Below are 41,385 nucleotides of genomic sequence, written 5' to 3' on the forward strand. Positions count from 1 at the left end.
ACATAATCCGCCTCCCCGAGCGCCGACACCTGATTCGTCGTCGACACCGCGATCACCCGTGCTCCCGCCGACTTCGCCGCCCGGATCCCCGCCGGCACTCGATGACGTCGTAGATCTACTGCCCCCTTTGCCAGTCCTCAGCCCCTTGCTTGATAAAGTGCCCCGGTCTCGACGCCACGCTCGCCGCTACCGGCCGGTCTTGTACCGGGGATGCCCGGCGTCGCTTCGCGCATTCCCCCATGCTTCCGGCAACACCCGTTCTTCATTGCCGGCTGGCGACACGTTCCGCCGGCACACGTCTTTGCTCTACAGTATGGCGTGGGCTATGTCCGTTGGTATGACCTCACATGTCGACAGTGCAGGGCACCCGCCGGCAGGCCCGGGAGTTTTTTCAGTTTTTACAGGCTCCTACGCGCGCGCGCGGGCAGTTATTCCGCCCGTAGACGGATTTTTCAGGCGGCCGGCTTTTGGTTTGTTATCATGCCGGACAGTATGCCCGTCTTCATGGCGAGGGCCTCCTTGGGCAAGATTCCTTCGCCTTCGATGCCGGCCTTGGCCTTCAGCATGAGGATGAATTTCTGCCCGTAGAGGTACCAGGGCGCACCCACCTTCGCCCATTCCTCCCGCTCCACGAAGACGCCCGAGACAACCCGCTGGCGCATGCCGGCGAAGTGCTCCGCCACGGAAAGCCCGGGCTTTCACGCGAAGCGGTCGAAGCCACGCGCCTCATCCTTGAGCAGCCGGTAAAAGAAGACGCTATAGACCCGGGAAAGGAGAGACGGTCAAAGAGCTGTGTTAGCCAGATTGTGAGCGGGCGCTACGGGGAATCGTCTTGCGAAATTCTAGCGCTCGGCGCGATCGAGGCCGGCAAGGCCTTGTTTTCCCAGGGCTTCGGCGAGGCACGCGAAGAGCCCCGAAGAGGGGCGCGAAGGTGGCGAAGCCCTTGCGGAGGCACTGCAGTTCACACCCGAAGGGTCTCCAAGACCCTTCGGGTTTTTTCACGTCTGTGGGTTTAAGGTGCACAGGTAAATTATCTGTTTGGGCATAACTTTTCGGGGCATCTGGAATATATTAACGCTTAATTACACTCTTAACAGCGCGAAAATATCGATCCCACCCTGAAATGTTTGACTGGGACCCAACCAAGAACCAGGCTAACATTGAAAAGCACGGGATAAGCTTTTCGCAGGCAGAGTCGATATTCAGCAATGAGCCGTTATTGATTGAGCCGGACACCCGTAAAGACTACGGTGAGGACAGGCACAATGCTTTTGGTCTACTCGGGGAGATAGGGCTGATCGCGGTCGGGTTTACCTTCCGAGAGGACCAGATCAGAATTTTTACGGCTCGACCAGCCAGTAGGCAAGAAAGGAGGAAATTTAATGAAGCGATTCGATCGTGAACTCAGAATCGACGAAATAGAGGCGATGTCTGACGATGACATTGATTTTAGTGATTTGCCAGATACAGGCGACACCCTTGCTGAAGGCTGGTTCGTTGCGCGGGGGGGGCTAAAGGATGTGTTATCTCGTCTTTCTTCTTCGCAGTCGGAGACCGTTCAACCGTATACTCTTTCGCCGGCAAAAGCCAATCGGCGGTTCGTGCATATTGCCTCGAAGCAGTTCGATGAAGAACGTGGCGTGCGATTCGTGGCAGGTCGCCATGGAAAGTCTTCCTTCGTCTCTTGGAATACGCGTTCGAGTCGGCAAGGAATAGCTACCGGGTAAGATGACAAAAGCAATTTGGGCGGTTTTGTGCAAGAAAGCCATTATCGACAGGGATACAAATGACTTGTCACTAGTCGATGTTATTTCGGGCATCAACCTGAACGTTCCGATAGATGTGCCTGGCCCTTTCGGCGTCAAGTTGGACAGTATGATCGTAAGCCTTTGGATCAATGACACCGACCAGGAAGTGGTTGAGGAGGTAAAGCTTTATTATAAGCCTGTTGGAGGAAAGGAGCGTGAGGTGTCTTATAAAGAGATCGTTCTTAAACCCAACTCATTTCATCGGTGGATCGTGCGACTGAGCGAGGGTGAATTCGAAGCAGAAGGGATGCACGCATTCATAATCAAACAAAAGGCGGCTCGTTCGGGAAAGTGGACTCAAGTATTATCAACGCCCTTTGTAGTCACATTCAACCGAAGTGAGGAAGCAGAGGTGTTTGTCAAGCAGAATCCGCAAGAGTAAGGTCATGTAGGTTTTGCGTTACACGATAGGAATTACCCTCCATCGGAACCCTGAACCCGGCTGGATCAACCGCCATGGCAATGTCCTGTAAACGGCCAACTACGTAAGGCGCCACAATTACCATGAATACGAGCGACTTCGAAGGCCTTAAGGAAAGCGTTCGCCAGATGTTGGCGATCGAACGAGAGGAAGCAGTCCCCGCGCGGAAACACATCTACCAGGGCAACATGCTGATTCGCATCGAGGAGAACGACAACGAAGTGTGGAGCCTCGAATCCGCCGGCCAGGCGATGCCTACTCTTCAAGATCGGGTGATTTGACGCGGGGCCGGTGGACGTCATGCCACATCTCCTATCCCTGGACCCATCTGGCCAGGTCTCGGGGTACGCAGTGACCGTAGGTACCGGCTTGGGTTCGATGGCTGGCGAAAGCCCGCGCGTGTTGTGTGAGTGAACGATTTGCCATGGTGCATTTAGCCTGAAAGGGCGTCTGAGACAGATCGGAATTTTCCAAGCAGGCGCATGTCCCGAAGTGTTATATTCTTTCGCTCTCTCTTACGTACGTCTTCCCCAGCCCATGAAGACCTATCCCGTCCTCTTCCTCAGCGGCGTCTCGGCCGAGTTCGCCTCGTTCCGGGAGGCGGCGGCGAACGTGATCGAGATGAAAGAGTGCCACGCCATCAACCAGCCCGGCTTCGCGACAGACCACCGCGAGGTGGAGCAGATGCTGCGGAGTAAGCTCAAGGACGCCGAGGCGGTCGTGCACCTCGTGGGGTTTCGTTACGGCGTGGAGCCCAACGTGCCGGATGCCTTCGCTCCGCGCTGCTCATCACCCAGATGGAGTTTTACATCGCGCGGGAGATGGGCATTCCGGTGTACGTCTTCCTCGCGAAGGACGAACATGTCCGCGACGCGCCGGCTGAACACGAACTCCCGGAGACCCCGGAACTGACCGCTCTCCAACGAGCCCACCGCGAGGTTGTCCAGAGCACCAACCACATCTACTACGAGTTCGCCGGCAAGGAGGAACTCTGCCGGCTCGTCGCGCAGATCCCGCCGGTTGTTGCCGCTGGCTTTCGGGTGGACATTGATCAGATCATCCGGTTCGCGCCGGCCGAACTTGTCGGACGCGAATGCGAACTCGCCCTGCTGGACGAGGCCTGGGAGCAGACCCGGAAACATGAAACGTCCCGCCCCCGCGTGCTGACGTTTGTCGCGCTCGGCGGAGAAGGGAAAACCTCGCTGATCGCGAAGTGGTTGGCCGACATGGCTTCGCGTGACTGGCCCGGCTGCGAGGCGGTGTTCGCGTGGTCGTTTTACAGCCAGGGCAGCCGCGACCAACATGCGGCGTCGTCGAACACCTTGCTCACCACCCGCTCCTTCGTCTGCCCATCGATCGGGATCAATCGGGTTTCCCCATCGCGGAAGCCGCCGTGGATCCGGGTGATGTCGCCGATCTGGTCGGTCTCCCTTTCGTCCCTGTCGCCGATCTTGTTGCGCTTGTTGCCCAGGCTCTTGCGCATCTTGACGTACATGTAGCGCGCGTCGATCAGCTGCACCTTGCCCTTGCGCCTCGGCTCCTTCCGGTTCGTGAGGACCCAGATGTAGGTCGAGATCCCCGTGTTATCGTCTTCACGACATGGCTCCGGCGCAGGTCTTCTTCCGGGGAGAGGAGCAGGTTGACCATAAGTTTGATCACCTCGCGCGGCGTGAAGTGCTCCCCGGCTTCCTCGTTGGCCTGCTCCGAGCCGATCCGGATCAGTTCTTCGAAGATGTAGCCCATCTGCACATTGTCGATCCGCTCCGGGGAGAGGTCGATCCCTTTAAAGGCTTTGATGACCTCAAAGAGCAGATTCTTCCCCGCCATGATCGCAATCTGCTGATCGAACTTGAAGCTCTCCATGATCTCCCGCACGTTGGGGGAGAAGGCGTTCATGTAGGCGTTAAGGTTGGGCGCGAGCTGGTTGGGGTCGTCGAGCAGGCGCGGGAAGTCGAGCCGCGAGAGGTTGTAGAACGGCCGGCCGGTCACCTTACAGAGCAGGCTGTGGACGACGGAATCCGGCTTGTCCTTCACCCGATCGTATTCCACCAGCACGGCGGCGTGTGTCGGCGCCAGGATGGAATCGAAGCGGCGAAGGACCGTGAGGGGGAGGATGACCTTGCGGTATTCGTTCCGTTTATAGGGTCCGCGCAGGAGGTTGCAGATGGCCCAGATGAAGCCGGCGATCTGGGAGTGGGTTTCGGTGGACATGCAGGTGGGAAGTGGGATAGAATGAGGTCTCTACGATAACCTGTCGTCCGGTTATGTGCAACTGCCGGAGAGCAATGGAGCGCCGCGTAGCGACGCTGTATGATAGTCCCCGTCTTTTAGCTAGGCGGCACTTTCAGGAAGGGGGCACGCGGCGAAGCGGACCGTCCCCCTTAAAAACCTGGGCCTTGATGACCTCCGGGTTTTGCCGTTGCGAGGAGAAGAGGCCACACATGCGTTTTTGTCTCTTCTGTTGTCTGAAGTGGTTATTTGGGCTATCTTGTATCCAGAACTTTTATTAACGTGTTGCGTAAATCAAAATACCTCCACCCTTGGATATCACCTTCCCAGACAACAAGCTGAAACGAATCTGCTCCGAGGAGAAGTGGGGCATTCGGCAACTGGGTCCAAGATGCGCCAAGATCTTACGAACACGAATGGCGGATCTGCAGGCAGCTGTTTTTCTTGAAGACCTGCGCTTCTTGCCGGGACGTTACCACGAGCTAAGGGAGAACAGGGCAGGTCGAATTTCGGTTGACCTCGAACACCCATACCGACTCTTATTCGTTCCTGCGAATGAGCCGATTCCATTAAAGGCTGATGGGGCCCTGGACTGGAGCCGCGTCACTGCTGTTCACATTATTGAAATCGAAGACACTCACAATAGGAAAAACCGCAGGTAGCCATGGGTAACGATTTTAATCCTGACTATGTCGTTCCGCCGGGCTCAACCTTATCGGATTTGCTCGAGGAACGCGGGATGTACCAGGCCGAATTAGCGGGTCGTATCGGTCTATCCACAAAGACTTTAAATGAAATCATCAAAGGGAAAGCGCCAATCACACCTGAGACGGCTCTTCACCTTGAGAACGTATTCGGTGTTCCTGCCCGATTCTGGAATAACCGCGAGGTGCTGTACAGGGAAGCCATTGAGCGCGTAGAGGAACGAGAACAGATTCTGCAACATGCTGAATGGGTCCGATCCTTTCCGTATAAACAGATGGCCCGACTGTTCTCGGAATATCTTGAGGATGTTGATGGTCGCAGTCAAGATGCCGTATATCGACAAGGGCGCTCGTTGTTGACGTTCTTTGGGCTGGGTACACCTGAGCAATGGAACGAAATATGGCTGAATCCCAAGGTGGCTTTCAGAAAATCACTTGCCTTCTCAAGTGATCCCAAGCCCATATCGGCATGGTTGCAGTACGGTTTGCGCAAAGCAGACGAGATGAAGGAGGTGAATCCGTACGATCGGACAACCTTTGTGGCGGCATTGAGGCAAATTCGTACTATGACACGCGAATCTCCTGAATCGTTTGCGCCGCGGATGCAACAGCTCTGTGCCGAGTCAGGCGTCGCTATTGTCTTTACACCTCAGATTGATGGTGCGAAAATTTCTGGGGCTACTCAGTGGGTACGCCCTGAACTCGCACTGATTCAACTCAGCCTCCGGGGAAAAACGAACGACAAGTTCTGGTTCACGTTTTTCCATGAATCTGCCCATATCCTGCTGCATGGAAAGAGAGAGGTGTTTCTCGAAGGCAGTGAGGACGATCAAGAGGTTGAGAAAGAGGAGGAAGCAAACGAGTGGGCAAGTGCTTTTCTGATTCCTTCAAAGCGACTTTCGGATTTTATTGTAGGCGCAGACTATAGTTTAGATGCAGTCAAGAGATTTGCCGATGTACTCGAAATAGCACCTGGTATTGTCGTCGGTCAGTTGCAGCATAAGGGCATTTTAGGATATAACCAGCTGAACGATCTGAAGCAGAAATTTGCATGGGTCAATAAGTGAACCTATTTATGCGGCGACGACATCATCGGGATTTCAGGGATTGGGCTTCACCTCCTATCCCCCCAACCTCACCGACACCCTGAACCCCTCCGGACTCACGGCCACGGCGATGTCCACCAGCCGGCCCACCACATAATCCGCCTCCCCCAGCGCCGACACCTGATTGGTCGTGGTCACGGCGATCACCCGTGCCCCCGCCGTCTTGGCCGCCCGAATCCCTGCCGGCGCGTCTTCGATCACGATGCAGTGCTCCGGAGCCAGGCCGAGCTTCTCGGCCGCCAGCAGGTATGGGTCGGGCGCGGGTTTGCCGTTTTTTACGTCGTCCACCGTCACCAGCGCATCGGGAATGGGCAGGCCGAGGAAGTTGAGACGCGAAAGGGTTAGCGTCCTGAATGAACTGGTGGCGATGCCCCAGCGGCCCGCCGGCAAGCCGGCCAGCAGCGCATAGGCGCCTTCGTAGGTTTTGAGGTCGTCCATGTCATCGGCCGCCCACTCCTCGAACACCTTCGACTCGGCCGCCGCATCCAGGTGAGGCGCTACCGCCGCCACGGTGCGGACCGGCGGCAGGCCGTGATGGATGGCGGCAATGTGCTCGAACGACACCTGGTTCAAATCAGCCCAGCGTTTCCAGTGTCGGTTGGACACCACATCGGAATCGATCAGCACCCCGTCGAGGTCGAAGATGAGGCCCTGGCAATGGAGTTCGGTCATAGGGACGTTGTCGGTTTGGGGGTTTCTGTGATGTGCCGGGCGGAATAGCCGTCATACTCGAACAGGCAGAGGAAGGTGTCCAAGAGCAAAAAGAAACCCCGACCGGGGGAATACAAGGTCGGCTGAGACCTCCAGGAGGAAAGACACCGCTGAGGCCAAACCCGGTGGGTCTTCAAGGCCCTTCTGATTGCACGCACTCATCTTAATCTAACGGCTTCATCCACCACGGAACACCAGCTCGCAGGGTATCGTAGTCTCCTCCCTTCCCAGTGCAATGAGAACGGGATCTCACCCACACCACCGGAGCACTACCTATGACTGTCAACGCCTATGCGGCCCAGGAGGCCGGCGCACGTCTCGAGCCGTTTACCTTCGAACTCGGCCCCCTTCACCCGAACGAAGTCGAGATCGATGTCTCTTTCTGCGGCATCTGCCATTCGGACCTCTCGATGCTCCACAACCATTGGGGCATGACGCAGTACCCGTTCGTCCCGGGGCACGAAGCGATTGGCGCCGTTCGCGCGGTAGGAAACCGCGTTTCGCATGTCAAGGTAGGTCAGACGGTCGGCATCGGTTGGGCCTCGGCGTCGTGCATGCATTGCGAGCAGTGTATGTCCGGCAACCATAACCTGTGCCCGAAAGGCGAGTCGACCATCGTCGGGCGGTATGGCGGGTTCGCCGACAAGCTCCGCTGCAGCGCGGAGTGGGCTGTACCACTCCCCGACGGCATCGACGCGGCCAAGGCCGGTCCCCTGTTCTGCGGCGGCATCACGGTGTTCAGCCCGCTCGTCGAGTTTGATGTAAAACCGACGGATCGCGTCGGCGTCATCGGCATTGGCGGCCTGGGGCACCTGGCGCTGCAGTTCATGAACAAATGGGGATGCGAGGTAACGGCTTTCTCCAGCAACCCGGCCAAGGAAGAGGAGGCGCGAAGCATGGGAGCCCACCACGTCGTCAACTCCCGAAATCCTGAGGCCATTTCCGCTATTGCGGGCACGCTTGATCTGATTCTGGTCACCGTGAATGTGGCTATGGACTGGGGCGCGTACCTTGCCGCGCTGCGGCCCAAAGGCCGGCTCCATTTCGTGGGCGCGGTTCCTGAACCGATTTCAACCGGCGTCTTCCCGCTCCTGATGGGGCAGAAGCAGATCTCCGCCAGCCCGATCGGGAGCCCGGCAACCACCGCGAAAATGCTGGAGTTCTGCGCCCGCCACACCATTGCGCCGGTCACGGAGATGTTTGGCCTTTCGGAAGTCAACGAGGCGCTGGAGCATCTGCGTGACGGCAAGGCGCGCTACCGGATCGTGCTGGACGCGTCCCGCTAACGCAGGCTGCCGCGGCGCGGTGTATTGTACATCGGAAGTCGCCGGGAAACGTGATCATCTATCAACCTCGGGGGATGGACGCCCCCGGGGTTTTTTTGTAGGGTGGGGATGGGGCATCGCCCTGACAGATCAGTGAGCGCTAGGCCGCGTCGTGCAGCTCTTACGAAGCGCGCCGGCTCACGCGAAGTATTCGCGGAACGCGTGATGGCTCCTCACCGTCGTCAATCTCAACCCTATTGTACTCCTAAGCGCAATAGTCGACCTTATTCCAATCGATCCCCCTGAGCCCCTCGCACCCATGCAACACTCCCTGCTCCTCGCGACTCTTTTCCTGCTCTCGACCGAGGCCTTTGGCCAGGCCGAACCCTTCATCCCCAAACAGAGCGATCGACCCGAGGCGCTCGCCGGCGACGAACCCGGTTTCGTGTCGATCTTCAACGGCCGCGACCTTGACGGGTGGGAGGGCAACGATACCCACTGGCGCGTGGAAAATGGCGCGCTCGTCGGCGAAATCACGCCGGAGACGCTGGTCAAGAGTAATACCTTCATCATCTGGCAGGGTGGCCAGCCGGAAGACTTCGAACTGAAACTGGAGTACCGGATCACGGAACGAGGCAACAGCGGCATCAACTATCGGAGCATCGTCATCCCGGATCCGGTCACGCCCGACAATGCGTTCTCGATGCGAGGATATCAGTGCGATATCGACGGACCGCTCCGGTACACCGGGAATAACTACGAAGAAAAAGGCCGGCTTTTCCTGGCCCTCCGCGGACAACTCACGCATGTAGTGGGCGGTCGGACGCCGGTCCTCCTATCCCAGATCGGCGACAATGAGGAAATCGCCGGTGGGGTGACCGCCGGCTGGAACGCCGTCCACCTCATCGTCCGCGACAACACCCTAATCCACATGATCAACGGCCAGGTAATGAGCGTCGTGGTCGACGACGACCCGAGCCGGCCAACGGATGGCCAGATCGCTGTCCAGGTGCATGTAGGCCCTCCCATGAAGGTCGAGTACCGCAATATCAGGCTGAAAACCTACTAGGAGAGCGCGCCGCAACGCATCCTGCGTCAATTCACCCGATCCTGAATCGTCACCTCACCCAGCCGATTCGAGCTGCTCTGGTGGATCAGCAGCTTCCCATCCTGCGTCACCCACACGTGGCGGACGATCCCGACGCCGGACGGAATCTCCCAGCTCTGGAAGCTCTCGGTGTCGGGATCGAACCGGACGAGGGCGTCGGGGCGCATGCCGGACTCGTTGTACCAGATCTTGTCGTCGATCACGGCCATCGCGTACGGATGGGCCTCCGGCCCGCTCGGGGAATCCCACTCTTTAATCTCTCCCGTCGCAGGATTCAGCCGGCCGATCTTCCCCATCGTCGAATTTCCGTACCACACCATCCCATCGCTCGTTAGCCCCAGCCGGCGGATGCGCGAGCGCTCGTCGGGCACGGGGTAATACCGCACCTCCATCGTCTCCGGATTCAGGGCGCCGAGTTTGTTCGTGCCGTTGTAGGCCACCCAGAGCGTGCCGTCCTGGGCCACCTGAATGCCGTACGGCCGCGGCTCGGTATCGATCTCGGTCAATTCGCCGGTGGTGGGGTCCAGCCGGCCAATCATGCCGGCGCCCTGCGAGGTGAAATACAACTTCCCGTTCGGGTGGAAGATAGCCGAGTGCGGGTCCCGGCCTCGGGTTTTGTATTCAGTGATCGCGCCGGTCTTCGGGTCGAGCTTCCCGATCGTCGCGTTGCTATTGCCGGTGTACCAGATATTCCCGTCCTGATCGGGCACGATGCTGTGCGGCCGGGCCGTCGGCGGGAGGGGGTACTCGCGCATCTCCCCGGTCGCGGGATCCAGCCGGCCCACCAGGCTCGCCCACATCCCCGTCCACCAGTACGATCCGTCCGGCGCCTCGATCGGGTCGCGCGTGCGCTGGCCGAGCGTCGGGGTGACCCACTCTTTGATATCGATCTCCACAGGGCCGTCGATCAGCGTCGGCTGCCGGCCGGGTTTTTCGGGGAAATGGGTGGCCAGATAGGCCGCAATCGTATCCGCCTGCGCCTTCGGCAGGGTGATCATCGTCGAGATGACTTCGTTCCAGCGTTCGGGCGTATCGTAGCCGGCGGCGCCCACGATATTCGCCGGGGTATGGCAGGCCACGCAGGCCGCCTCGACAAGCGCCTTACCGGGGCCCGCGGGTAGTTCGACGGTGCGGCCCGGTTGCGCGAATACTACCTGCGTGGTCAGACCCAGGGACAGGAGAGTGGCAATAACGATTGTTGACTTCATACTGTTGGAAACGAGTTCTTTCTGGTTGATCATCCCATGGAGGACACCTTCGCGCCTCCAGCACCCATACGGTAACGCGATACGCTCCTATCGCGCAAGCGGTTCGCCACAATCCCCTCTGGGCGCGCGATAGGTCGTACGCAGGCCGAATAATTCTCGGCATCCGCCTGTTGTGACTTACCCGGAGTTTTACGTCTTTTCTTCGATCGGCCGGCAGCGATGTCGCCGGCCTGGCCGGGCAACTCCTTTTCATCCCAACCTTATCTTCTTGCGAGCGCATCATGAAAACGCTGATCGTTTGTATTACTGGCCTCCTTCTGCTGGGCTTGAGCGGGCAAAGGGCATCGACGGATCGGCCGGTGGCCGACAAAAAGGCGCTGGCTATTCTGGGCGATTTCTGGCATGCCGTCGCGCCATTACACGGCGCCATCGTGATGCAGATGGAAGAACGTGGCTATGCAACGGATATCGTGCTCGATTACAACGTTCCGTTCGATAAGCTGGCGGAGTACGACCTGATCGTGATGAGCCGTTATGCCGTCGACGACCACCGGAAACTCAAGGAAAAGGAAACGGATTCACGAAAATACGGCTGGATGACGCCGGCTCAGGAAGAGGCGATCGAGGCCTATGTATCGAATGGCGGCCATTTATTCTTGCACCACGACGGTATTGGCTTTTACCCCAAAGACGGCGCCATATCGCGTCTGGCCAAGGCCTACTTCATCATGCACCCGCCGGCGACGACGATCACCGTGGTGCCCACCGGGAACTACGCCGGCCTCAACAACGGCGTCGAACCATTCATCATAAAGGACGAGGAATATAAGCTGGAAATCGACTCGTCGGCGACCAATGTCTTCATGCAGAGCTTCTCGCCGGAGAATGGTCGATTCTTCCAGGGTTGGGCACACGACTATGGCCAGGGTAAGGTGGTTGTCTTCGTGCCAGGGCACGATCGCTACACCCTCGTACTGCCTATGGTCCGGCGGAGCATCGGCAACATTCTGGATTCGTTTGGGCGATAGGCGATAGCCGCTACAAGGTCACTCAACCTTCACCATCGTCCGCACCTGCGCCGGCCCGGACGCGGTGCTCAGGCGCAGCACGTACATCCCGTTGGGCAGCGAGGCGCCATCCCACCGGACTTCATGATAGCCGGCCGGCTGCGCGCCGCGCACGAGCACATCTACTTCACGTCCGAGCACGTCGAAAACCGCGAGCTCGACGTCTTCATACTCTGTCAGACTGTACGCGATGGTCGTCGACCGCGCGAAGGGATTCGGATAGGCCGGAGCGAGTTGGAAGGTCTCGGGCGCGACGGTGGCCTGGTGGTCCTCGACAAACGCGTCGGAGCCGATGAGCACCTGGTAGCCGGCGGCGGAGGCCGCGAGCGTCACCGTTGGCCGGGCGTGTAAGTCGGTCAACTCGCCCGTGGCGCGGTCCATGAGGAATACCCGCTGATCTTCGAACGCCGCCAGCCCTTCGGCCGAGAACGCGATACGCTCGCCGGGTGAGGCGTGCAGCATGAGGTCGAACGCGGCGCCGTCGACGATTTCGGGGCGGGCTTCGAGGGCGAAATCGCCATACGGGGTGTCAAATGCCGGCTTGAGCGCCAGCGCTAGGCCGGAGAACGCCTGGCGCGGCGCGTACTGGTCGAGTCGGTCCAGCACGCTCATCGCCTCCTCGCTCAGGTAGATCTCGGCCGACGCGGCGAGACTGTCGGTGGCGGCGACGAGACGGAGCGTCCGGGCAGCCGGTGCGGCGGCCAGGCGCTTCGGAGCGCCGTCGGTCTTGCCCAGATTGGCGTAGAGGCCGGGGAACGGCAGTTGCATCGTCTGGGCGACGGTTTGGTCGTTAAAATAGTAGTAACCCTTATACGGCTCGAGCACCGTGGCCTCGCGGAAGGCGCCGTCGAAGGTCCATAATTTGGCCGTCGCCGGCATCGATGGGTTCAGGGCGCGGACCGTTTCCCAGGGCAGGGGGAGCAGGTAGGGCGAGCCGATGAGGTTCCAGCCGGCCTGCAACCGCAGGTCGTACGTTCCATCGCGGTCCAGATCCACCGTACTTACCGTCTGTTCAGGGACCTCGCCGGCATTTCGGGCGAGCATCCAGAACGCCCGGCCCGGCCGGAAGCGGAAGAGGGTGGAACCATTAAATTCCTCGAAAAAGTTGGCAGCCTGCCCGTTGTCGCGGTAGATGTTCCAGTCCTCCCGTTGTTCGCCGTCGAGTACGCTTGATGTGTTGAGGTCGACATCTCCCGGCACGCTGTACAGGCGATAGCCGAGGCTGTCGAGCCGCGGGCCAAACGGCAGGTCGGCGCCGAGCTGGTACGACGACTGGTAGGTGGTGAACGACTGCACGGGGCCGGTAGTCTTGCCGGCGCTGTTCTCCGCCGTAACCCGGAAGAGGTACGTCACGCCCTCCGCGAGGTTGCTCACAGTCGTCGCGATCGGGATTTCCACACCCACGATGGGTTGAGGCGTGGCGAGGACAGCGGACTCATTGACGGCGTCCCGGCCGTATTCAAACGTTACCGAGGTCGGGCTCCCGTTGGAATTGACCACGGCCTCGAACGTGTACGAGGTCGGCGTGTTGATTTCGATCGATTGGGACTGGAGGACGGCCACCGAGCTGGTGTTGTCCACCATCAGGCTGAACAGCTGCGTCGCGCTCCCCTGCGAGTTGGCGGCCTGAACGGAGACGTTGAACGATCCGGTGGCCCTGGGCGTCCAGCTGATGACGCCGCTTGCGTTGTCGATCGTCATGCCGGAAGGGTTGGCAAGTAGTGTAAACGTAGGCGTGGGATTGCCGGCGGCCACCACGGTATAGCTGTACGGCGCATCGACGATCGTCTGCGTGATCGGGGTCGAGGTGATCGATGGCGCCGCCAGGCGCTCGCCCACCGCGATTGAAAAGGGCTGGCTGATGGTGCCCTGGGAGTTGGTGGCGTCGACGATGACGTCGTACGAGCCGGCGTTGCCTGGCGTCCAGGAGATGACGCCGGTGGCGGACTGGATGGTCATGCCCTCCGGCGCGGTCTGCAGGGCATACGTGGGCACCGGGTTGCCAACGGCGTCTACGTCATACCGATAGGCCTGGTTGACCGTGGCGGTCTCGACCGGGGTTGATGCAAATTCCGGACTCGCCAGGCTCTGGCTGACGTTGATAGAGAATAACTGCGAGGCGCTGCCCCGTGGGTTATTCGCGCGGACGGCCACGTTGAAGGTGCCCGTCGCGTTCGGCATCCACGCGATGAGACCGCTCTCGGCGTTGATCGTCATGCCCTCGGGTGCGTTCGTCAGCTGGAACGTCGGCGACGGATTGCCCGTGGCTTCGAGGTCGTAGGTGTACTCCTGGCCCACGAAGGTCTGGGTGGATGGGGTGGAGGTAATCGTTGGCGCGGATAACGGTTCACTGACTTCGATGTCGAACGACTGGGTGTCGTTGCCGACGGAGTTCGAAGCTTCCACGGTCACGGCGAACTCGCCCGCCTCTGCAGGCGTCCAGTCGATTACGCCATTGGCGGCGTTGATCGTCATGCCGGCAGGCGCGGTGGAGAGGCCATACACCGGGTTCGGGTTGCCGGAGGCGTTTACGTTGTAGCTGTAGTTCTGGCCGACAGTCGCATTGCGGATGGCGTTGGAGGTGATGCCCGGCGCCACGAGCGGCTCGCTGGCCTGGATCGTGAAGGACTGCACATCCTCACCCTGCGAATTGCTCGCCAGAATCGATACATTGAATGAGCCGGCCGCCGCCGGCGTCCAGGCGATCTGGCCGGACGTGGCGTTCAGTGTCATGCCGGGCGGGCCGTCGGTGAGGGCGAACGTGGGGGTTGGATTGCCCGTTGCATTGGCGTCGTAGCTGTAGTTCTGCCCCACCGTGGCCTCGAGCCCGGGGCTCGACGTGAAGTTCGGCTCTCCCAGCGGCAGGCTTACCGATATGGTGAACGACTGCTGGTCGCTACCCTGTGTGTTTGTTGCCCGAACGGAAACGTCATACGTTCCAACGGTGTCCGGCGTCCATGCGATCAGGCCGGACGTGGCGTCGATCGTCATGCCGGTCGGCGCATCGTCGAAGGCATACGTGGGGGCGGGGTTGCCGTTAGCCTCGACGTCGTAACTGTACGACTGCCCGAGGACGACCGATGTGACGGCGGTGGACACGATCTCCGGCGGCGCAAACGCATCCGCCACCGTGATGGTGAAGGACTGGGTCGTGGCGCCGGCTGTGTTCGATGCCTCGATGACAACATCGAAATCGCCGACGATTTCAGGCGTCCACTGGATGAGGCCCGTCGTCAGATCGATGGCCATCCCAGTCGGGGCGGTCGTGAGCGTATACTCAGGCTCGGGGACGCCGGTGGCGTTGACGTCGTACAGATACTCGACCTTCGCGCGGGCCGTGGTTACGGCCGTCGAGGTGATGACGGGGGGCTCGTTCGAGTCGCTGACGACAAGCACATATTCCTGCGTATCCGAACCCAGCAAGGCGCTTGCTGTAACGCTGATGTCGTAACTCCCTTTTTTTTTCGGAACCCACCGTATGATGCCGGTCAGCTCTTCGATGGTCATCCCCTCCGGCGCCTTGTCCAGCTCATACTTTGGCAGATTCGTGGCATCGACATCATACACGTACTCCACGCCGGCCGTCGCCGTCGTAATCGGCTCTGAAGTGATCTCCGGGCCGAATTGCGCCCGAGCATTCGTAACGCTCAGGGTGAATAGTACGAAAGCCACGAGGGCTCCTTTCCAGATCATCCGATGGGATGGGTTATGAGGCAACGAAGGGACAGACACGTCATCTCAAAAAAAGACAACATGCATCGTTTTGGGACATTGCCCAATGGCGCAGGGACACCTTCGGCGCATCGACAAAGAACCGGGCTGGGCCGGAAAAATACATGGAGGGCCGTAGAGGCCGATGGGGGCTGAAAGGCCGGATACCCCTCCATCGTTCGAGCGTCTTCGCCTTATATTGGCAAGAATAGTGCCACGGGGTAGGCCGGCGGGGCGCTCGAACCGGCACGCTGGGTGCGGCAGGCAGGCGTCGCCTGATCGATTTTCTCGTTCAGTCCAGCCAGCCGAGCGTCCTTATCGTCTTAAGCCTTTCCCAGTACCGCATGCATGATGATATCCTCGTTCTGGTTGATGTGAGGTACGGCTATCAAGATACTGCATACCGGGGAGGGGTCTTCACAGATCAACGCCGCAATGCCTGTCGGCGAGGTGTTCAATAGTGTGTCCTTGTATGTCCTACACTTCGGCCGGGTAACGCGTCATTTCGATGGGGTCCTTCTGTAGCTGAGCGGCGTGCGCTGGTACTCGCCCTCTTGCTGCTCACTGGCTGCGACGGCGCGCCCGATTCGACGCCCGATCCTGAGGTGGAGGTCGTCGCCGAAGTATCCGTAACGATCGATGTCGATGCCGGACGGTTGCCCATCAGCCCGCTGATTTACGGCACCAATCAGGACATGGACGGCGTCACGTGGTCGATTCGGCGTATGGGGGGCAATCGGATGATGGGATATAACTGGGAGAACACCTATTCCAACGCCGGCAGCGATTTTCAACATTCGAGCGATCGGTTCGTCGCTTCTTTTTTTAAACTACGGGCGGGGGAAGCCACGTCGAGCCGCTTGAAGCCGTCCATCTCGTGCTGGAATGATGAAATGATGCCGTAGAGCGTCGCGGCATGAAGGATGGGCCGGCTCCCCACCCCGAGAAGCCGGCCCGCGGTCGATCCTGCTCGACCGATAATCGAGTGTAGGTGTGGACGTGTGTTACTTCGCCAGTGCGAGCGTGCGACTCGTCTCGAAGGTTTCTCCCAACACCCGAAGCACATACCGACCGCTCGCGAGGCGCCCGGCGTCGAACGAAAAGACGTGCTCTTCGTTCGCGCCGAGCACACCGTCCTGTATCATGGCGACAGAACGACCGAGGAGGTCGAAAACCTCAATCCGAACGCGCTGAGATTCAGCCAGGGTAAGCTGAAAGGCTGTTGTTGGGTTGAATGGGTTCGGGTATATGCCAGAGAGTATATAGGCGTCGGGGAGCCGGGAGGCGACGCGCTGCGGCGCGCTGGATTCGGGGAAGTGGGGGCGGAGGTCGAAGATGCCCAGCAGGAAGTGATCGCCGGCCGTGACCGGTGTGCCGGGGATCGGCAGAATGGGCACACCCGGGTTGATGCCGTGTGTTTGTTTATCAACATGGACGACGACGGCCAGGAAGGCGACCGGGAGCGGGCTACGCACCAGCATCGGCCGGCCGTCGGCAACCAGTTGCTGAAATCCGGTTTCGAGGTCGAAGTGCCGGAGGAACGAAGCGCCTACGGACTGGACCGTCGGCGACGTGGCGCAGCAAAGCGGCTGCTCGACGCCGCTGCCGGCAGGGGCGTCCGTCTGGTTGGTGATCACGAGGTCGTTGCGCAGCGGCCCCGTGTGGGGCAGGAGCGGATTATAGTCCAGCTCCACGGTTAATTGCGCTTTGCCATTCGCGTTGATTTCGAACTCGTTGGGCTCCGGTCCGAGGCCCTCGGTGTAGCCGGCGGAAGTCGGCGCCAGCGGGGCCGACACGCCGGCGATCGCAGGCTTGCCCGGGGCGATCGGCGCAAAGATCGGGTGCGGCGCGGGCCCGCCGGGGAAATAGTAGGACGTCCAGACCGTGATCACGAGCTCCGGATCGACGCCCTCCAACTCGATGGCCACACGGGTCGTACCGTCGGGGCGGACGTTGAAGCGAGCCGTGCCGGAGGGCGCCGGCGAGACAAATTCCGGGGCGATCCCCACCGGGAGGATACAGGGCGGCGGCGGCCCGACACCGGGCTGCCCCCCCGGCGCGGGCGGCGGCGGGAAGCAGGTCATGTCGACCGAAAACCGGGTGGCGCTGCCCTCCTGGCCGGCGACGGGCGAGGCGCATGGGATAAACAAGATAAACACGAAGCAAATGACGGAGGTAAGGACGCGTCGGAAACGCGTCGCATCGAGGTGCGACATAGTAGGTCAGGGGTAGTGTGGAAGAGTATCCGGCACGGCGATCTGCATGTACCGGGGGGCTTTCGTAATTAAAGACTTGCTTACTTAGATGAAAGGGCACCCGCAAATTAGTGCGGTCAGTACGCGTGCGAAAGAGCGGAAAGCCGCATTGTGGCCACGGTCATATGCCCGGCAAAGCCCCCGGAATCCCCCGCATGAAGGCGCGCCCTACGGATGGGCCGGCCTCCCGTTTCCTCGCACGCTCGGGTGCGACTTTTTGCGGGAAAGGGGTTTATATGCCGTCCGGGTCGTAATTTTGGGTCGAAATCACTCCCCGAAAGTCCTCTGTTATTTCTCGCCTGGTGCCCCTACATCCATGCACGGGATGTAGGGATCCGCCAGGCCTCCAAAGGTATTGGTTCGACCTCGATGAATACACCCGATTGGACCCGACTCGAGTTTGTGTTCGAGAAGGCGCTTACCCTGAAGGGGGAGGAGCGGGTGCGTTATCTCGACACCATGTGCGCCGGCGACACGGCCCTGCGCGCCGAGCTGGAAGGGATGCTTACGGCGTACGAGGCCGCACCCGGATTTTTCTCTGGCATGCGTCAGCACGTGCCGGGGCAGGGAGCACCGTCGGGGCCGCGGCGCGGGTATGTGCAGGCGGGGGATCGCATCAACCAGTACGTGATCGAGCGCGAACTGGGCGCCGGCGGTATGGGGGTGGTCTACCTCGCCCGCGACACGCGGCTCGATCGACTGGTCGCCCTCAAGTTTTTGCCGATGATCCGGCGGGGCGACGAAGAGCTATCGCGGCGCTTCCTGCAGGAAGCCCGGGCGGCCTCGCAGCTCGATCACCCGAATATCTGCACGATCTACGAGTTCAACGAGTCGGCGGAGGGTGAGCATTTTATCGCGATGGCCTACTACGACGGGGAGACGCTCAAGGCCAAGCAGGTGCGCACGGTCGCGTACGAGCAGGCGCTGGAGATGGCCCTTCAGATGCTCCGCGGCCTGGCGCACGCACACGAAAAAGGCATCGTGCACCGCGACATCAAGCCAGACAACCTGCTCGTTACCGCCGGCGGAGTGGTGAAGGTGCTCGATTTTGGCCTCGCCAAGATGCAAGGCGTCGATCTTACCCGCACCGGGATGACGATGGGCACCGTGGCGTACATGTGCCCCGAACAGGCGCGTGGAGGCGTTGTCGACGCGCGCTCGGACATCTGGTCCGCCGGCGTCGTGCTGTACGAATTGCTGACGGGCGAGCGCCCTTTCCGGGGCGACTACGATCAGGCTGTCATCTACAGCATCCTCAACGAAGACCCCGCGCCGCCATCGTCTCACCAGCCGGAGTTGTCGCCAACGCTGGACGCCATCGTCCTTCGGTGCCTTGCGAAAGATCCGGACCAGCGGTATCCCCGGGCCGCCGAAGTGCTGGAGGCTATCGTCGCGCTGGATCAAACGGGCACGCCGGCGCCTCCGCTGGACGCCGCAATCCCCGTAATGCGTTCATGGCTATCGTATCGGAGGTATATCCTGGGCGCTCTGGTGGTTGCCGTGGCGGCTCTTGGCGGGTGGTGGATGATGAAAGGCGAACGCGTGCTGTCGGAGACGGGCACCACACGGCTGGCCGTACTCCCGTTTGTCAATATGGGCGCCGATTCAGCGCTCGTAAACGGTCTGGAGTTCACGGTCACCAGCAAGCTCACCCTCATGCAGCGTTTCGATGGCACCTTGTCCGTAGTGCCATCGGGCGATTTGCTCGCGGATGGGGTCGTTTCGGCCGAGGCCGCGGCCGAGCGGCTGGACGCCACGCTGGCGCTCGGTGCGAGCGTCCGGCAGCGCGGCGCCGGGTTGTTGCTTACGCTCCAGCTCATCGATGCGCCGGCGAACCGCGTGCTCGACTCGCGCGTGCTCGAGGTATCAAACGCCGAGATGGGGCAGTTGGATGATCGGATCGTTGAAAGTCTAGCCGGCCTGCTCGACGTGCAACTCAACGACGAGACGCAGGCGTTCCTCTCGACCGGCGCTTCGCGCAATGCGCAGGCCTACAACGACTATACGCGCGCCCGCGGGTACCTCCAGCGCTACGAAGATGCCTCGAATATCGATGCGTCGATTGGCCTCTTCAAGCTGGCGGTAAAAGAGGATACCACGTTCACGCTGGCGTATGCCGGCCTCGGCGAAGCGAACATCCTCAAATATGAGCTGGACAACCGCCGGCAATGGCTCGACGAAGCCATCCAGTACGGCCGGCGCGCCATCGAACTGGATGAAGAACTGGGTCCGGTTCGTCTCACCATGGGCATGATCTACCTCAAAACCGGCGATTACCCCGAGGCGGAACGCCAGTTCTTGCGGGCCTTTGTACTCGATGACACAAACGCCGAAGCGCCCTATCAGCTGGCCCGGGTGTACGACCTGATGGGTGAGCCGGCGAAGGCAGAGGAGTTTTTTCTGCGCGCCATCCGTCTCGCGCCGGATCAGTGGCTCTACGCCAACGGCCTCGGTAATTTCTATAACTGGCAAGGCCGGCATGAGGAGGCCATCCCCCTGTACCAGACGGTCATTCGGCTTCGCCCGAAAAACCCGTGGGGATATAATAACCTGGGCGTCCAGTATCAGGCGCTGGAGCGCATCGACGATGCGCTGGAGAGTTATCGCCAGGCGGCTCGTGCAAACCCCGCCGCCGCCGAACCGACCGCGCTTGCCCTATACAACATCGGCACCATTCATTACCTCCGGGACGACTTCGCCGAGGCGCGCCGGCAATTCCGGGGTTCGGTGGACTTACTGGATACCGATCTGGATGTGTGGCAGGACCTTGGGAGTGCCTATCACTGGCTCGGCCGCGCGGATAGTGCGCGCGTCGCCTGGGAGCGCGTCGTCGACCTGGCCGGCAAGCGACTGGATGTCAACGCCGTCGATCACTGGGCGCTGTGGAATCAGTCCTTTGCGCTGGCCCGGCTCGGCCAACGCGCGCAGGCGTTCGACGCGTTGAACCGATTTCTGGCCCTGGAGGGGGCCACGCCGACCACCTGGCTCAACGCGGCCAAGTGTTACGAAGCGCTGGGCGACCGCGACCGCGCGATCGACTTTATCCGCCAGGCCCTCGAGGCGGGCCTGGCGCCGAAGCGAATTGAGGCCTCGCCCTGGCTGGATGATCTCCGCCGCGATCCCCGGTATACGGCATTAGCCGGCGCTTACTGACCCCCTACCTTGCCGGAGCCGTCGCCACCGGTTGCGCCGCGTGCGCCGCATTCGGCCTCGATGTCGCCGGCCAACGAGGTGAAGCTGAAATCTCCGGAGGCGCCGGCCAGAACGGAAAGTGAGGTCGAGGCGCCGGCCGGGAGCGCGTAGCGTTCCGCCCCAAAAATGGATTCAGGATCGATGCAGAGGACAATCGGCTGAGCGCCAGCATGGAAAACAACTGTGTCGCCGATCTGGATCGTAATCGTGGCCGGTGTCGGGTTGCCGGCGCTGTCAAAGTGGATAGTTATGGTAGCCATGCAGGTAGGGTTGATGACGCGCAGTAGCGCGCGTGTAGTGTGGTGTGGACAATAGAGCCACACCTCTTGGTGGGCAACGGGCTCAACACGAATCGGTGGGACGGTCGAGCACGTGACGAAAGATATACATGTGGCCGACAAAGTACAGGCCCCGGAAGGCCTTAAGCAGACGGAATTCCCCTCATTTTCCGGGTTTTAAGCCGCAATGAGGGACGTGAAGCCTCATTTGATCCATCGGTATCCGCACGCGGCAACGAAGTGGGATGACTTTTTGTACGAGCGACAGGGTGTACAGCGACTACCGATGCCATCTCTCCGCACCATCCAACGTACCATGAAAGCACCACTTTTTGTCTTCCTCCTCGGCAGCCTGATGGGCAGCCTCATCGGCTGTGCTCCCAGTGTGCGAACGACCTCCGCGCAGGCGCCGGCATTTGATCTTCGGGCCGGCGAGCCGGCGCCCGAGTTCTCGGTATACGACTCTCAGGGCGAGCGCCAGACCCTCCAGCAGTATCGCGGGTCTTATGTCGTCCTGGAATGGACCAACCTGGCGTGCCCGCAGGTGGACATCCGGTATGACACCGGGTACCTCCCGAAGCTACAGCAGGCGTACACCACTCGGGGGGTCGTCTGGCTCTCCGTCATTTCTTCGGCCACGGGCCGGCAGGGGAGCGCGCCTCGCGACCGCATGAATGCCCTCCTCGCCAAACGGGGCGCGGCGCAGACGGCGGTCCTGCTGGATGCGGACGGGGCCGTCGGCCATGCCTACGGGGCTCGCGTCACGCCACAGGCGGTAGTGGTGAATCCAGACGGGTTGATTGTGTATTCGGGCGCGCTGGATGATCAACCCAAAGCAACGGAGGAAAGTCTGTCGCAGGCCGTCAATTATGTCGCGCAGGCCCTTGAAGATGCGCTCGGCGGACGGGCTGTCGCTGTGCCTCGCACTGAACCCTATGGCTGTGATGTGCGGTACTCCCGTGCCCGAGACAACCAATAGGGGTATCGCCGGCGGAGTCTCATAAATGAAAACCCGGCTTGCTGGGGACAGGCCGGGCTTTCGCGGAGATTGGATACCCGCATAGCTAAGACAACTTTATGGTAGGCGATTTAAATAGAAAAGGCAAGATTCGGGTTGTGGCCCTCAAGCTTACTATAGTTTGAAGATCGAATCGAAAATAAAAAAGCGCTTTCGCCAAATAAAATAAATTCCAGCGAGGATGCGTGCGGGCGGCGAGTTACGGGTTGGCACCTGGTTTGTAGTCCAATTTACCGCCCTCTTTTGTAGCATGTCGGCTTAAACGCCTTGCCGCTAGTCAGTAGGGGCTCTGTAGAGACAACTGTTGTTATCCCCCACCTCTTACAGGCAATCCTATGATGAAGAACGACCACGCATCCCGGATGCGGGATCAGATTATTGCGATGCGCGATGCATCGATCGGAGCGTTGGAGGCGGCTCGCCGCCGCTATGAGGCGTTGAAAACGCAAACGGAGCAAGTATCCATCAACTATGTGTATGGACGCGCGCCGCGCGCCATGGTACGCACGGTCACCGAGCAGTTTCTGGCCGCGGAGTCTGCGTTGAACGATGCGGCGGCCAGGGTTCGAGTCAATCAACAGGCGCTGGACGCCATGGCGACTCGCTCTCGCGGCCGAGCCCGGCGCGACGTTCTGGTTTGAACTTCCGTGCACGGTATCAACCGGTCCTAGTTAGCATCAGACGATAGACGTGACCTCCTTCTCCTCCTCAGATTTGCGCGATTGGTCTTTGCGGGTGAACGGGATCTCTTTGCGGCTGACCGCGCCGCCGGAGATGATAAATGCCATGGCTTCGTCAACCGTCCAGTCCGTCGGAGTAAGCATCTCGACCGGGACGATTTCCAGGTAGCCGGAAGTTGGATTCGGGGTAGTGGGGACGTAGACGGCGGCGAGTTCGCGCCCGGTGCCTTTTTCGCGCAGCGTCCGGGTGACGAGGCCGACGGATTTCATGTCGGCGTGCGGGAAGTCGATCAACACCACCCGCTGCGTGCTGCCGGGCTTGGTCTGCAGGAGATCGAGCAGCTGTCGGGTGGAGCTGTAGATCGTGTTGACGAGCGGGATGCGGGTGATGAGAGACTCGAAGAGCGCCAGCAGCCGCTGCCCGATGACGCGCCGCGCCAGGGCTCCGACGAACAGGATGAGCAGGATGGTGCCGAAGAGGGCGACCAGCGTCATCACACTCGGCTCATTGAGCCAGTAGAACATCTCCGGCTCGGATGTCGCGATGCCGTTCAAGATGGGCTCGACGAGCGGCTTGCTGATGTCTGAGAGGAGCCCGAATACAAACTTGAACACGATCCAGACGAGCCAGATCGGCAGCAGGGTGAGCAGGCCGGTGAAGAAGAAGTTTCTAAGTCGTTTCATGTAGCTATAGGACTGCCTGGGCCGAAGACCCGAAGGGTTTTGGAAACCCTTCGGGTCTCGCGCGGTCGGGCTTTAACGTAGAAGACACATTCTGGACGAGATTTGTACCCTGCCGGCGCATTTTTTTCCGACACTTCACATCCGCCGCTCCAGAATAGCTCCCAAATCGGTGCCAGATTCGTCCCATCCGGGTGCGGGTATCGACCGTTCGGCGGCTAGAATCGACGCCGTCACGATCTTGCGCCACCCTTTTGCCGGCGTTTGCCAATTCGACAGGCAGCGATTAAGTTCTCGTGGACTTCGATGGGTCCACGTTGATACCTCAAACCAATGGCCGCACCTTCCGTCGCCGAACGTCTCGACGCCCTGTACGAATTCGATCGAGAGCCCGTGTCATCGGATCGCCTCCAGGGTCCCACTAGCTTCATCGGCATCTACGCCGGCGAACATGTCGCCGGCACCGAGTTCGTTATCGGGCCTCTGTTTGTGGCGCACGGCGTCGCCGCGGTGGATTTGTTTCTGGGACTGCTGGTCGGCAATCTGCTCGCCGTGCTTAGCTGGGCGTTCATCACGGCGCCCATCGCCACCCGCACCCGGCTGAACCTGTACTGGCAGCTGCGCAAAATCGCCGGCCCCTACCTGCTGTTCGCGTACAATATCGTGAACGCGCTCATGTTCTGCTTCCTCGCCGGCTCGATGATCTCCGTCGCGGCGACGGCCGTCGGGCTACCGTTCGGGATGGATATGCCGAGTTTGAACGACGTGTACCCGAACTCAGTCGGCTGGGTGGTGGTTGTGTTGCTCGTTGGCGCCGTGGTGACCGTGCTCGCCATCCTGGGTTTTGAGAAAATCGCCTGGTTCTCGAAAATTGCGGCGCCGTGGATGTTTCTGGTCTTCATCGCCGCCGGCGTCGCCGTCCTTCCCCAACTCGGAGTGACGTCGTTCAGTGAGTTCTGGACTGTGGCAAACGATAAGATCTGGACCGGCGTGCCGCAGGCCGGCCGCGTTCACTTCACGTTCTGGCATGTCCTCTTTTTTGCCTGGTTCTGCAACATGGCGATGCATATCGGGATGGCGGATATGACGCTCCTGCGCTACGCAAAATCGTGGAAATATGGATTTTTGAGTGCCTTTGGCATGTACCTCGGCCACTATGTCGCCTGGATCGCCTCGGGCATTCTGGTGGCGCTCGCCATTCAAAACGGCGGCGAAGTGGCGCCGGGCCCGATTGCCTTCCTGGGCGCCGGAGTCGCGGGCGCCATCTGTGTGATCATCGCCGGTTGGACGACCGCCAACCCGACGATTTACCGCGCCGGCCTCGCCCTGCAGACGATCAGCCCCAACTGGAAACGATGGAAGGTGACGCTGGCTGTCGGCGTCATCACGACGATCGCAGCGCTTTTTCCCGCCATCATGATGCAGCTGCTGGATTTCGTGGCGCTGTACGGCCTCGTGCTGATGCCAATGGGCGCCGTCATCTTTGCCGATTACTGGATCCTGCCGCGCCTCGGCCTCCGGCAGAACTTCGCGGAATGGAAGGGGCTGGCGTTCAGCTGGCCGGCGGCGGTGAGCTGGGGAGGCTCCCTGCTTATCTGCTTCCTCCTCCCGATAGAGATCTTCTTCAAAGGCCTGCCCGGCTGGTTTATCGCTACGATTCTCTACATCGGACTCTGTCGGGTCCAGCAGCAGCGGACATCCACCCGAACCATCGAACAACCGGTATGAAACCCATCGCCAAACTTGTTTCGCTGGCGGCCCTGGCGCTGACCGTCGTGCCGGCCTTCCTCGTATTCGCCGGCTCGCTTTCCTGGGATCGACACGCGTGGCTGATGTTGGTCGGTACCGTGCTCTGGTTCGTGAGCGCGCCGCTGTGGATGAAACAATCGGAAGCGTGATATGCTACAGCCCGACGTTGTCGCACGGCAGAACGCCATCCTCCAGCAGGCCCACGAGGCCGACATCCGCCATCTCGGTGAGCAACTCGCCCGGCGTGGGGCCGATTTAGACCACGTCATCGAGGCGGTTCGCCAGTTCGAAGTCGCCATCCCGTCCTGGGCGCTCGGTACCGGCGGCACGCGCTTCGGCCGTTTCCCCGGTGCCGGCGAGCCGCGGGATATCTACGAAAAGATGGAGGACATCGCCGTCATTCAGCAGTTGATGCGGACCTGTGGTAAGGTGTCACTCCATATCCCGTGGGACGAGCCCGACGACGCGGCCGCCCTGAAGGCACACGCCGGCTTGCTCGGCCTCGGGTTCGACGCCGTCAACTCGAACACCTTTCAGGACCAGGCCGGCCAGGCGCATAGCTACAAGTTCGGCTCGCTGTGCCACACGAGCGCCGATGTCCGACACCAGGCCATCGAGCACCACCTGCACGTCATCGAAGTGGGGAAGACGCTCGGGTCCGACGCCATCACGGTGTGGCTCGCCGATGGAAGCAACTACCCGGGGCAGGCGCATCTGCGCAAGAGCTTCGAGCGGACGCTGGATGGATTGCAGACCCTTTACGCCGGCCTGCCCGCCGACTGGCGGCTGTTCACCGAGCACAAGCCGTACGAGCCGGCGTTTTACTCGACTGTCGTGCAGGACTGGGGCTCGTCCTACCTCCTCGCCTCGGCCCTCGGCCAGCGCGCGTTCTGCCTCGTGGACCTCGGGCACCACCTGCCCAACGCGAATATCGAGCAGATCGTGGCCCGCCTCATCGGCGCCGGCAAACTCGGCGGCTTCCATTTTAACGACTCGAAATACGGGGACGACGACCTCACGACTGGCTCCATCCGGCCCTACCAGCTCTTCCTCGTGTTCAACGAACTGGTGGATGCCGCGCGCGACCGGGTGCCGAACTTCAAGCCGGCGTACATGATCGACCAGAGTCACAACCTGAAGGACCCCATCGAGGCCCTCCTCCAGAGCGTGCAGGAACTCCAGCGCGCCTACGCCAAAGCACAGCTCGTGGACCGCGAGGCGCTGGACGGCTATCAGGAGTCGAACGACGCTTTGATGGCGGAAATGACGCTCAAGGCGGCCTTCGAGACCGACGTGCGGCCGCTCATCGCGGAAGCCCGCCGGCGCAACGGCGGCGCCCTCGACCCGATTCGCACATTCCGGCACTCGGGGTACCGCGAGGCTGTCGCCGAGTCCCGCTACACCGCCGCCTACATGCCGCCGCAAAGCCTGTGAAGGGGTTTAAGGTTTGAGGTTCTCGGTTTAAGGTCGTGTGTGGAGGTCGTTGCGACATCCCTTTTCATTTTTCCCTTTTCATTTTTCCCTTGCCCTCCCCCCCCACGTACCTTGCATTTGATCTGGGCGCCTCCAGCAGCCGGGCTGTTCTGGGCATCTGGGACGGGGATCACATGCGTCTGGAGGAGGTGCACCGCTTCGTCACCCCGATCGTCGAAGCGGGGGAGCGGTTATACTGGGACCTGGAGGCGATCGAGCGCGAACTCCACGCCGGCGTGCTCCGCGCGCTGGGGATGACGGACCGGCTGCGCTCCGTTTCGGTCGATGCCTGGGGGGTGGATTACGTGCCGCTCGACGCCTCCGGCCGGCCGTTGCGCCGGCCGTTTTGTTACCGCGATCCACGGACGAACGGGGTGATGGAGCGGGCGTTCGGCGTCGTCCCGAAGGCCGATATTTACCGTCAGACGGGCATCCAGTTTTTGCCGTTTAACACCCTTTACCAGGTGCTTGCCGACCGCGAGGCCGATTCCGAGGCGCTCCGCTGGGTCCATCGCCACCTGTTTCTGGCGGATTATCTGCATTACCGGCTATGCGGAGTGGCCGTCACCGAGTTGTCGATCGCCAGCACGAGTCAGATGATGGACGTATCTACTCGTCGATGGGCCGCGCCGATGATGGCTGCGTTTGGTCTCTCCGCCGGCCAGTGGACGGACATCGTGCCCTCCGGGACGATACTCGGCCCGCTCCATGCCGCGCCGGGCGTTCAGGCGATCGCCACCTGCTCACACGATACCGGCTGCGCCATCGCGGCGGCGCCGGCGACACCGTCATCCGGGCGATGGGCCTACATCAGTTGCGGGACGTGGTCGCTGCTCGGTGTAGAACGGACGACTCCACGGCCGACGGTCGCCGCCCGCGAGGCCGGGTATACCCATGAGGCCGGCGTCGACGGCACCATCCGGTTTCTGAAAAATCTGACCGGTCTCTGGTCGCTCCAGGAGTGTATGCGGGAGTGGGCCGAGGCTGGCGATGGCATCGGATGGCCGGCGTTGATCGAAGCCGCGCGTGCGGAAGGGCCGGCGCCGTCGCTGATCGACCTGGAAGACGCTCGGTTTCTGGCGCGGGGCGGGATGGAAGCGCGGCTGCGCGGCTGGCTGCGCGAACACGGAGCGCCGCAGCCGGCTTCGCGCGGCGCGCTGGCGCGTATGGTGCTCCAGAGCATCGCCGAAAGTTATCGCCGGGCGCTGGCCGATCTGGAAGCTGTGCTCGGCGAAACCATCGACACCCTCCATCTATTCGGTGGAGGTGCGCAAAATACGCTACTTTGCACGCTGACGGCCGCCGCCTGTAGCCGCCGCGTCGTGGCCGGCCCCACCGAGGCGACCGTGTTGGGCAATGTGCTCATCCAGGCGCGCGCCGTGGGCGATTTGCCGGCCGGCCTCAGCCTGCACGAAGCCGCCGCGCGCTCTTCGGACCTCGTGGAATACGGGCCATGAACGGCCTCCGCCCCAACGAACCCAACCACCATGCAAAATCTCTGGGACGACGCCGTCGCCGATCGCCTCGACCCCGTAGGCCGGCTCGTCTATCGCTCGAACCTATTGGGCCAGGACTGGCGGATCACGAACACCGGCGGCGGCAACACCTCCGCGAAGCTGATGGAGAGAGACCCGATGACCGGGCATACCGTCGAGGTCCTCTGGGTCAAAGGCTCCGGCGGCGATCTGCGTACGGCGAAGCGTGAGCATTTTGCCTCGTTGTATCAGGATCGACTAATCGCTCTACAGGCCATCTATGCCGGCCTCACCCCGCGCGGCCCGAAGACGCCGGCGGAGGATGCGATGGTGGACATGTACCGCCACTGTACGTTTAACCTGAACCCACGCGCCTCGTCGATCGACACGCCGCTTCACAGCTTCGTGCCCCACAAACACGTCGATCACACACATCCCGTGGCCTGCATCGCGCTGGCCACGGCCGAGAACGGGCCGGCGCTGACCCGCGAGGTGTATGGCGACGACGTGATTTGGGTCGATTGGCAGCGGCCCGGATTCGAACTTGGCCTGACGTTGCAAGACGTCTGCCGTCGGCACCCGAACGCGCGGGGCGTCATGCTCGGCGGCCACGGCCTCATCAACTGGGCGGAGGACGATCGCGCCTGTTACCGGCTGAGCCTGGAGCTGATCGAGAAGGCGGCCGCGTTTCTGGCCGCGCGCGACAAGGGTCAGGCCGTGTTCGAGGGGGCGAAGTATCCGTCGATGCCGGCGGCGGTTCGGGAAGATACACTGGTCGGCCTGCTGCCGTGGCTGCGCGGGCGTCTGGGGCAGGAACAGCGGATGATCGCTACGGTGGAGGCTTCGCCGTCGGTGCTGGAATTCGTCAACTCCGCCGCCGCGTCGCGCCTCGCGGAGCTGGGCACCTCGTGCCCGGACCACTTTCTGCGGACGAAGATCAAGCCACTGTACATCGATTGGAATCCCCACGCCGAGTCGCCCGGCGATCTCCATAAAAAACTCGACGCCGGCATCGCCGCGTACCAGGCCGATTACGCGGCCTATTACCAGGCTTGCAAGCGGTCCGACTCGCCGGCGATGCGCGGCGGCAGTCCTACGGTGGTGCTCATTCCCGGGCTGGGCATGATCGCCTGGGGGAAAACGAAGAGCGAATCCCGCGTAACGGCCGAGTTTTACACCTGCGCCATTGAAGTGATGCGGGGCGCCGAGGCTGTGGATACCTACACGGCCCTGCCACGCCAGGAGGCGTTCGACATCGAATACTGGGCGCTGGAAGAGGCCAAGCTGCAGCGGATGCCGCGGGAGCAGGAGCTGTCGCGGCGGATCGCGATCGTGTTCGGCGCCGGCAGCGGCATCGGCAAGGAATCGGCCGGCCGGCTGGCCGCGGAGGGCGCCGTCGTGGTGGCGGTGGACCTGCAGCAGGAAGCGGCGGACCAGACCGCTCGGGAGATTCTCGCCCGGGTGGGAGCCGGCATCGGGGTGGCCGGCACCGGTATCTCCGGATGCGGCGACGCGATCGGGCTGGCGGCCGACGTGACCGACCGCGACGCGGTGGCGGCGGTGCTCCGACAGGTCGTGCTGGCCTATGGCGGGCTGGACATCGTCGTGTTTACCGCGGGGCTGTATGTCGCACCTGACGCACAGGGACGGGTAGCGGATGGGGCCTGGATGAAGACCTTCGCCGTCAACACAATGGGGCCGAACATCGCCGCCGAGGAGGCCGCCGGCATCTGGCGGGCGCAGGGGCTGGCCGGCAGCATGGTCGTCACCACCAGCGTCAACGCCGTCGTCGCGAAGCGCGGCAGCATCGCCTACGATACCAGCAAGGCTGCGGCCGACCACGTCATCCGCGAGCTGGCCATCGAGCTCGCGCCGCTGGTGCGGGTGAACGGCGTGGCGCCGGCCACGGTAGTCGCCGGCAGCGCGATGTTTCCGCGGGACCGCGTCATCGCCTCGCTCATCAAATACGGCATCGCCTGGAGCGACGCGGAGACGACCGAGGCCCTGCGCGATAAACTCGCGGCCTTCTACAGCCAGCGCACCCTCACCCGCAAAGCCATCACCCCCGCCGACCAGGCGGAAGCCATCTTCCTCCTCGCCAGCGACCGGCTCGCAAAAACCACCGGCCAGATCGTCAATGTGGATGGCGGGCTGGCAGAGGCTTTCCGCCGCTAAGCGGCGGAAAGGGTTGCAGGTTGGCAGGTTACAGGTTCTTTAGACTGATTCCGTGCGCCATGTCATAGTTTGCTTTCAATAACCTGCCAACCTGCAACCCGCCCACCTGCAACCTGCCCACCTGCAACCTGCCCACCTGCAACCTGCCCACCTGCAACCATGACCGTCGCACTCTTCGTCCCCTGTTACATCGACCAGTTTTACCCGCAGGTCGCGGTGGCGACGCTGACGCTGCTCGAGCGGCTGGGCTGCGAGGTGGCGGTGCCGGCGGGGCAGACGTGTTGCGGGCAGCCGCTGGCGAATGCGGGGTTCGAGGCGGAGAGCCTCCCGATCATGCGCCGGTTCGCGGGCACGTTCGACGGATTCGACTACATCGTCTCACCCTCCGGGAGCTGCATTTTGCATGTCAAGGAGCACTACACCCGCCTCGGCGATCCGGCCCTCATCGAGCGCCTCCACGACAGGACCTTCGAACTCTGCGCCTTCCTGACGGACGTCCTCCTGGTCGACCGCCTGGATGCCCGGTTTCCGCACCGCGTGGGGATCCACGAGAGCTGCCACGGGCTGCGCGGGCTCCGGCTCGGGAAAAGCTCGGAGCGCAACGAGCCGGCGTTCAGCAAGCCGCGCCGGCTGCTGGAGATGGTGGATGGGATCGAGCTCATCGACCTGGACCGGTCCGACGAATGTTGCGGCTTCGGCGGCACCTTCGCGGTGAACGAAGAGGCCCTCTCCGTAAAGATGGGGCGCGACCGGTTGCGCGACCACGAGCGCCACGGCGCCGAAGTGATCACCGGCACCGATATGTCCTGCCTGATGCACCTCGAAGGCCTCGGCCGGCGTGAAAAACGGCCGCTGCGGTTTGTTCATATTGCTGAAATACTGGCAGGAGCGGGTGATTAGCGATTAGACGATTAGCGATTAGCGAATAGCGAATAGCGATTACACGATTAGCGGTTTGGCATCGACCATCGACCATCGACTATTGCCCCAGCCATTTTGCCCTTTACATTTTACATTTTGCCCTTAATCCCCCATGTCACACTCCGAAGCCGCCGCCCGATTTCTTGCCGACGAGGCCCGCACAGACTGGCACGATGCGTCGCTCTGGTTTGTCCGCGAGAAGCGCGACCGGGCGAGTGGGGTCGTGGGGGAGTGGGAGGCCTTGCGAGAGCGGGCGTCGCGGATCAAAGAGCATACGCTGACGCATCTGGACACATATCTCGAGCAGTTTGAGCGGCAGGCGCTGGCGAACGGGGTCCAGGTGCATTGGGCGAAGGATGCCGCCGAGCACAACCGGATCGTTTTGGAGATCCTCCAGCGGCACGGCGTACAGCGGTTGGTGAAGAGCAAGTCCATGCTCACGGAGGAGTGCCATCTCAACCCGTATCTGGAGCGGGCCGGCGTGGAGGTGGTGGACACCGACCTCGGCGAACGGATCGTGCAACTGCGGGACGAGCCGCCGAGCCACATCGTCCTGCCGGCGATCCACCTGAAAAAGGAAGACATCGGGGTGCTGTTTCACGAGAAGCTGGGCACGGAAGCCGGCGCGACGGACCCAAAGTACCTCACCGAGGCGGCACGACAGCACCTGCGGACGCGTTTCCTGGCAGCTGAAGCGGCCATCACGGGCGTGAATTTCGCTGTGGCGGAGACGGGCGGGTTCGTCGTCTGCACCAACGAGGGGAACGCAGATCTCGGCGTGCACCTGGCGAAGGTGCACATCGCCTGTATGGGGATCGAGAAGCTCATCCCACGCTCGGACGACCTGGGGGTGTTCACCCGGTTGCTGGCGCGGAGCGCCACCGGTCAACACCTCACCGTCTATACATCCCACTTCATCCGCCCGCGGCCGGGCGCCGAGTTGCATGTCGTGCTCGTGGACAACGGCCGGACGGAGCAGTTGAGCCGGCCGGACTTCTGGCGCTCGCTGAAGTGTATTCGCTGCGGGGCGTGCCTCAACACGTGCCCCATCTACCGCCGCAGCGGCGGGCACAGTTACGACGCCACGATCCCTGGCCCCATCGGCGCGATCCTGTCGCCGGGGCAGGATCTCATGAAACATAGCAGTCTCCCGTTCGCCTCCACGCTGTGCGGTTCGTGCAGCGATGTGTGCCCGGTCAAGATCGACATCCACGAGCAGCTGTACCGGTGGCGGCAGATCGTTGTACGGGCCGGCCACGTGCCGGCCAGCAAGAAGCTGGGGATGCGGATGGGCGGCTGGGTGCTGCGGAGCGCGGGCCGGTTCGCCTGGGCGGGCGCGCTGGGGCGCCGGGTGATCCGGTTCACGCCGGCCTGGCTCACGCGGCGGCTGCCCTGGGGGCGGGACCGCGAGTGGCCGGCGCCGGCGAAGCAGCGGTTTCAGGCGTGGTATAAAGCAAACAGGCCGCAGGGAGGCACCCCATGAGCAGTCGTGAAACCATCTTGCAGGCGATCCGGGCGCACAAGCCGGCCGGCGTGCCGCGTCCTGAATCCCCTGCGATCACCTCGTCGGATCCGGAAACCCTCGTCGCCGCCTTCGAAGCGATGGTTCAGGCGATCGGGGGACGTGTCGAGCGCACAAGCCGCGCCGGCGCGGCGGACGCTGTCGCCCGCGCCTACCCCGACGCCCGGGTGGTGGCTTCGGCCGTGGCCGGGATAGCCGGGACCGTCAGGCTGGAGGAAGTGGGTGATCCACACGACCTCGCCGGCCTCGATCTGATGGTGCTGGAGGGGGACTTGGGGGTGTCCGAAAACGGAGCCGTGTGGGTCTATGAACATCAGATGGTGCACCGCGCCGCGCCGTTTATTGCGCAGCATCTGGCGATCGTGCTCGACGCCGGCCGCCTCGTGCCCGACATGCACGCCGCCTACGCGGCCGTCCGGACGGACATCGAGGGCTTCGGCGTCTTCATCGCCGGACCGTCGAAGACGGCCGACATCGAGCAATCGCTGGTGCTGGGCGCGCATGGACCGCGGAGTCTGCTTGTTGTGCTGGTGTAGGTGGCGGATTTCATCCGCGTACCGTACCATGACGCCTCAGTCCATGCTCATATCCCCACGCCCATGAACGTCTCCACGCTCCGCATAGCCGCCCTGGTCGCCGGCGGTCTGTTGTTCGCCAGCTGCAAACCTTCCGACGATATGCCCGCCGCCGATCTCCCTAAAATCCTAAGCACCTCGTTTGGCACGACCCCGGAGGGCGCCAGTGTCGGTCTGTATACCCTCATGAATACGAGCGGTATGGAAGTGACGCTCACGGCGTACGGGGCCATCGTGACGTCCATCAAAGCGCCCGATCGGGAAGGACACTACGCCGAAGTGACGCTCGGGTACGACAATCTGGAGGCCTACCTCGCCGGCAGCCCGTTTTTCGGCGCCGTCGCGGGGCGATACGCCAACCGCATCGGCAACGGTCAGTTTTCGCTGGATGGCACCGTATATACGCTCGCCAAAAACAACGGCCCTAACAGCCTCCATGGTGGTATAAAAGGGTTCGACAAACAAATCTGGTCCGCCAACCCGATCGAGAACATGAACGGGGTGGGGATCGAGTTTACCTACGCGAGCGCCGACGGCGAAGAAGGGTATCCGGGCCGGCTCGACGTTCGGATCACGTATACGCTGTCCAACGACAACACCTTGCGCATCGACTACGAGGCGCGGACGGACAAGCCGACGGTTGTCAACCTCACGAATCACACCTATTTCAACCTGAAGGACGCCGGCAAGACGTCGATCCTGGGCCACGAGGTTCGCCTCAACGCAGACCGCTACACCCCGATCGACGCGACGCTCATCCCGACCGGTGAGCTCGCGCCCGTGGCTGGCACGCCGTTCGACTTCACGACGCCCCATACGATCGGCGAGCGGATCGATGCCGACGATACACAGATCGCCTACGGGATGGGCTACGACCACAACTTCGTGTTGAACCGGGAAGGGGAGGGTCTGCAACTCGCCGCGGAAGTGTACGAGCCGACCACCGGCCGCGTCCTCCAGGTCCACACCACCGAGCCGGGCGTCCAGTTCTACACCGGCAACTTTCTCGACGGATCCTTCGTCGCCCCGGACGGCGCCCCGTATGCGCGGAGGACGGGCTTCTGCCTGGAGACGCAGCATTTTCCGGATTCGCCTAACAAGCCGGATTTCCCCTCGACTCGCCTCGACCCCGGGCAGGTCTACCGCAGTTCAACCACCTTCACGTTCTCGGCCCGGTAAACGCGCGCGCCTCCGGTTCTTGTTCGTCGCCGTGCCGTGATGTAACGACAGCACATCGTCACATCACGGCATGTCAACACCGAGAACCTATCGCAGAGGGCCATTCATGAACGTATTTGTCACCGGTGGAGCCGGCTATATTGGAAGCACCGCCGTTCGAGATCTGGTCGACGCTGGCGATCGTGTCGTCGTGTACGACAACCTGTACCAGGGCCACCGCGCTGCCGTCCACCCTTCGGCCGTGTTTGTAGAGGGCGACCTGGCGGACCGAGCGCTGCTCGACGCCACCCTGGCGGCGCACCGGCCGGACGCCATCATGCACTTCGCCTCGCACACGCTCGTCGGCGAGTCCATGGAAAAGCCGTTCCTGTATCTCGGAGACAACGTCCGAAACGGGTTGAACCTGCTGGAATGCGCCGTGAAGCATGGCGTGGGCAAGTTTATCCTGTCCTCCACCGCCAATCTGTTCGGCGCCGCCGAGGTCATGCCCATCGAACCCGATGCGCCGATCGTGCCGGGAAGCCCCTACGGGGAGTCGAAGTTTATCCTGGAGCGCATGCTCCACTGGATGGATCGGGTATACGGGATGCGGTTTGCGGCGCTCCGGTATTTCAACGCGTGCGGGGCGGTGTCGCCCGATCACGGCGAGGATCACACGCCCGAGACCCACATCATCCCGATCGTCCTGCAGGTGGCGCTGGGGCAGCGCGAGGAGGTGGTCATTTATGGGACCGATTACGACACGCCGGACGGGACGTGCGTGCGGGATTACGTCCACATCAAGGACCTTTCGCAGGCTCACATCCTGGCGCTCCGGGCCCTGGATGCGGGGAGCCGGACGTACAACCTCGGCAACGGCAGCGGTTTCAGTCTGCTCGAGGTGATCGAAGCCGCGCGGGAAGTGACGGGGCACCCGATCCCGGTCCGCTTTGGTGCCCGGCGCCCCGGCGACCCGGCCACGCTGATTGCCGACAGCGCCCGGGTGCGCCGCGAGCTGGGGTGGAAGCCCGAGTATCCCGAGTTGAAGCAGATCCTGGAGAGCGCCTGGGCCTGGCACAAAGCCCACCCCCACGGCTTCGAGGAACGGGCAGTCGCGGCGTAGTGTCGGGTTCGACACGGGTATCTGATAATTGTGTATTATAGGGGGGGCCGTCCGGCTGGACCTGTCCGTTCAACCGTTATTCTAACCCCCGTCGCCTTGACTGTAGAGCAGATTCTTTTTGGGATAGTGAGTGTATTCGTGCTCGGTTTCGGAGCCCAGTGGCTCGCCTGGCGAATCCGCGTGCCTTCGATTCTACTGCTCTTGCTAATCGGGTTTATAGCCGGCCCGCTGACGGGCTTTTTGTCGCCGGCCTCGCTTCAGGGCGAGTGGGTTTTTGCCTTTGTGTCGTTATCGATCGGCGTCATCCTGTTCGAGGGCGGGCTGGGGCTTCGGGTGCGTGATCTACGCGAAGTCGGGACAGCTGTCGTGAGCCTGATCACGATCGGAGTGTTTATCACCTGGGTGCTTGCAAGCCTGGGCGCGCATTACATAGCCGGCTTCGAGATCGGCCTGTCCATTCAGATTGGCGCCATCCTGACCGTTACGGGCCCCACGGTGGTCATCCCCCTGTTGCGGCATGTGCGGCCGAGCGGTAGGGTGGGGATCATCGCACGCTGGGAGGGCATCACCATCGACCCAATCGGCGCATTGCTGGCGGTTCTCGTGCTCGAAGCGATCGTTTTGCTCAACGGCGCCGAGGCCGATCGAGTGAGCGAGGCCGTTCTGGAGGCGTTATCCGGTCTCTTTAACGTGCTCTTTGTGAGCCTGGGCGTAAGCATCACGGGTGCTGCGATGATGCTGGTGGTATTACGCCGGCGGTTGGTGCCAGACTTCCTGCTCAATCCCTTTGCGCTTACGCTGGTCCTGGCGACCTTCGAGCTTTCGAACATACTCCAGGAAGAGTCCGGGTTGCTGACGTCGACCCTGATGGGGATTATGCTGGCGAATCAACCGTATGTCTCGGTTCGTCGCATTGTCGAGTTCAAAGAGGATCTTCAAGTGGTGCTCATCGCTTCGCTGTTTATCCTCCTCAGTGCCCGGCTGGAAATCGGCGCTCTGGCTTATATCGATTGGCGGGCGATCCTTTTCCTGGGTTTTCTGATTCTCGTGGTCCGGCCGGCCGCCGTCTTCGGCTCCCTGATCCACTCCCGATTCGGATGGCGGGAGAAGGTATTTCTGTCGTGGCTGGCGCCGCGCGGCATCGTGGCGGCGGCGGTGGCCTCGCTTTTTGCTTTTCGATTGGAGCCGATTTACCCGGAGGTCATCGATGCCCTGGTCCCCATTGTATTTCTGGTTATCGTTGGCACTGTGACCGTCTACGGGTTGACGTTGAGCCCCCTCGCCCGTTACCTGGACCTGGCGCAGCCGGCGCCGCAGGGGTTGCTCATCCTGGGCGCCAATGCGTGGAGCATCCGTCTGGCGAAACTCGCGGAGGCGCACGGGCGGAGTGTGCTGGTCATTGACGCCAATGCCGGCTCCGTTGAACAGGCGCGCGCCCAGGGCGTTCGCGCCCAGGTCGCCGATGCTCTGTCTGACACCGCATTCGACGAACTCGATCTGGGCGGCATCGGCAAATTGCTGGCGATGACTCCCAATGACGAGGTCAACTCCCTGGCGTCGATCCATTTCTCCGAGGTGTTCGAACGCGCGGAAGTATTTCAGCTTGTCTCGAAGAACTCGGATCACGAAGAGCGGCACAGTCTGTTGCCCCTTCATCTCCGCGGCCGGCCCCTGTTCGCCGACGGTGCGGATCACGCGACCCTTACCCAACGCCTGATGCAGGGAGGAGAATTGCAGGCATTTGCGCTGGAGGAGTCGACGGACTATGAGGCGCTGATGGCGGAGTATGGCGAGGCACTCATCCCGTTGCTGCTGCTCAAGAAGGTATCCCGGGTGGAGGTGTATGTTGCCGGTGAGACGCGTACCCCGGAGAAGGGCGATGTCTTTGTTGCATTTTTGCCCCCTCCCCGGAGGGAGGATGAAGTAAACGACGAACACGTATATGTCGAGATGGTGCGCTCCGCCGGCATCGTCGATCTTGCGGACGCCCCGTCCCTGGCGTACGTGTTGGAGGAGGTCGCCGGCCGGCTGGTCAAACGCCTCTCGATCGACGAGCCCGACCTGCTTCGGGGCCTGAGTGAAGGGATTCGATTGGGCGCCACCCCCCTGGTGCCCGGCGTCGCGTTGCCGCATGCGCGTATTCCCCACATCGACCGTCCCCAACTCATCTTGTTACGCTGTCGAGCCGGTGTTCGCATCCGTTACGATGAGATGAAGGCCGACTCGGACGCCCCGATACCCGACGGCGAGACCGAACCGATCCGTGCCTTCCTCTTTCTTGTGACACCGCTGGACCGCCCGGGGCAAAACCTTCGGATTCTGGCGCACCTCGCCGGCCAGATGGAACGGTCGGGTTTTCTCGCGGACTGGATGGAAGCGAACGATCCGGATGCGCTCCGCGCCCTTCTCTTTCGGCAGACGGACAACCCGCTCGTGCGGCGTTAAGAATCCCCGGTGGGCGTCGATGTTTAAAGGGTAACGCGCCGGGTTCCCCTGACACGCCGTAAGGGGATTCGCGACATCGCGGTTCGGAAAATCCGCACATCCCAGACGAGAGTCACCCGTCCGGTTCCTCCGCTCCGATTTGTTTGATTGGATGACAGATCGTACATGTGGAGACTGGCGTTTGGATTTCGTATTGGCATGACCATTGACGGTACCTCCGCTACCATGCCGAAGCGAACCGCGCCGAACCGTTTTTATTGCTTGTTCCCATGTCCCATTCGATGAACAACGTACTCGCTGTCGTTTTGTGCGGCGGAGCCGGCACGCGGCTCTTCCCACTGACGGCCACGCACGCAAAGCCGGCTATTTCCCTTCTGGGAAAATATCGCCTTGTAGATATCCCGATTACGAACTGCTTGCGCGCCGGCATCAACCGGATCTTTGTGCTCACCCAATTTAATTCGGCGAGCCTGCACCGTCACATCGCGGACACGTACCGGTTCGATACGTACGACGAACGTTTCGTCTCTATCCTCGCCGCCGAGCAGACGCCGGAATCGACCGACTGGTACAGGGGCACGGCCGATGCGGTTCGGCAGGTGCTGCACCACCTGGACAATCACACGGGAAACCAGGTGTTGGTGTTGTCGGGGGATCAGATTTATGACATGGACTTCGACGCCCTCTTTCGCCACCACCTGCAGCGCGAGGCCGATGTGACGGTCGCCACGACGCCCGTGACGGCCGAGGAGGCAACCGAGTTTGGGATCATGCAGATCACGGACGACGACGCGATTTCGGTGTTTCGCGAGAAACCCACACCCGCGCAGCTCACATCCCTGGCCAGCCCGGTGCCCGAGGCGTTACATCGCGCCGGCCGGCGGTATCTGGCGTCCACGGGCATCTACCTGTTCGACAAACAGGTGCTCCGCCGGCTGTTGACGGACGACTCCGGCCGCCACGATTTTGGCAAACACATCATCCCGGACGCACTCGGAAAATGGCGCGTCGTCAGCTACCCGTTCGAGGGGTACTGGAGCGACGTAGGCAGCATCCGCTCCTACCACGCCGCCAACCTGGCGATGGCCCAGTCGCGGCCGTCGTTCGACTTTGTCACGTCCTGCCTCTACATGCGGACGCGTGCGGAAGCGTTACCGCCGGCGCGTATCCTCGGCTCACTCGTGCATGATGCCATCATTTGCGAGGGCTCAACCGTCTCGAATGCGCGCCTGTATCGCAGCGTGCTGGGTGTCCGCTCCATCGTTGGCGACAGGAGCACGCTCAAGAACACGGTGATGATGGGGGCCGACTACTTCGCGCAGGGGCCCTCGCGCGGGATGCGCCATGTCAACGCACCCGATCGGCCCGGTGTGGGGGAGGCCTGTTATATCGAGGGCGCCATCCTGGATTCGAATGTGAGTATTGGCAACGGGACGGTCATCGCGAACGAGGATAACGTGCAGGAAGGCGAAGGGCCCAATTATTACATCCGCGACGGCATCATTGTCATCCCCCGAAACGCCATTGTACCCGAGGGGTCGATAATCGGGGCGACGCATCTTCCCATTCAGATTACTCGCATGCCGGCGGAGTTCACCCGCCCCGTCGTCGCGGCGGTCGGTCTTCATGCGCCGGTGTGATGTCCCTATGCCACCCGGTTCTGAAGCGACCTTTGGGGCCACCAAGACCCCAAAGGTCTGCTTCCGTCGGAAAGAGGCGAGTTACTCGCCGGTAGGCGGGGCGTCTGTTTTCTTGAGCTTGTCAACCAGCTTTTCGGCGCCGGCTTTCATCTCGGTGAAGTTCTCCTCCATCTCATCCTTCAGCTCTTCCCACTTCTCCTCGCCGGATTCGCGCACCTTGTCCAGCTTTACTTTGAGGGCTTCGCGCTTGACCTCCAGTTCTTTGGCCTTCTCGGCGAGGTCTTCTTTCAATTCTCCGGCTTCCTCGACAAGCTTGTCCTTGGTCTTGTCGAACCAATCGAACAGTTTGCCGGCTTTGTCCAAAAAGTCTTGTTTTTCCATGATCGTGATGGGTTTCAGGGTGGCAGTGTACAGGTAGGCCTGGCATTACCGGCCATGATGGATATTATGAACGCGATTCGCTCGTGTGGGTCGGATGCGTGGGCGAAAACTACGTGATAGCGGGCAAAAAAGATACGAGTCGGCGGTATTCTCGCCGTCTCACCTTCTGATCATCAAGAAGGTCATCCTCAAGAATGGGAATACAGTGCGGGGTCGCGCCGCCAGGACTGCAGCTCTTTCATATAATTGGCCCGCTCAAACGCCGAAGGCTCCTTGACGTGGCGCTGGCTCATACTGCCGCGCATCTGGAGGATCGATTCGTATTCGTGGAGGGTCATCCAGTGCTGGAGTTCATCGAGGACGACGGCGATGCGGTCGATGCCATGCTGGAGCAGCTCGGAGGCCATCATGGTCACATTCGCGCCGGCCATGACGCCTTTCAGCACGTCCTCGAAGGTGTGGACGCCGCTCGTGATGGCAAAGTCCACGGGGACGCGCCCGTACAGGATGGCCACCCAGCGGAGCGGGAGGCGGAGTTCGCCGGACGTGCTGAGCACGAGGTGCGGGCGCACCTCCAGCGCCTCGAGGTCCATGTCGGGCTGATAAAACCGGTTGAACAGCACCAGTCCGTTTGCGCCGGCGCCGGCGAATTGCAGCGCCATGTGGGCCATCGAGCTAAAGTACGGCCCGAGCTTGACGGCCAGAGGAATGGAGATCGTTTCGCGGACGGCGCGCACGATGTCCAGATACCGCGCCTCGACCTCGGCCCCCGTCTGGTCCGGATCGGTGGCGACATAGTAGATATTCAGCTCCAGCGCATGCGCGCCGGCCTGCTCGATCTCCCGGGCATACCGCACCCAGCCTCCTGTCGAAATTCCGTTCAGGCTCCCGATGATCGGGATCTCCACCGCCTCGCGCGCCTTTCGAATCTTCTCCAGATACTGATCGGGCCCGACATGGTAGGCGTCCGCCTCGGGAAAATAACTCAGCGCCTCGGCGAAGCTCTCGGTGCCGTAGTCGAGGTAATGATCCAGCCGATGGCTCTCTTTCGTCAGCTGCTCCTCGAAGAGGGAGTGCATGACCACCGCCGCCGCGCCGGCGTCCTCCAGCCGGCGGATGCCGGACAGGTGCTCGGACAGCGGCGAGGCCGACGCCACGATGGGGTTTTTGAGCGAGAGGCCGAGGTAGGAGGTGGATAGATTCATAAGGTTGGCCGTCTGTAGGGACGCGATACATCGCGTCCGTGTATCGTTTTCGCGGATGGGGTCCGCGTATCCAGGGGACATATAGAGACACGAGGTATCGT

At 61.7% G+C, this 41,385-nt stretch carries 34 protein-coding genes and 1 pseudogene; 25 read left to right on the top strand and 10 right to left on the bottom strand.

From position 1 onward, the window contains the following. Positions 1-452: 452 nt before the first annotated feature. Positions 453-683, bottom strand: a complete 231-nt coding sequence (locus SH809_04915; GenBank protein MDZ4699028.1) for a hypothetical protein — start codon at positions 681-683, stop codon at positions 453-455. Positions 684-1,382: 699 nt separating this feature from the next. Between SH809_04915 and SH809_04920 the strand changes: the two genes are divergently transcribed. From SH809_04920 to SH809_04940, 5 genes are all read left to right on the top strand, one after another. Further along, positions 1,383-1,727 carry a hypothetical protein gene (locus SH809_04920; protein ID MDZ4699029.1) on the top strand — a complete coding sequence of 115 codons (345 nt, stop codon included), beginning with the start codon at positions 1,383-1,385 and terminating at the stop codon, positions 1,725-1,727. A gap of 1 nt (position 1,728) precedes the next feature. After that, on the top strand, positions 1,729-2,190 hold the full coding sequence (locus tag SH809_04925) for a hypothetical protein (GenBank protein ID MDZ4699030.1): 462 nt from the start codon (positions 1,729-1,731) through the stop codon (positions 2,188-2,190). A 122-nt stretch (positions 2,191-2,312) separates the two neighbouring features. Continuing rightward, positions 2,313-2,510 (top strand): hypothetical protein, encoded by a 198-nt coding sequence (locus tag SH809_04930; protein ID MDZ4699031.1) that lies wholly within the window; start codon positions 2,313-2,315, stop codon positions 2,508-2,510. Positions 2,511-2,766: 256 nt separating this feature from the next. Further along, on the top strand, positions 2,767-3,141 hold the full coding sequence (locus SH809_04935) for a hypothetical protein (GenBank protein MDZ4699032.1): 375 nt from the start codon (positions 2,767-2,769) through the stop codon (positions 3,139-3,141). Next, positions 3,027-3,728 (top strand): hypothetical protein, encoded by a 702-nt coding sequence (locus SH809_04940; GenBank protein ID MDZ4699033.1) that lies wholly within the window; start codon positions 3,027-3,029, stop codon positions 3,726-3,728. The genes SH809_04935 and SH809_04940 overlap by 115 nt, the downstream gene beginning before the upstream one ends. A 10-nt stretch (positions 3,729-3,738) precedes the next feature. Here SH809_04940 and SH809_04945 read toward each other — a convergent pair whose 3' ends face one another. After that, a complete protein-coding gene (locus SH809_04945; protein ID MDZ4699034.1) occupies positions 3,739-4,440 on the bottom strand; it encodes a type I restriction-modification system subunit M N-terminal domain-containing protein in 702 nt (233 codons plus the stop codon). Positions 4,441-5,122: 682 nt separating this feature from the next. On the opposite strand from SH809_04945, the gene SH809_04950 reads away from it, so the two are divergent. Then, positions 5,123-6,229, top strand: coding sequence for an ImmA/IrrE family metallo-endopeptidase (locus tag SH809_04950; protein ID MDZ4699035.1), 1,107 nt, complete (start codon positions 5,123-5,125; stop codon positions 6,227-6,229). A gap of 54 nt (positions 6,230-6,283) precedes the next feature. On the opposite strand, the gene SH809_04955 is transcribed toward SH809_04950, so the two are convergent. Next, positions 6,284-6,940, bottom strand: coding sequence for an HAD-IA family hydrolase (locus SH809_04955; protein ID MDZ4699036.1), 657 nt, complete (start codon positions 6,938-6,940; stop codon positions 6,284-6,286). A gap of 314 nt (positions 6,941-7,254) precedes the next feature. On the opposite strand from SH809_04955, the gene SH809_04960 reads away from it, so the two are divergent. Together SH809_04960 and SH809_04965 are read left to right on the top strand one after the other, a co-directional pair. Continuing rightward, positions 7,255-8,265 carry an NAD(P)-dependent alcohol dehydrogenase gene (locus SH809_04960; GenBank protein MDZ4699037.1) on the top strand — a complete coding sequence of 337 codons (1,011 nt, stop codon included), beginning with the start codon at positions 7,255-7,257 and terminating at the stop codon, positions 8,263-8,265. Between the two features lie 298 nt (positions 8,266-8,563). Next, positions 8,564-9,313 (top strand): DUF1080 domain-containing protein, encoded by a 750-nt coding sequence (locus SH809_04965; GenBank protein ID MDZ4699038.1) that lies wholly within the window; start codon positions 8,564-8,566, stop codon positions 9,311-9,313. Between the two features lie 26 nt (positions 9,314-9,339). Here the strand turns inward: SH809_04965 and SH809_04970 are convergent, their stop codons facing one another. Beyond that, the gene (locus tag SH809_04970) at positions 9,340-10,560 is read right to left on the bottom strand and encodes a hypothetical protein (GenBank protein ID MDZ4699039.1); all 1,221 of its coding nucleotides are present in this window, start codon (positions 10,558-10,560) and stop codon (positions 9,340-9,342) included. A gap of 281 nt (positions 10,561-10,841) precedes the next feature. Between SH809_04970 and SH809_04975 the strand changes: the two genes are divergently transcribed. Next, positions 10,842-11,588, top strand: a complete 747-nt coding sequence (locus tag SH809_04975) for a ThuA domain-containing protein (protein MDZ4699040.1) — start codon at positions 10,842-10,844, stop codon at positions 11,586-11,588. 18 nt (positions 11,589-11,606) lie between these two features. Here SH809_04975 and SH809_04980 read toward each other — a convergent pair whose 3' ends face one another. Then, a complete protein-coding gene (locus SH809_04980) occupies positions 11,607-15,320 on the bottom strand; it encodes a putative Ig domain-containing protein (protein MDZ4699041.1) in 3,714 nt (1,237 codons plus the stop codon). A 572-nt stretch (positions 15,321-15,892) separates the two neighbouring features. Here SH809_04980 and SH809_04985 point away from each other — a divergent pair. Further along, the gene (locus SH809_04985) at positions 15,893-16,243 is read left to right on the top strand and encodes a hypothetical protein (protein ID MDZ4699042.1); all 351 of its coding nucleotides are present in this window, start codon (positions 15,893-15,895) and stop codon (positions 16,241-16,243) included. A gap of 99 nt (positions 16,244-16,342) precedes the next feature. On the opposite strand, the gene SH809_04990 is transcribed toward SH809_04985, so the two are convergent. Continuing rightward, positions 16,343-17,554, bottom strand: a complete 1,212-nt coding sequence (locus SH809_04990) for a T9SS type A sorting domain-containing protein (GenBank protein MDZ4699043.1) — start codon at positions 17,552-17,554, stop codon at positions 16,343-16,345. A 408-nt stretch (positions 17,555-17,962) separates the two neighbouring features. Between SH809_04990 and SH809_04995 the strand changes: the two genes are divergently transcribed. Next, positions 17,963-20,746: a protein kinase gene (locus SH809_04995; GenBank protein ID MDZ4699044.1), complete on the top strand. Its 2,784-nt coding sequence runs from the start codon at positions 17,963-17,965 to the stop codon at positions 20,744-20,746. Here the strand turns inward: SH809_04995 and SH809_05000 are convergent. Beyond that, complete coding sequence (locus SH809_05000; GenBank protein ID MDZ4699045.1) at positions 20,740-21,045, bottom strand: hypothetical protein; 306 nt, start codon at positions 21,043-21,045, stop codon at positions 20,740-20,742. The genes SH809_04995 and SH809_05000 overlap by 7 nt on opposite strands. 334 nt (positions 21,046-21,379) lie before the next feature. On the opposite strand from SH809_05000, the gene SH809_05005 reads away from it, so the two are divergent. Both SH809_05005 and SH809_05010 read left to right on the top strand, forming a co-directional pair. After that, a complete protein-coding gene (locus tag SH809_05005; GenBank protein ID MDZ4699046.1) occupies positions 21,380-22,042 on the top strand; it encodes a redoxin family protein in 663 nt (220 codons plus the stop codon). A gap of 374 nt (positions 22,043-22,416) precedes the next feature. Next, positions 22,417-22,722, top strand: coding sequence for a hypothetical protein (locus SH809_05010; GenBank protein ID MDZ4699047.1), 306 nt, complete (start codon positions 22,417-22,419; stop codon positions 22,720-22,722). Positions 22,723-22,758: 36 nt separating this feature from the next. On the opposite strand, the gene SH809_05015 is transcribed toward SH809_05010, so the two are convergent. Continuing rightward, positions 22,759-23,445, bottom strand: a complete 687-nt coding sequence (locus tag SH809_05015; protein MDZ4699048.1) for a DUF502 domain-containing protein — start codon at positions 23,443-23,445, stop codon at positions 22,759-22,761. 330 nt (positions 23,446-23,775) lie between these two features. On the opposite strand from SH809_05015, the gene SH809_05020 reads away from it, so the two are divergent. The 12 genes and pseudogenes from SH809_05020 (at position 23,776) to SH809_05075 (ending at position 39,698) form a co-directional block, all read left to right on the top strand. Beyond that, positions 23,776-25,170: a hypothetical protein gene (locus tag SH809_05020; protein ID MDZ4699049.1), complete on the top strand. Its 1,395-nt coding sequence runs from the start codon at positions 23,776-23,778 to the stop codon at positions 25,168-25,170. Further along, a complete protein-coding gene (locus SH809_05025; protein ID MDZ4699050.1) occupies positions 25,167-25,340 on the top strand; it encodes a hypothetical protein in 174 nt (57 codons plus the stop codon). Before SH809_05020 ends, SH809_05025 begins: the two co-directional genes overlap by 4 nt. Before the next feature lies 1 nt (position 25,341). After that, on the top strand, positions 25,342-26,625 hold the full coding sequence (rhaI, locus tag SH809_05030; GenBank protein ID MDZ4699051.1) for an L-rhamnose catabolism isomerase: 1,284 nt from the start codon (positions 25,342-25,344) through the stop codon (positions 26,623-26,625). Positions 26,626-26,714: 89 nt separating this feature from the next. Beyond that, positions 26,715-28,121 carry a rhamnulokinase family protein gene (locus tag SH809_05035; GenBank protein MDZ4699052.1) on the top strand — a complete coding sequence of 469 codons (1,407 nt, stop codon included), beginning with the start codon at positions 26,715-26,717 and terminating at the stop codon, positions 28,119-28,121. 27 nt (positions 28,122-28,148) lie between these two features. After that, positions 28,149-30,314, top strand: a pseudogene (locus SH809_05040) (bifunctional rhamnulose-1-phosphate aldolase/short-chain dehydrogenase). Between the two features lie 159 nt (positions 30,315-30,473). Next, positions 30,474-31,214, top strand: coding sequence for a (Fe-S)-binding protein (locus SH809_05045; GenBank protein MDZ4699053.1), 741 nt, complete (start codon positions 30,474-30,476; stop codon positions 31,212-31,214). A gap of 133 nt (positions 31,215-31,347) precedes the next feature. Then, positions 31,348-32,718: a lactate utilization protein B gene (locus SH809_05050; GenBank protein MDZ4699054.1), complete on the top strand. Its 1,371-nt coding sequence runs from the start codon at positions 31,348-31,350 to the stop codon at positions 32,716-32,718. Then, positions 32,715-33,293 carry an LUD domain-containing protein gene (locus SH809_05055; GenBank protein MDZ4699055.1) on the top strand — a complete coding sequence of 193 codons (579 nt, stop codon included), beginning with the start codon at positions 32,715-32,717 and terminating at the stop codon, positions 33,291-33,293. The genes SH809_05050 and SH809_05055 overlap by 4 nt, the downstream gene beginning before the upstream one ends. Positions 33,294-33,356: 63 nt before the next feature. Next, positions 33,357-34,511 (top strand): aldose epimerase family protein, encoded by a 1,155-nt coding sequence (locus tag SH809_05060; GenBank protein MDZ4699056.1) that lies wholly within the window; start codon positions 33,357-33,359, stop codon positions 34,509-34,511. Positions 34,512-34,617: 106 nt separating this feature from the next. Next, positions 34,618-35,613 carry a UDP-glucose 4-epimerase GalE gene (galE, locus tag SH809_05065; protein MDZ4699057.1) on the top strand — a complete coding sequence of 332 codons (996 nt, stop codon included), beginning with the start codon at positions 34,618-34,620 and terminating at the stop codon, positions 35,611-35,613. A 96-nt stretch (positions 35,614-35,709) separates the two neighbouring features. Continuing rightward, positions 35,710-38,058: a cation:proton antiporter gene (locus tag SH809_05070; protein MDZ4699058.1), complete on the top strand. Its 2,349-nt coding sequence runs from the start codon at positions 35,710-35,712 to the stop codon at positions 38,056-38,058. A 281-nt stretch (positions 38,059-38,339) separates the two neighbouring features. Beyond that, positions 38,340-39,698, top strand: coding sequence for a sugar phosphate nucleotidyltransferase (locus SH809_05075; GenBank protein MDZ4699059.1), 1,359 nt, complete (start codon positions 38,340-38,342; stop codon positions 39,696-39,698). Positions 39,699-39,779: 81 nt separating this feature from the next. Here SH809_05075 and SH809_05080 read toward each other — a convergent pair whose 3' ends face one another. Continuing rightward, positions 39,780-40,079 carry a hypothetical protein gene (locus SH809_05080; GenBank protein MDZ4699060.1) on the bottom strand — a complete coding sequence of 100 codons (300 nt, stop codon included), beginning with the start codon at positions 40,077-40,079 and terminating at the stop codon, positions 39,780-39,782. 188 nt (positions 40,080-40,267) lie between these two features. Continuing rightward, positions 40,268-41,284 (bottom strand): dihydroorotate dehydrogenase-like protein, encoded by a 1,017-nt coding sequence (locus SH809_05085; protein MDZ4699061.1) that lies wholly within the window; start codon positions 41,282-41,284, stop codon positions 40,268-40,270. Positions 41,285-41,385: the final 101 nt, after the last annotated feature.

Source organism: Rhodothermales bacterium (assembly GCA_034439735.1).
Classification (GTDB): Bacteria; Bacteroidota; Rhodothermia; order Rhodothermales; family JAHQVL01; genus JAWKNW01.

Coding starts and splice junctions, on each gene's coding strand:
- SH809_05045 (MDZ4699053.1), top strand. CDS start 30,474: ATGACCGTCGCACTCTTCGTCCCCTGTTACATCGACCAGTTTTACCCG.
- SH809_04950 (MDZ4699035.1), top strand. CDS start 5,123: ATGGGTAACGATTTTAATCCTGACTATGTCGTTCCGCCGGGCTCAACC.
- SH809_04925 (MDZ4699030.1), top strand. CDS start 1,729: ATGACAAAAGCAATTTGGGCGGTTTTGTGCAAGAAAGCCATTATCGAC.
- SH809_05010 (MDZ4699047.1), top strand. CDS start 22,417: ATGATGAAGAACGACCACGCATCCCGGATGCGGGATCAGATTATTGCG.
- rhaI (MDZ4699051.1), top strand. CDS start 25,342: ATGCTACAGCCCGACGTTGTCGCACGGCAGAACGCCATCCTCCAGCAG.
- SH809_04965 (MDZ4699038.1), top strand. CDS start 8,564: ATGCAACACTCCCTGCTCCTCGCGACTCTTTTCCTGCTCTCGACCGAG.
- SH809_04980 (MDZ4699041.1), bottom strand. CDS start 15,320: ATGATCTGGAAAGGAGCCCTCGTGGCTTTCGTACTATTCACCCTGAGC.
- SH809_04960 (MDZ4699037.1), top strand. CDS start 7,255: ATGACTGTCAACGCCTATGCGGCCCAGGAGGCCGGCGCACGTCTCGAG.
- SH809_05075 (MDZ4699059.1), top strand. CDS start 38,340: ATGAACAACGTACTCGCTGTCGTTTTGTGCGGCGGAGCCGGCACGCGG.
- galE (MDZ4699057.1), top strand. CDS start 34,618: ATGAACGTATTTGTCACCGGTGGAGCCGGCTATATTGGAAGCACCGCC.
- SH809_05085 (MDZ4699061.1), bottom strand. CDS start 41,284: ATGAATCTATCCACCTCCTACCTCGGCCTCTCGCTCAAAAACCCCATC.
- SH809_05055 (MDZ4699055.1), top strand. CDS start 32,715: ATGAGCAGTCGTGAAACCATCTTGCAGGCGATCCGGGCGCACAAGCCG.
- SH809_05015 (MDZ4699048.1), bottom strand. CDS start 23,445: ATGAAACGACTTAGAAACTTCTTCTTCACCGGCCTGCTCACCCTGCTG.
- SH809_04990 (MDZ4699043.1), bottom strand. CDS start 17,554: ATGTCGCACCTCGATGCGACGCGTTTCCGACGCGTCCTTACCTCCGTC.
- SH809_05005 (MDZ4699046.1), top strand. CDS start 21,380: ATGAAAGCACCACTTTTTGTCTTCCTCCTCGGCAGCCTGATGGGCAGC.
- SH809_05080 (MDZ4699060.1), bottom strand. CDS start 40,079: ATGGAAAAACAAGACTTTTTGGACAAAGCCGGCAAACTGTTCGATTGG.
- SH809_05020 (MDZ4699049.1), top strand. CDS start 23,776: ATGGCCGCACCTTCCGTCGCCGAACGTCTCGACGCCCTGTACGAATTC.
- SH809_05025 (MDZ4699050.1), top strand. CDS start 25,167: ATGAAACCCATCGCCAAACTTGTTTCGCTGGCGGCCCTGGCGCTGACC.
- SH809_05000 (MDZ4699045.1), bottom strand. CDS start 21,045: ATGGCTACCATAACTATCCACTTTGACAGCGCCGGCAACCCGACACCG.
- SH809_04995 (MDZ4699044.1), top strand. CDS start 17,963: ATGAATACACCCGATTGGACCCGACTCGAGTTTGTGTTCGAGAAGGCG.
- SH809_04935 (MDZ4699032.1), top strand. CDS start 2,767: ATGAAGACCTATCCCGTCCTCTTCCTCAGCGGCGTCTCGGCCGAGTTC.
- SH809_04940 (MDZ4699033.1), top strand. CDS start 3,027: ATGGAGTTTTACATCGCGCGGGAGATGGGCATTCCGGTGTACGTCTTC.
- SH809_04930 (MDZ4699031.1), top strand. CDS start 2,313: ATGAATACGAGCGACTTCGAAGGCCTTAAGGAAAGCGTTCGCCAGATG.
- SH809_04955 (MDZ4699036.1), bottom strand. CDS start 6,940: ATGACCGAACTCCATTGCCAGGGCCTCATCTTCGACCTCGACGGGGTG.
- SH809_05050 (MDZ4699054.1), top strand. CDS start 31,348: ATGTCACACTCCGAAGCCGCCGCCCGATTTCTTGCCGACGAGGCCCGC.
- SH809_05060 (MDZ4699056.1), top strand. CDS start 33,357: ATGAACGTCTCCACGCTCCGCATAGCCGCCCTGGTCGCCGGCGGTCTG.
- SH809_04975 (MDZ4699040.1), top strand. CDS start 10,842: ATGAAAACGCTGATCGTTTGTATTACTGGCCTCCTTCTGCTGGGCTTG.
- SH809_04920 (MDZ4699029.1), top strand. CDS start 1,383: ATGAAGCGATTCGATCGTGAACTCAGAATCGACGAAATAGAGGCGATG.
- SH809_04970 (MDZ4699039.1), bottom strand. CDS start 10,560: ATGAAGTCAACAATCGTTATTGCCACTCTCCTGTCCCTGGGTCTGACC.
- SH809_04945 (MDZ4699034.1), bottom strand. CDS start 4,440: ATGTCCACCGAAACCCACTCCCAGATCGCCGGCTTCATCTGGGCCATC.